Consider the following 56,631-nt stretch of genomic DNA (forward strand, 5'->3'; position numbering starts at 1 on the left):
TACTCACAAAGATGCAGGGAAAGTGTTATGAAAACGTTAGGTGAATTTATTGTCGAAAAGCAGCACGAGTTCTCTCATGCTACGGGTGAACTCACTGCTTTGCTGTCGGCAATAAAGCTGGGCGCTAAGATCATCCATCGTGATATCAACAAGGCCGGTCTGGTCGATATCCTGGGTGCCAGCGGTGCCGAGAACGTTCAGGGCGAGGTTCAACAGAAACTCGATCTGTTCGCAAATGAAAAACTGAAAGCTGCACTGCGCGCGCGCGACATCGTTGCGGGTATCGCCTCCGAAGAAGAAGATGAAATTGTTGTTTTCGAAGGCTGTGAACACGCGAAATACGTTGTACTGATGGATCCGCTCGACGGTTCCTCCAACATCGACGTTAACGTTTCTGTCGGTACCATTTTCTCCATCTACCGCCGCGTCACGCCTGTTGGCACGCCGGTGACCGAGGAAGATTTCCTGCAGCCGGGCAGTAATCAGGTGGCTGCCGGTTACGTCGTCTATGGCTCCTCCACCATGCTGGTGTACACCACCGGGTGTGGCGTTCACGCCTTTACCTACGATCCATCGCTGGGCGTCTTCTGTCTGAGCCAGGAGCGTATGCGCTTCCCGGAGAAGGGCAACACCTACTCCATCAACGAAGGCAACTACATCCGATTCCCGAACGGCGTGAAGAAGTACATCAAATTCTGTCAGGAAGAAGATAAAGCGACTCAGCGCCCGTACACCTCCCGCTATATTGGCTCGCTGGTCGCGGATTTCCACCGTAACCTGCTGAAAGGCGGTATCTACCTCTACCCAAGTACCGCCAGCCACCCTGACGGAAAGCTGCGCCTGCTGTACGAGTGCAACCCAATGGCGTTCCTGGCCGAACAGGCGGGCGGCAAGGCGAGCGACGGTAAAGAGCGTATTCTGGACATCGTGCCGGAAAGCCTCCACCAGCGTCGTTCCTTCTTCGTCGGCAACAACCACATGGTTGAAGACGTTGAGCGCTTTATCCGCGAGTATCCGGACGCGTAATCTCTCACTCCCGGGGAGCCCGTCTGGCTCCCCAACACATTTATATCTTTTACCGTATAAGTGTTTATAAAAAACACGCTTTAATATTCACCATTGCTCCTGCATTATTTCCATAACAGTTTGACAAATATTTCTTGGAGCAGCATCGCAATGAAAAATTATTCCCGGGCGAATACCGGCATTGATTTAAACCTTATACCTGTATTTATTGAAGTCGTCCGCTGCGGCAGCATGGCAAAGGCCTCTGTGCGCCTGGAGATGTCACGTCCTGCGGTGAGCCTGGCCCTGAAGCGTTTTAATCAACTGTTTGATGAGCCATTATTTTTCCGCAAAGGTTTATACCTTGAGCCAACTGAAAAAGCGTTAGCGTTAACCCACTCACTGGAAATATTAATGGGCGATATTCACGATAATATTGCGGCCATTAATTCAGGGCGAAATAAATCCCCGGCACAGAACGTACCGGGATTGGGAAATATTATGCCGCAGTCTGAGCCGTTAATTTAAATGATGACATGGCCTCCATCAGCTGACGCGACTGCTCTTCCAGAGAGCGGGTCGCGGCGGAGGATTGCTGCACCAGCGCCGCATTCTGCTGCGCCGTTTCGTCCATCTGATTCACCGCAATATTCACCTGCTCAATACCGCGGCTCTGCTCCTGAGACGCGGTCGCAATCTCGCGCATCAATTTGGTCATGCGCAGCACTTCGGTGGCAATCTCATCCATCGTTTCACCCGCCTGCTGGGCCAGCTCGCTGCCCTCGTTAACGTGGGTCTGCGAATCGCTGATAAGGGATCGGATCTCTTTCGCCGCGTCGGCGCTGCGGCTGGCAAGGTTGCGCACTTCACCCGCCACGACGGCGAACCCGCGCCCCTGCTCGCCCGCGCGCGCCGCTTCCACGGAGGCGTTAAGGGCCAGAATATTGGTCTGGAAGGCAATGCCATCGATCACGCTCAGGATGTCAGCAATACGCGCTGAACTGCCGGAGATATCACGCATTTTTTCAATCACGTAGCAGACCATTTCGCTGCCGTGATCGGCGGTATCAGAAACCGATTTCGCCAGCTGGTGCGCCTGCTCGGCATTATCGGCGTTGAGTTTCACCGTGGCGGTAATCTGTTCCATACTGGCAGCGGTCTGCTCCAGCGAGGTGGCGGTGGATTCTGTACGCTCGGCAAGATCCCGGTTGCCCGCCGTCAGCTCACGGCTGCCGGTGTCGATTTGCGAGCTGGCATCGCGTACCCGCATCACCGAGTGCATCAGCGACTGACGCATCACCTCTATCGCCGCGTTGAGGCGGTTAAATTCCTGGCTCGCCGGGGCATTCAGCGTGTGGGTTAAATCGCCCGCCGCCACATTCTCCAGCTGAGCAATGGAAGCAGAGAGCGGCTTAAGCAGCATATGGCGCAGCACCAGCCAGGCAAGCACGATGATGCCAGCCGTCAGCAGCGCGGCGACAATAATCAGGATCAGCACGCGGGTTTTGCTCGCCTGCACGGCAGTGACTTCCGCCTTCCCTCGCGCTTCGCTCCATGTCTGAAACGCCTGCATATCGTTATCAAACTGCTTCGCCACGGGGATCAGCGTATTCTCCAGCAGGTCGTAATAACTGTCCGCGCTCTGGTCATTCAGGGTTTTTAGCATCGGGTTGATGCCCTGCTGGTTATACGTCGCCAGACTGGTTGCCACGTTATCCAGCAACTTTTGCCCCTGCTCGTCAGCCACGCCGCCGTCGATCACGCCTTTCAGCGTTTTCTGAGCCACGGCGATTTCCTGATTGATGTTTTTAACCGATTTGGCCGCATCATCGAGCATGCCGATTTCCATCATCCGGACGGCCTGGCCCGCCTCATTGCGCGCGCGCAGAATCAGCGTATAGCCGGTATTTAGCTGCACCATCTGCTCACCCTGAAGGTGATTAATGCGCTGCAGTGAAGAAGAACTCTGTGTGAGGGCATAAATGCCAATGCCGCTGACAATCAGCAGCAGAAGGGTCATAACGGCCAGTAAAGAGAGCAAGCCGGTACGAATCGATAGCGTTTTAAGCATGATATTATTTCCGGTAGCGAGATATTTCTGGACAGAAAAAAAGGTTATCGGCCGCTACCGGAAAATGTTTAGACTTTAAGCAAATTCAGCGTGTTATCGCTCTGTTACCGAGGTGTTTACGCGAGTAACAGGCGAGCTTTGACGGTTCTCCCAGAGCACCGTCAGACCGCGCTGCAGGGCAATAAATATAAACAGCAGAATGCCGATGGCGATCTTGGTCCACCAGGAACTGAGCGTGCCGTCAAAGTTGATATAGGTCTGGATCAGCCCCTGGATCGCTACGCCGAACAGCGTTCCCAGCACCGTCCCCACTCCGCCGCTGAGCAGCGTGCCGCCAATGACCACAGAGGCAATCGCGTCCAGCTCCACGCCTACGCCTGCAAGGGCATAGCCCGCCTGGGTATACACCGAGAAGACAATACCCGCCAGCGTTGCCAGGCCGGTTGAGAGCATATAGATGCGGATGGTCGTGCTGCGGGTCGAGATCCCCATCAGGTTTGCCGACGTGGCGTTCCCGCCAATGGCGTAAACCTGATTACCGAACCGGGTACGGTGGGCAAGGAAGATACCTACCACTACCACGCCCAGCATCAATAACCCCATCGCGCTCAGACGACCACCGCCGGGGATTTTCCACGCCAGGCTGGAGAGCGTGTCGTACACCGGGTGGTTAATCGGGATGGACTCTTCCGATACCAGGTAACTTACGCCGCGCAGGAAGAACATCCCGGCGAGGGTAATAATAAAAGCGGGAATTTTTAGCGCGTCGATCAGTAGCCCCATAAAGGCGCCAAACGCACAGCCCATCGCCAGCACCAGCGGAAACGCCACCAGAGGGGAGATCCCCCAGAAACCGATCGCCTTGGCGAGGAACACGCCGGTAAACGCGATCACCGAGCCAACGGAGAGATCGATCCCACCGGAGAGGATCACAAAGGTCATCCCGACGGCGATGATGCCTAAAAAGGCGTTATCGGTCAGGATGTTGCAAATCACGCGCGTTGAGGCAAAACCGGGGAACTGGGTCAGACAGTAGAGATACCCCAGCACAAACACGCCCAGCGTGATCATTAACGGTAAATTACGTTTTATCATGGCCACGGATCCCCTTAATGATGCTGACAAAGCGCGGTGACTGGACGATCAGCACGCAGAGTACGACCACCGCTTTTACCACCTGGTTGAGTTCCGGCTGAAAACCGGAGAGCAGGATCCCGGTGTTCATGCCCTGAATGATCAGCGCGCCAATGACCGAGAGCAGCAGGTTAAAGCGCCCGCCCATCAACGATCCGCCGCCAATCACCACCGCGAGGATGGCATCCAGCTCCAGCCAGAGCCCGGCATTGTTGGCATCGGCCCCGCGGATATCGGCCGCGACAATCACCCCGGCAATGGCGGCGCAAACGCCGCTCAGCACGTAGGTCAGCATCACCATCAGCCGCGTATTGACCCCGGCATTTCGTGCCGCACGAATGTTGATCCCCACCGCTTCAATAAACATGCCGAGCGCTGTTTTGCGGGTGAAAAGCCAGAACACCACTAATGTAACCAGAGCCACGATCACCGGTGTTGGAAAGAACAGGAAATTGCCGCTGCCGATCCACGCCAGACTCGGGGAGTTAAAGGTGACTATCTGTCCGGAGGTGATCAGCTGCGCCACCCCGCGCCCGGCCACCATCAAAATAAGGGTGGCGACGAAAGGCTGAATTTTTAGTACCGCCACCAGAATGCCGTTCCACAGTCCGGCCAGCACGCCGGTTCCCAATGCCGCCAGCAGTACCACCGGCAGGCTATGGCCCGCCACGGTCATGGAGGCTGCGGTGGCCCCGGCAATAGCCATCACCGCGCCGACGGAGAGGTCAATCCCGCCGGTGGCTATCACCAGCGTCATACCAATCGCCAGCAGCGCGACGGGCGCGGCACGGTTCAAAATATCGATCGGGCTGCCAAACAGGCGACCATCCTGAACAATAATCTGGAAGAAATGCGGTGCGACAAGGCTATCCACCAGTAACACCACCAGCAGCGCTGCGATTTGCGGCGTGCCGGTTGGCCAGTTAAAGCGGCGCTTTGACTCACCGGTTTGCGAAAGCGAACGGGACATCACAATTCACTCCTTATGCCGCGATGGCATTCATGATCGCCGGAACGGACAGCTTATCCAGCGGGATCTCAGCCACCTGTTTGCGATCGCGCATGATGATCACGCGATCGGCATACCCCACCAGCTCTTCCAGCTCGGACGAAATGACCAGCAGCGCCAGCCCGTCGGCACACAGCGTTTCGATAAGCCGGATAATTTCGGCGTGCGCGCCAACGTCAATGCCGCGCGTGGGTTCATCCAGGATCAGGAACTGCGGTTTGGTCAGCAGCCAGCGTGACAGCAGCACTTTCTGCTGGTTACCGCCGGAGAGAAATTCGATCGGCTGTTCCGCGCTCGGCGTACGAATACCCAGCTGGCGAATAAAGCGCTCGGCAATGGCGTTTTGCTCTTTACGCGGAATTGGACGCAACCATCCGCGCTGCGCCTGTAGCGCCAGAATGATATTTTCCCGCACCGAGGCGGCGGCAATAATGCCGTCCGTTTTCCTGTCTTCCGGGCAGAACCCCACTCCCAGACAGGAGGCCTGATGCGGCGATCGCAGGGTTTGCGGTTTACCTTTGATCAACGCGGTACCGCTGTCCGCAGGCTTGATGCCGAAGATCACCTCGGCGGTTTCGGTCCGGCCTGACCCTAGCAGCCCCGCCAGCCCGACAATTTCGCCGGGGCGCACTTCGAGGTTAAACGGTGAGATGATCCCTTTTTTGCCGTAATCGCTGAACGCGGCCACCGGTTTTTCGCTCAGCAGCGTGCGCCCTGCGCGCTGGAGCGCATTGGTCTCCAGCTCACGGCCCAGCATCATTTTGACCAGCTCAATCTGCGGCAGCTCGCGGGTTTCACGGCAGCCGACAAAGCTGCCGTTACGCAGTACGGTAATGCGATCGCTCACTTCATACACCTGATCGAGGAAGTGTGTGACGAAGATCAGGCTGACGCCCTGATCGCGCAGCTGGCGCATCAGGGTAAAGAGCATCTCGACTTCCTGGGTATCGAGGCTGGCGGTAGGTTCGTCGAGGATCAGCACCTTCGCGGAGAGATCGATCGCGCGGCAAATGGCGACGATCTGCTGCATCGCGACGGAAAACCGGTTCAGCGGCTCGCGAACGTCGAGGGAGAAGCCGTAGGATTCCATCAGTTTCGTCGCCCGCGCTTCTATCTCTTTGCGCCGCAGCAGGCCAAAACGTCTTGGTTCACGACCAATAAACAGGTTATCCGCCACCGACATATTTGGCAGCAGGTTCACTTCCTGGTAGACCGTCCCAATCCCAAGCTGTTGAGCATGGGCGGTATTTTTTGGCGAAATGGCGTTGCCTTCCAGCCAGATGGTGCCGCGATCGGCGTGATAAACGCCGGTCAGAGATTTAATCAGCGTCGATTTTCCCGCGCCGTTCTCGCCCAGCAGCGCCATAATTTCACCGCGCCGCAGGCTGAAATCAACGTTATCCAGCGCTTTTACACCCGGGAAAAATTTGCTTAAGCCCTCTGTGCGGAGGATTTCCTGGTGCTGTTCAGTGGTCATGGTTCCCCCTACATCAAGCCGGGTGGCGCTACGCTTATCCGGCCTACAAAAGAGCGTATCGTAGGCCGGGCAAGCGCAGCGCCACCCGGCAATTCACTGGCTTAGTAGCCCATGTTTTTCTTCTTCTCTAACTCTTCTTTCGCCGTATCCGGCAGGTAGAGCGTGGACTTGGTGACGGTCACCTTCTCAGGCATCGTGCCGTCTTTCTTGAATTTCTCCAGCGCATCAAATGCCGGACCCGCCATATTTGGCGTCAGTTCTACGCTGGCATTGGCTTCGCCGTCGATCATCGCTTTGTAGATATCCGGCACACCGTCGATAGAGCCGGTGAGGATATCTTTGCCCGGCTTCAGGCCCGCTTCTTTAATCGCCTGAATCGCACCGATCACCATGTCATCGTTATGGGCGTAAACCATGCAGATGTTCTTGCCGTTGTTTTCCGCTTTAATGAAGCTCTCCATGACCTCTTTACCTTTACTGCGGGTAAAGTCGCCGGACTGAGAGCGGATAATCTTGATGTTTGGCGCTTTCGCGATGGCCTCAGCAAAACCCTTCTTACGGTCGATAGCCACGCTCGCCCCCACGGTGCCCTGCAGTTCAACGACGTTACACGGCTTGCCGTCGACCTGTTTTACCAGCCAGTCGCCAATTAATTGCCCTTCAAGCACGTTGTTGGCCGTCACGGTGGTCATATAGAGAGATTTGTCTTTAACGTCGATGGAACGATCGAGCAGGAAGACCGGAATCTCAGCATCTTTGGCTTCTTTCAGAACCGGTTCCCAGCCGGTCGCCACCACTGGCGCGATAAAGATGGCATCCACGCCCTGAGCAATAAATGAGCGCACGGCTTTGATCTGGTTTTCCTGCTTTTGCTGACCATCGGCGATTTTCAGCGTGATGCCGCGTTTCTGAGCCTCGCTTTTCGCAACGTTGGTTTCTGCCGCACGCCAGCCGGATTCAGAGCCAACTTGCGAAAAACCTACGGTTAAAGGGGCGGCCATCGCCATAGACGACATGGCTGCCGAAACTGCTGTGACAAGAAGTAAGCGCTTCCACATATGAGCGTCCTCGTAGGGGTGTTTATTGTTGGTTAAAAGATGTTCTGCGAAATGACTATAGCCAATGAAATATGTAACGAATTGCGTTACATCACACTTCGGAAAAGTGAATAAAACGTTAATCACAAGTTTGTAATCGCTTTCATTTCACCATTAAAAATGCGGCTGAGTTTATGGATTTTTCTGTCATGGAATCGGTCTGAAAAGTGGTGCTGGCGGGGAGAGAATGCGAAAACAGGCGGAGACATTCAGCGTGAGTTGGCTATAATACCTGCCACTTGTTTACCATCCATTTTAAAGGACACCGACATGAGCTTACTCAACGTCCCAGCGGGTAAAGAACTGCCAGAAGACATCTACGTAGTTATCGAAATCCCGGCAAACGCAGATCCGATCAAATACGAAGTGGACAAAGAGAGCGGCGCCCTGTTCGTAGACCGTTTCATGTCTACCGCGATGTTCTATCCATGCAACTACGGTTACATCAACCACACCCTGTCTCTGGACGGTGACCCGGTTGACGTACTGGTCCCAACGCCATACCCGCTGCAGCCAGGCGCAGTCATTCGCTGCCGTCCAGTTGGCGTGCTGAAAATGACCGACGAATCCGGTGAAGATGCGAAGCTGGTTGCAGTACCGCACACCAAGCTGAGCAAAGAGTACGATCACATTAAAGATGTGAACGACCTGCCAGAACTGCTGAAAGCGCAGATCACTCACTTCTTCGAGCACTACAAAGACCTCGAAAAAGGCAAGTGGGTTAAAGTTGACGGCTGGGACAACGCAGAAGCGGCGAAAGCAGAAATCATCGCCTCTTTCGAGCGCGCGGCTAAGAAGTAATTCTTACGCTGATAATGAAGGCCCCGCGAGTCGGGGCTTTTTTATGGATTAGTTAAAAGCACCACATGAGTTTTTAAGATAAATCCCATTTCTTTTATCTTGTATATTCTTAAAAAAAGGACACCCTATCATTTATGGTGGGAGTGGTTGAATAGCATGGAAATTAATAACATACTGTCATGATGATCATTAATCCCCATTCATAACAGGATTCATATGTCATCCATTAACATTGATGTTGCCCGCCCAACTGGAATTTATTTTATCATTGAACGACTGTATTCCCGCGATGGACTTATGCCTTCTATTGGGGAAATAAGCCCCTCTTTGACACAGGTGCATCGTACAGTCATTCAGCTAAAACGTAAGCAAGATATGTTTATGGATGGTATAAAAGTAATCCCAAAAGATATTACCCTTTGGCAACAGATAAAATATCTTACGGGTTCAAAAGTCACGACTAAAGATACCGATGCGTTAGTGTATACGACCGATTTTATCGGCTCCCTTGTTGCCACTACACCTTTAGGCAATATTGAGCATGAAAGCATTCCTCGCTTCCTCACGACAGAGTCTATTCACTCCCTTCCGCAAGCAGTGAGTTATGGGCGTGATCCCATCCCACAGGTACTTCTTTATGGTCGTAAGGATATTGTCTTCTTTATGGACAATGGTGGTAAAGGTACGCCAACCGCTATTGCAAAGTATAACCACAATACTCGTGACCTTGCCATAATCAAAGATCAGCTGGAAGCTGGTAAAACAATGAAGGAACTGCTTTCTAAGGGAGCAAAATTATGAGTAAGAAAAGCCATATCGTGAGTCTATTCATCCTTATTATTGCTGCCTTTATCTTTGGCAGAAGCACGTATGTTGAATACCTGGCATGGTACTATGGAAGCGATAATTTAGTCTTCAATGAAGTTAATATCGCCTTACTATCAAGTTTATTTAACGGACTCTATTTTGCTCTTTCAGCAAGTATTATCTACGCATCACTTATGTTATTAAAAAGAATTCCAAAAAATATCGTCGCTTCTTGTCTACTTCAGTTCTGTATCAACATCGGGCTATATACACTTTTTGTTGCAGTAGAGAGAGGATATAGTAAATTGCATACTTTAGGCTCGGGTGCTACTGATATCACCCACAGCTATTTTTTAGGGGCGTTGCTGACGAGCACACTCCTGACCGTCGCGATCGTGAGCGTTATACATGCTAAGTTTCTTTCTTCAAAGCATAAAGATGGGTTACATAAAGGCGTTTGACTGTTACGGCAAAGACAGCAAATGGCAGTATCTCTGCATCATAACATTCCAGCTTGCCTGGTTTTTGTTTTACTTATGGATCCCTTATCGAAGCGATTATGCGATTCTGCTGTTTTTACTGTTTTTCCTGCCCGTCATTTCAAGCAATACGCGGTGCATAAACTACTATGGCCGTTCACGCGCCTTGTGTTTTTTATGGATTATTGCCCCGTACGTCATGCTGTTCGTTCCTCTGTTCTTAACCAGACGCCGTAATACAGAAGATAATTGAAAGAGTAAAAAAACAACGCCACCTTCCGGTGGCGTTGTCGTTTTTCAGTACTGGTCTCTGTCTAACCAGTTACCGCTTACAATCCGCGTTAACCCATCGACCGGACGCTGGTAGACATACATCCACGCACTTCCGTACGGCGTCTGGATCAACTGGCGAGCGTATTCACCGCCCCTGGTGCGCAAGGCATCAAGTTCGGCAAGTGTAGCATTATCAATACGATAAACTTCACCCTGTACTGTTCCTTCGCCGGGAACCGCGCCTGGATAGTGGCCCAGGCTGTACAACTGGTAATTTTCGATATTGTAATTCCCCAGCAGCAGGGCATTGGTCATCCAGTGACTGTTGCCTTGCTTGGTTCGTAAACTGCCGTAGACAAATATTCGCATTGCTAAAACTCAAACTGATAGAGCAGATCAAGTGCCTGGTCTACGCCGGACACTGCTTCCAGATATAGCTTAGGCATCAGGCGATAGCGTAGCGTGAGTGTTGCCAGTGAGTCAAAGATCCCCACACCGTATTTTACCTGCAGACCCGGCAGTACATAGCCACTGACCACCACCTGCGAGGAGTCACCCACGCCCTGGGTGTCCAGCGCCAGATTGCTTACGCCGAACGTCTCGCCGATTTTACCCACAACCTGCCCACTTTGTGCAACCCCCAGGCCGACTAACATTGAGGTCATCGCCGCACTGTCGCTCTGACCGCTGTCCAGACCCTGTCCACGCAGCAGGTAAGAGAGGGCTTCCTGCTGCGACATCGCCGGGTCAGAGAAGATCTCCGCCTTCGGTTCGTCGGCAGAGCCGGTGACGCGTACACCTGCAATGACGTCGTTTTCCGTCGCTTCAGGGTTACGAATCGCTTCGATGTTCAACAGAGGCTGATCCGGTGGACCGGAGAACAGCAGCTCGCCCTTACGCACAATCAGATCCTGACCATAGGCATGGAAACGCCCTTCAGGAATATTGATCTGCCCGTTCAGGCCAAGCCCTTGTTTATCCTGGGCCACTTTCAGATCGCCCGTGAGCCTCGCCTTCAGCCCAAACGCATCCAACCGCACGTTATTCCCCACGTGTACGATAAGGTTACTATTAATCGGTATGCCAGCGCTCTTCTGTTCGACAGGTTTCAGATTTTCATTGAGCATAACTTCATCACTTGAGACACCGACGGCGCTTTCCGGAACCTCGTGAACCACAATACGCGCCCACGGCACATCGACGCGCCCGTCCAGGGTGAAGAGGCTTGGCGTCGCCTCAAAGACCACATCCGGCGAGACATCCAGGCGCACCATTGGCGGTACGGTAATGCGCACCTTGCTGCCTTTGGCCGCGATGCGGGCACGCCAGTTATCGAGCTGGCTCCAGTCCGCGTCACCGCTCAGGTTGATTTGCCCCTGCTGCGTTAACACCGAACCGCTCAGGGTCGAGCTCATGCCGTTGAAGTTCATCGCAATCTGGCTGGGCTGCATATCAAACGGCATAAAGTTGCCGTCGATGTCCACGCCGCTGAGGCGCATCTGACCGAATAGCTGCGGGCTTTGCGCGTTGCCGCCCAGACGCAGGTTGGCGTTCAGCATGCCCTCGGCTTTCTCCCCGCGGGCGAATATCGGGTTCACCATCGCCAGGTTGAAGTTACGGATATTGACGTTGCCGCCCAGATTACGCCGTCCTTGCGGATCGGTAATTTGTACCTGTCCGTCAAGCTGACCGTTGTTAGTAAGACGGATCAGCCACCCCAGCTCAGCACGGTTGTTATGCAGGTCTGCGCTCAGGTTGAGGGTATCGAATGCCACCGGGAGCGACGCATCATTCACCTCCTGCGTCACCTTCACGTTACGGCCCGAAAGCGTGACGCTACCCTGCGGCAGCCCCTCTTTGGTCGTATCCCAGGCGACATCGGCTTTCCCGCTGAAGACGCCGCTGGCCTGCGTGGTGTCCGGCATAAACGGTTTCAGCATCGCCAGATCAAAGCGGTTGAGGTTTACCTGCGCGTGCCCTGCCGCGCCCGCATCGATGGTCTGCGGCACGCACAGTTCTGCATTCGGGTTGATCCAGCAGTGCGGCCCAATAGCGATCTTTTGTTCCGCATTACGGTAGTCCAGCGAGAGAGAACGTGACAACGCCAGCGGCCCCACCGGCGTGTTGAAACGGGTATTGTCCAGCGTCCCTTTCCAGCGCTCCGCTTTGCGGTCGAAGCTGCCGGTCAGGTGAAGCTGCCCGGAAACCGGCTCACCCTGCACGCGTAGCTGGAGGTCATGCTGTTTTTCGTTCCCTTTGGCGTCCAGGGTGACCAGGTTAATGTTCACGTCCGGCTGAGAAATGCGCTCCACGCGCAGGTTCAGGTTACCGCCGATCTGATCGGTGGATTTCACATCTCCTTCCACGCGGACGCGAGCAACGCTCAGTTCCTGCCAGCGCAGATTATTGGCGGTGATATCCGCAAGGAGCTGTGGCGCGTCGACCGTACCGCGCACTTTCACTAACCCTTTCGCCGTTCCGCCCAGGCCCGGCAGGGCGTTATCCAGGTTCGGCGCGTCGATGGTGGCATCAAGATTGAGATCTTTTACCCCCAGCTCGCCTTTGATATCCGCCGTGTTGCGCCCCAGCGCGACGTGCAGACCCGGGATCACCCACTGCAGGTAGCTGTTGCCTTTCACCGAGCCTTCAACATTCACCTTGTTCTGCTTGACGTTACCGGTGAGCTTGATCTCCGGCACGTCCATCTGCCACGTACCGCCGTACAGGCTACCGCGCGTTTTGATCAGCCCGTCCAGCTTCGACGGCCAGTCCGGCACCTCTTTGGCGGTGTTGATACCCGTCAGCTTCAGTTCGCCCCGCCAGCTGATCGCCTGCTGCCAGTCGAGCAGCGCGGTCAGCTCCGTTTTCCCTTCCAGCGCCGCGACGGTCAGCTTGTCGAGGTTGACCTGCTGTTCGTTGCCCTTCGCATCCAGCGTGATGTTCGCGGGCGGTACGCCCTGTCCCTTCACCGCCGTGTGGAACGAGAGCGTGTAGTCAGTCATCTTGCCGCTCAGCTTCAGCTTCAGGTCATCGGCCTGGAACTGTTTTTCGCCGGTAAACGGCCAGTAAAGCTGCTTGCTGACGACCTCAAGATTGAGCGGCAGCCCGGCTTCCGCCAGCTGAGTCTGCGCGCGCAGAACCATGTCCACCGGGCCGGAGAGATTGACCCCGACGTCCAGCTTATCGCGCAGCGCCCCACCCACTTTGACCTTCACTTTTTCGCCCTTCAGCGGGTCGATGTTGAGCGCGCTGTTCAGCGTGATATCCACCGGCCAGTTGTCGCGCAGCAGGGCGTTACCAGACGCATTCACCGACCCCTGGTTGGTGTCGATATCCAGCGCGTCGAGCTTCATGTTGCCGTCAATGCTGCTGACTTTCAGCAGCATGTTGTAGACGGTCAGGTCGGTATCGCCGGTCAGGCGTAGCTGCTCACCTTTGAACTCCTCAATATTGAGGTTCAGCGGCAGATGAACGTCAGTCATTTCCGGCAGAACAGGCTTCGAGAAGAGATCCTTTAGCGTTTCACCCAGCGGCTTTTCTTCCGGCTGCGGATTCTGGATCTTCGGCTCGACGATCTCTTCCTGCGCCACCTCGGCCACTTTCGGCAGCGCGATCAGCAAGCCCTGCAGTGAGGTTGGCGTCAGGGTCAGGTTTTTCTCCTGCCAGCGCAGGCCGGAGGTGAAATCCATGACGGAAACGGTGGTGTCGTCGATTTTAATATTGACGTTATCGAGCGCCACCCGATAGAGCGCAATCGGGTACGGCGTGGAGAGATTCAGCGGGCCGCTATCCTCTTCTTCCACCGGCGCAGACGGCGGCATTTTCTTCGAATCTATCGCCACGTTAACGTCTTTTAGCGACAGATCGTTAACGCACAGCTTGCTGTCACGCAGACAGCCCAGCTTCACCGCGAGGTGAAATTCCCCGGCATTTACCGCCACGCCTGGCTGCTCATAGCGGATGTTCTTCAGACGCAGGTCGCGCCAGCCGCCGGTCACCTGACCTATCTCCAGCCCCGGCACCCAGCGGTTCGCCGCGTTAAACAGCAGATGCAGCCCGGTCGTCGTCCCCACCAGAAACGCCACCGTACCGAGCAGCAGCACGATAAAAATCAGCACCCCGAGGCTTATTTTCTTCCATAAACTCATAATTCAGGCCCCAGACCGATGTAAAACTGTAATCCATGTTCTTCTTTGTCGCCGACCGGAACGGCGAAATCAAGCTTGATGGGCCCGACCGGTGACTGCCAGCGCACGCCTACACCTGCGCCAGTTTTAAAGTCGCTGCGGCGGATATCGCTCACCGCCTCGCCGCCATCAACGAACATGGCGCCCCACCATTTTCCGCTGACGTTGTACTGGTACTCCAGCGAGCCAGTGGCCAGCTTGGAGGCCCCGATCAGCTTGCCGTCATCGTCTTTAGGCGCGATAGATTTGTATTTGTAGCCGCGGATGCTGCGGTCGCCCCCGGCGAAGAAACGCAGGTCCGGCGGGACTTTGTCGAAATCGCCGGTTTCAATCCAGCCGAGGTTGCCGCGCATGACAAAGCGGTGTTTGTCATACAGCGTGCGGATCCAGACGTTTTGCGCCTGAATCACCGAGAAATCCACGTCAGAACCCCACATCGTGTTGGAGTAATCGATGGAGTAACGCTGGGAATCCCCCCAGGTTGGCATCAGGCCGCCGCGCGAGCGGGTGCGGCTGATCATCACCCCAGGATAGAGCAGCATGGTGGTGTTGGTGACGTTGGCCTGGGTAAAGTGGTCCAGGCTCCAGCGCAGGTTAATGGCACGCTGCCAGCCGCTGGAGAGATCCCAGTAGCGGGATACCGCAAGCGTGGTGGAATCGGACTCTGTATCGTTCAGGTCGGTGCGCTTAAAGCCCCCCTGGACCAGATAGTACTGCTCAAGCGGATTTTTCAGCAGCGGCATTTTATAGCTGAAATCAAGCTGCTGCTCCGGTGCAGAGATACTGGCGCTGGTCGTCAGGCTGTGGCCGTATGAGTTCATCCACGGCTTTTTCCAGGTGGCCTTCACGCGCGGGCCGACGTCGGTCGAATAGCCAACACCGGTCTCAATGGTGTTCTCGGTGCGCGGCGAGACAACGCCATGCAGCGGCAACACCTTGGTTTTGCGAGACTTATCAAATTCCGGCGCGACAACCACCGAGTTAAACCAGCCGGTGGCGGAGAGACGACGGTTTAGCTCCGCCAGGTCGCTCGACTGGTAGTAGTCGCCTTTTTTAAACGGCACGAGGTTTTGCAGGTACTCTTCACGAATTTGCGAACCTTCAAACGTCACGTCGCCAAAGCGGTAGCGCTCCCCGCTGTCGTAGTCGATGTCCCAGAAGGCCTGGCGTCGCGCCAGCGCGATGCCCAGCTGGCTTTTGTTGAACTGGCTGTCAAAGTAGCCCTTACGCAGGGAAACGCTCGTCAGCTCTTTTTTGAAATGGTCGTAATCGCCATGGTTAAGCACGGTGCCGATCTTCGGCCGCGTGCTGAGCAGATCCAGGTAATCCCGGTCGGTACGCGCCCCGCCGCGCAGGACGACGTTCGTGCCACCAATCCGTACCGGCTCCCCCGCCGAGACGCGGGCAATAAGCACCTGACGCCCCTTCTTTGGCGGCGGACGGAGATCGAAATCAATGGTGGGTTCGTAATAACCCAGCGCTTTCAGCCCTTCACGGATCGCGTCATCCACGCGCGCGCGAAAACGCCGGTCCGGCGTCACCTCATCACTCTGGATGGTCGACAGCTGCGCACGCACGTTTTTTTCCAGCGCCCCGGAAAGCCCCTCAACCTGCAAACGGACATTCGCCGCGCTGGCAACCCCGCTTGTCAGCAACACACTGACCAAACATAACTGGCGGATTTTTGTCACGTTTTCTCCTGAATATCCCTGTTTCCACCCTGGAAGCAAATGCAGTGCCGCTCCGCGGCAAAATACGGCCTTTTAGCCAAAAACCCACATCACGGGTTGAAAATGGGTGTAACACCCAAATATTTCTTATGATTAAATCTAGACTCATTCAGCGCATTTATTGTGTTCAATTAAACGCGTCGTGACAACCTTAACCGAAACATCGCACCCCGGGAGGCCCCATCGTGAGTTTATTCGACAAAAAGCATCTGGTTTCACAAGCTGATGCATTACCGGGACGCAACACCCCTATGCCAGTGGCGACTTTACACGCCGTGAATGGCCATTCGATGACTAACGTGCCGGATGGAATGGAGATCGCCCTGTTCGCCATGGGCTGCTTCTGGGGCGTTGAGCGCCTCTTCTGGCAGCTGCCCGGCGTATACAGCACCGCTGCTGGCTACACCGGCGGCTACACGCCTAACCCAACCTACCGCGAAGTCTGCTCCGGCGAGACCGGCCATGCGGAAGCGGTTCGCGTGGTGTACGACCCTGCGGTGATTCGCTACGAGCAGCTTCTGCAGGTTTTCTGGGAAAACCACGATCCGGCGCAGGGTATGCGTCAGGGCAACGACCACGGCACACAGTACCGCTCGGCCATTTATCCGCTCACGCCTGAGCAGGATGCTGCCGCCCGCGCCAGCCTTGAGCGTTTCCAGCAGGCCATGCGGGAAGCGGGCGATACGCGTGACGTGACAACCGAAATCACCACCGCGAAACCGTTCTACTATGCCGAGGACGATCATCAGCAGTACCTGCACAAAAACCCGTACGGCTACTGCGGTATCGGAGGCATCGGCGTCTGCCTGCCGCCTCAGCTGGCCTGATCACCGTTCCAGCGCCACGCGAGCCGCGTGGCGCGTTGCATTACAGACCGAGCCGTAATCCATCACTTTTCCCTGCAACAGCAGGTTAAAGACCGGCGCCTGCGGTCGGTTGAGCCGCGTTTGCAGCAGGTGAACGGCTTCAATCCCCAGCTCCCGACAGGGCACCGTCACGCCCGTGACCGGTTTTTCCAGACGGTGCGCCAGGTTCCATGCAAAATCGGTCGTTATCAGTGAAATATCTTCCGGAACGCGCAGCCCGTGTCGGGTTAACGCCCTGATCACCCCTTCCACCATGCTGGTGCTGTTCGGGAAAATCACCTCCGGCCACTGCGATCTATCATGGCTCATCAGCCACGCATCCAGAGCCCGCTCAGCCTCTTCAGCGGTAAACCACTCCGTCACGAGCAAATCACGCTGGGGATCGAAGCCCACGTGAAAATGGCGGTACGCCTCTTTAATGCCGTCCAGACGCGCGTAAAGCGTTTCTCGCCGCAGGCAGGTGAGCGTGAGCACACGCCGATGTCCCTGCTCAAAAAGATACTGCATGGCGGTAAACCCAATCGCCCGGTGATCGGGTGACACGGCATCCAGCTCCCGATCCCGATCAACGGAATTAATTAACACGCAGGGCTTATTTAACGTGCTCGCCAGTTTAAATATGGTGGAATCATCAGTCCCAATAATAATTATCGCGTTAATATTCTTCTGGCTGGCCTTTTCCATAAATAATTTCACGTCGGCGTGCTGTTCTTCTAATCCACAGCAGCTCACCCACACATTGTGCCGCGCGCAGGCTTCAGTAATCCCTTTTGTGACTTCCAGATAAAAAATATCGCCGCGTCCCTGAAAGGTTCTTTCTGGCGCAAAAACAGCGATACCGTTAATTAACAGTCTGCCGCTCGCCATGGACTCCAGTACGCCTAATTCTCTGGCAGTACGAACGATCGCCTCCCGGGCTTTATCGCTGGTATACGATTTGCCACTTAATACCCGAGATACCGTACTGACGGAATAGCCCGTCAGGGCCGCAATCTCCTCCATTTTTAACCTGCCCGGCATAGTGTGACCTCGCTCTCATTCAGTTTTTGCAAATATTTGCAGAAACAGCCTTTTGATTTTAAAACCAAATTTCAGAAAGCCTGGAGATTACTTAATCACCTTGCGAGTATTCTCACAAAAACACATTGTCGCTGCGGCTCGCCTTTCCTATTTTCCGGTCATCACTTCTTTTCAACAGAAATTAAGGTGTGACATGGATAAGGTACGTTTTGGCATTATTGGAATAGGTAATATCGGCACGGTCCACGCGCGCTATTTACTGGCGGGTACGGTCAGCGACGCGTGCCTGACGGCGGTTTGCGATAATGCACCGGAAAAGCATCCGGCCATTCGCCAGCTGGTCGGCAATCTCCCCGTGTTCAATGACGCCCAGGAGATGATCCAGAGCGGGCTTATCGACGCGGTGATTGTCGCGACGCCGCACTACGAGCATCCGCGCCTGTCGATGCTGGCGATGCGCAACGGCATTCACACCCTGTGTGAAAAACCGGCGGGGGTATACACGGCTCAGGTGCAGGAGATGAACACCTGCGCCCGGGACTGCGACGTGGTGTTTGGCATCATGTACAACCAACGCCCGAACCCGCTTTATCAGAAGGTAAAAGACCTTATCGACAGCGGCGAGCTGGGCGAGATTCGCCGCTCCAACTGGATCATCACCAACTGGTATCGTTCGCAGAGCTACTACAACTCCGGCGGCTGGCGCGCCACCTGGAAAGGGGAAGGTGGCGGCGTCTTGCTCAACCAGGATCCGCATCAGCTCGATCTCTGGCAGTGGCTGGTCGGAATGCCGGTCCGTCTGCGCGCGTTTTGCCAGTTCGGCAAACATCGCGATATCGATGTGGAAGACGAGGTCACCGCCTATGCGGAGTACGCCAATGGCGCGACGGGCGTGTTTATCACTACCGTCGCGGAAACACCGGGGACCAACCGCCTGGAAATCGTTGGCGACCGCGGCAAGGTGGTCGTCGAAGAGGGGAAACTGCGCTACTGGCGGTTACGTGAATCCGAAACCGCCTTCAACGCCCGCTGGCAAAACGGTTTTGGTGAACCCGAATGCTGGGAGGTCTCCATCCCCGTCGCCCCGGAATGCAGCGAACATCACGTTATTACCGCCAATTTCTCTGCCGCCATTTTGCGCGGCGAGCCGCTGATTGCGCCGGGTCTGGAAGGGATCCGCGGGCTTACGCTTTCCAACGCCATGCACCTCTCCACCTGGACAGACGACTGGGTCGCCCTGCCGCTCAATGAGAAACAGTATCTGCGCCTGCTTCAGCAGCGTATTAGCACCTCAGTGGCTAAAGAGACCGCCAGCATCACGCTGGACGCCTCTGGCACCTGGTAACAGCGGAGAAACACGATGTTAAATGTCGCTATCGTGGGAACAGGGAATATCTCGCATAACCATATTCAGGGCTATTTGCAGTTTGGTCAGCGTTGCCGGATCGTCGCGCTGGTCGATATCTACCCGGAAAAAGCCCACGAGAAAAAAGCACGCTACGGCCTGACGGATGCCCGCGTGTACGCAAGCCACCAGCAGATGCTGGCGTCAGAGCCCGATGTGGACATCGTCGATGTCTGTACGCCGCCCTATGTTCACGCGGAGATCAGCATTGATGCCCTGCGCGCGGGGTGCCATGTGCTGTGCGAAAAACCGATGGCCGCCTCGCTGGAAGAGTGCGACGCGATGATCGCCGCACAGCAGGCCAGCGGTAAAACGCTCTCCATCATCGCTCAGAACCGCTTTACCGATGCTTTCTGGCGCTTAAAAGCCGCACTGGATTCCGGCCTCGCGGGAAAAATCTGCCATGCGCAGGTGGATTCGTTCTGGTGGCGCGGACACTGCTATTACGACCTATGGTGGCGTGGCACCTGGGAAAAAGAGGGAGGTGGCTGCACGCTTAACCACGCGGTACATCATATCGACGCCATCCAGTGGATGCTCGGCTTCCCGTCGGAGGTCGTGGCAATGATGACCAACGTGGCGCACGACAATGCCGAGGTGGAAGACCTCAGTGCCGCGATCTTCAAATACCCGAACGGCGCGCTCACGCAGCTTACCGCCTCGGTGGTGCACCACGGGGAAGATCAGAAAATCATCATTCAGGGCGATAAAGCGCGTATCTCCGCGCCGTGGCAGGCCTTTGCCAGCGTCAGCGCCGATAACGGCTTCCCACAGGAAAGCCACGATCTGCCGAGAGAAGCGCAACTCAACGCGGTTTTTCACGACACCCGCAAACTCGAATGGACGCTACACAACGGGCAGATTAACGACCTGCTTTATGCCATTGAGCACGGCACGGCACCGTTAGTGGATGGCCTGCAGGGCAAGCGTTCCCTCGAACTGATTACCGCAATTTATAAATCAGCCATTACCCGCACCGTCGTCCCGCTGCCGATTCAGCGCGATGACCCGTTTTACCGTACCGGCGGGACGAACGCCCTCGCCCCCCGTTTTTATGAGAAGTCCGCAAGCGTGGCCAACTTCAGCGAAGTCGGTGCCATCCCCCTGGGAAAAGATCTGGATCGAGGAATGTCATCATGAACAAGAAAGACGGAATGAACTACGCCCCGGTAGGTAAACCGCAGCCGGTTGTCCGGGAAGGTGAATTTGTTTTTGCCGCTGCCGCACTCGACCACGGTCATATTTACGGCATGTGCAACGGCCTGATTGAAGCCGGCGCCACGCTGAAATGGGTGTACGACCCCGACCCGGCGAAAGTGGATAAATTCATCCAGCAATATCCGCAGGCCCACGTGGCGGCGTCGCTGGACGTGATACTCAACGACGACGAGGTGCGCCTGGTGGCGGGTGCGGCCATCCCGTCCGGGCGCTGTGCGCTGGGGCTGAAAGCGATGGCCGCAGGTAAGGACTATTTCACGGATAAAGCGCCGCTCACCACCCTTGAACAGCTGGCCGATGCCAAAGCAATGGTGGCGCAAACCGGGAAGAAATACGCGGTGTATTACAGCGAGCGTCTGCACGTAGAGAGCGCGGTCTTTGCCGGACAACTGGTGCAGCAGGGCGCGATTGGCCGCGTCGTGCAAACCCTGGGAACCGGTCCACATCGGGAAGGGACCGGTCGTCCGGAGTGGTTCTACGATCGTCGCGACTTCGGCGGCATTCTCTGCGATATCGGGAGCCATCAGATTGAGCAGTTCCTTTTTTATACCGGCAACAGCGACGCCTCGGTGGTGGCAAGCCAGGTTCGCAACGTTAAACACCCGCAGTATCCCGCCTTCGAAGATTTCGGCGACGCGATGCTGAAAGGGGAAAACGGTGCCAGCGGCTATTTCCGCTGCGACTGGTTTACGCCGGACGGGCTTTCAACGTGGGGCGACGGTCGTCTGACCCTGCTCGGCACCGAAGGCTATATCGAAATCCGCAAATATGTTGATTTAACCCGCGGCGAGCAGGATGTGGTTTACCTGGTGAACAAGGAGGGAGAATTCCGCTATCCCGTCGCCGGACAGGTCGGGTTCCCGTTCTTTGGTGAACTGATCCTCGACTGCCTGCACCGGACCGAAAACGCCATGACGCAGGCGCACGCCTTCAAGGCGGCGGAGCTTTGCGTGAAGGCTCAGATGCTGGCCAACGCGACGGCATAACGGGAGGCAACGATGACGATCCTGAACACAGCGGTTATCGGTGCCGGCGCGATTCACCGCTGCCATGTGAATGCATTACGCCAGATCCCCAACGTCGCGCTGCGCGCGCTGGTGGACATCGACAGCGTTAAAGGACTGACGCTGGCGATGGCCTATCAGTGCCGTTTTTATCAGGATTACCGGGAAATGCTGCTGGATGATGCCATCGACGTGGTCCATATCTGTACGCCGCATTTCGAGCATAAACGTATGATTCTGGCGGCGCTCGCCGCCGGGAAGCATGTGTTCTGCGAAAAACCGGTGGGGATGAACAGCAGTGAATTCGGCGATATCGTCCAGGCCGTCGACCAGTCGCCGGGTCTGCTCGGCGTTTGCTATCAGAACCGGCTCAACCCCACCAGCCTGCGCATCCGACAGGAGTTAAGCGAGGGCGAGCTGGGGAAGATGCTCGGCATGAAAGCGGTGCTGACGTGGTCGCGGTCGGGCGCCTATTACACCGAAAGTCCGTGGCGTGGACGGCTGGCAACGGAAGGCGGCAGTCTGCTGATCAACCAGGCGATCCATACCCTCGACCTGATGCAGTGGTTCGCCGGCGGGGTCACGCGCCTGAAAGGCGTGGTGGAGAGCGGTGAGCTGGCGGACGTAACCGAAGGGGAGGACAGCGCAATGGCGACGCTGCACTTTGCTAACGGCGCGCGTGGCCTGTTTTATGCCAGCAACTGCAATACCACGGATTCCCCCCTCTGGCTTGAGATCCATTGCGAACGGGGTTCGCTGCTGCTCAATGACAACGTGCTCTGGCGCATTACCCCGGGCGAACGTCGCAAGCTGGCAACCGATGATTCTCCTGACGGCTCGGTCAAAAGCTACTGGGGGCTGGGACACCAGCAGGCGATCCGCCGTTTTTATCATGCCATTCATCACCCGGAAACGGACTACACCGATATCCATGCTGCCGGGAAATCACTCACCCTTGTGGAGGCCCTTTATCGCTCATCTCAATTAAGAAAATGGATAGATATCAATAATTAGAACGTAATGTGTCGTCCAGCAGTAAATAAAAAAACGACCTGAAACACAGGTTAATCATTACCCTACACTGGATATTATTATGGTCAAACCAACTGAACGTAGAGTTGGTTACGGCGTAGCGCTTGGCTACGGCGTAACCGATCTGTTTGGCGGGGGCGCTTTTGCCATTATCGGCACCTGGCTGCTCTTTTTTTACACCACCTATTGCGGACTCTCAGTGATTGAAGCGGGTTCAATATTCGCCATTGCCCGCGTTATTGACGCACTCCTCAGCCCCATTATGGGATACGTCACCGATAATTTCGGTGATACCTGGCTCGGACGTAAATTTGGCCGCCGCCGCTTCTTTTTATTACTCAGCTCACCGCTCATGTTTTTGTATGCCCTGCTGTGGCTGACAGACATGGGCTACTGGTACTATCTGGGCACCTATCTCTCGATTGAACTGCTGTCGGCGATGGTGCTGGTCCCGTGGGAAACGCTGGCAGCGGAAATGACAAACCGCTATGAAGAGCGTAGCCGCCTTTCCGGCGTGCGCATGATCTGCTCTCAGCTCGGGGGGTTTCTTGCGGTTTCCGTCCCCGGCGTCATTATGCAGTTCACGGGTAAAGATAATCCGTTTACCTATACCCTTACCGGGCTGATATTTTCCTGCGTATTTTGCATTGCGGTATTTATTACCTGGTACACCACCTGGGAAGCCAAAGATGTGCAGCAAGAGTCCGATTTTAAAGTGGATAACCAGCGCAGCAGCGGGATACTCAATCACCTGAAATATCTGGTTCTGGATCTCTTTTCTTCATTCCGCATTCGCGCGTTCCGGCTGCATATCATTATTTATATCTTTTCGTTTACGGCGATGGACGTATTCGGTTCGGTCTTTACCTATTATGTCGTGTATTGCCTGAGCCAGGATGCGGCAGCGGTATCTGGCTGGCTGAGCATTGCGGCCTTCGCCTCGGTGCCGGGCACATACGGGTTTATGCTGTTGCTGAACCGGCTGAATGTGACTCCTTCCGCCGCGCTCCGCCTCTCCTACGGCTGTATTTTCTGCGTGCTGGTATTCCTGTTTACGGTCTACCTTACCGAAACGCAGGTGCCGACGCTGCTGTTCTCGGCGGTCTTTATCTTGCTGGGTGCCGCCCGCTCCGGCCTTTACTACATTCCGTGGAATATCTACAGCTTCATTCCGGATATCGACGAGATGGTGACGCAGCAGCGACGCGAAGGGATTTTTGCCGGTGTGATGGTCCTGACCCGCAAAAGTACCGTGGCTATTGCCATCATGATTATTGGTCTGGTGCTGCAGGAGTCCGGTTTCGTGAAAGGCAGTGGCGCACAACCGGAAAGCGCGCTGGGGGCCATTATCGGCCTGATGATTTTTGCCACCGCGGCGCTTCTGGCGGTGAGTTTCTTCACTACCTACAAGTTTAAGCTCACCCGCGAGACGCATAAGTTGCTCCTCAAGGAGATTGCCCGACGGAAACTGGGCGGAGATTACCGCGACTGCGACGCCAGGACTCGGGTGATCATCAAGCAGTTAACCGGATACGAGTATGACCAGGTGTGGGGAGGCGACGCCACACGACAGACGGTGGGAAGCGCCCATTTATCTCCCGTGAAATAACCGCGCAGACCGGTCAGCACTCCACTGTCCGGTCTGTTTTTATGCCAAAATGTGACCTCTGGCAGATTTACATCTCTTTACGCTATACTACCCGCTGAAATAATCAGCTCAACGCTACGGGCTGACGTTCTACGTGTTTTCACACAAATGGTATCAATTCCCCTTCTGAGGATCTGGCGAGAAGCCGGATAAACTATGTTAAACAGCCATTTTGAATCCACTTTACTGGGGCAGTATGTCAGTGTTGATGCAGGTTTGATGGTGACTATGAGTATTGGACCGTAGGACAAAGGCCAGAATAGATCAAGTTGATAGGTTTTATTTAGCTTAAGGAATTTGGTTTACCATGATTGCACTATTCGTATTAAGGCAAGTTAAATCATATTTCCACAACCATTGTATAATTCATCACGCTAAGTGATATCATGTGTATAAAAAAGCAATATCTGTCACACTTCTTGATGGAAAATGCCAAAGTTAAACTTGGCTACGCTTCAATGTAACTTAGAATTGCAATTAATGAAGAAGAATCTTGCACATAAAATATTTTCAAAGTAAATCATACGGATAATCTTAGTTGACTGGTATCCAAACTTATCGGTAAACTAAATTTACACCGCTCCAGAAAGTTCCCATACTCAACAGGACTGAACAATGGAAACAAGCCTCATATCTATATCAAAAATCTTCACCGAACGACTGTTAAGAATCCCTGATTATCAGAGAGGATATGCCTGGACTTCAAAGGAAATTTCAGAATTTTGGAATGACGTTATATTTCTTGAAAATGATAAAAATCACTATGTCGGAGTGTTGACTCTCGAAGATGTGCCTTCAAAAAACATTTCAAATTGGGTTGAAGATCACTGGATAATACAAGCAAAAAACTATTCCCCCTATTTTATAGTTGATGGACAACAACGAATAACTACAATTGTGATACTCATACAGACAATAATTGAAGAAATGAATTCACGTGAGGGCGAGCAACAGTTAAATTACACTGACATCACTGAGATTCGTAAAAAATTTATTTTCGAAAACAAAGAAAAAACATCACCTTTACGTTCTTATATTTTTGGTTATGACAAAGATAATCCAAGTTATGAGTACCTTAAGCAGGAAATTTTTGGCGAACACTCGGTAAGTTCATTACAGTTAGAAAATACAATATATACACAAAATCTTCTTTATGCAAAAAAATTCTTCGCAGAAAAAATACATTCACTGCCTCTTGATGAAATGGGAGTAATATATAAAAAAATAACACAAAACCTCCTTTTTAACATCTATTCTCTTGATAAAGAAATAGATACATATGTTGCTTTCGAAACGATGAACAATAGAGGTAAAATTCTTTCCCATTTAGAACTGCTGAAAAATAGATTAATTTATTTAACAACAAAGCTATCGGCACCAGACTATGAGAAGGACTCCCTTCGCCACTCGATCAACGAGTGTTGGAAATCTATGTATCATTTTTTAGGGAAGGATATTAAGAAAAGATTATCAGATGATGAATTTTTATATCATCACTATATACTTCATTTCAAAGAATCCCCGGTGCAATCAAACGAGAACGATGCTATTTCCTTAGATGACGAGGAAATGTATTTCACATTGAATCGTGGATATTCAGTATCAAGAGATGAGCATACACGAATACTTCTTGATGAGATATTTTCGTCAAAACCTCTCAATGATAAAACTCGTACATTTGAAATAACAGCTGAGTTTATTAGCAATTACGTTAGCAGCCTTAAAAAATCTGTGGAGACTTGGTACTTTATACATAACCCTGAAGAAAGCAGATATTCTAAAAAAACCATTGAGTGGTTAACAAGAATAAATAAAATTCCAACTTGGAAAATTTGTAGAGTACTATTACTTGAATTGCTTAACAATGGTTATAGCACTCAATCCATTGAAACCACATTAAGTCTCTGTGAGCGTTTTTTATTCATTAACTCAATGTTTTTAAATAGATATTTCTTTAGAGAACTAAATTTAATTAGTTTGGCATTACAGTTTAAGCGTGAAAAGAACATTGACGGATTAATACTCCATTTAAAAACGGAAACAGATAAGACATTGAAATACTTACATGGGGAATTCTCTGATAAGTTTAAGGATTGTGATTTTTATAACTGGAACGGAATTAGGTACTTCATGTACGAGTATGAATACTCTCTACAATCGGCCTCCAAAACAGAAAGGACTAAGTTAAACTGGGAAGAGTTCAGGCATAAAGAACGAGATAGTGATTATGATACAATTGAGCACATTTATCCACAACGAGCCAAACATAGTTCGTGGAAAGAGCCATTCAAAAACTATTCAATTAGGGAACGTAAACGATTCAGACATAGTATCGGGAATTTAGTACCATTAGCATCAAGAAAGAATTCATCACTATCTAATAAATCTTTCATAGAAAAATCTTTAAAAGGATTTAAATATGGATGTTACTCTGAAAATGAACTCACTAACCACTCTCAATGGGGACCAGAGGAAATTAAAGAGCGTAGTTTTAAATTATTAGCCTTTATGGATAAACGTTGGGAGTTGGGTCTTTGCCCTCATAGTTTACTAAAAGATAAAGATAAAAATAAAGCAAAAACATTTTATTTAAACTTGATTGGGTTGAATATCTAAACAATATAATTAAAAAAGCTGCCATAGTTATGGCAGCTTAATTCATGTCGTTTTTTAATGAACCTCTAACAAATAACATCCCTACCAACTACCACTTTTATTCTTAAAGAGAAAATATTATTTACTTACTATTTTAAAAAGGATTTCCGTGTTCATTATTTTGTCCTCTTTAGCAAGAAGAATATTTGTTTTAGCTTTTCTTTCAAATAACTGTTTTTTTATTTTATTAGTGCTAACTTTATATGCCTCTCTGTTTTTTTGGTAAGCTATCGTCATAATTTTATTTTTTTTCTTATTACTTAATGGTACATACATTGCGTGTTCAACAGGTTGGAGGTTTTTATTGCAATACATCAACCATGACACTTCCAACTTGAAGTTTTTAATTCTTTCATCCTGGATTGCAAAATTTTTTGCAGAGGTTATTTTCCCCCAGCAATTAACATCCACATAATCAGCATCAACCTTAACTGAGTTATATACAACTCCATCGTGAGCATCGAATTTCAGCAAGTTAGAATACACCATATTAATCAAAGGATAAAATCTTTTATCTTGTGTCCTCAATAAGTTCACAAAAATTTGTGAAAGATTATCCTTTTCACTTTCAATTTGTATAAAACTCATTCTCCTCGGAAGAGAAAAATATGACAAAAGAAAATAATCACCCTCCTTTATATTACATTCTTTCAAAGCAACGAATGGATGGTCAGAAAGGTACATAGTTGTCGAATTTAATTTATTAAAACGCCCTTCTGGAATACTGTTTATATGTGGTCTTGGGGGGTAGAAGTCATTAATATCAATGTTCCCATGAACAAAGTCATTAGCACGCTCTTTACTAATCCACCTTACCCTTGAAAAAACAGTACCTTTAGGATAGATATTCCCTATGGCATTATAACTTGCAATTTCAAAACTTGTCTCTGTACTATTCGGAAATGCTTGGCTTTGAATATAGCGGTAGTAACCGTCGATTCCTATAGACTCATCAAAAACGTCAAAGTTCATTTATTACTCCTTAAAACAATAATTTTAGTCCTATCAAATGTCTTAGATCAAGTGAATAATTCACATATTTAAAGCAATAAACCTTATGCTCAGATTATTAATCTTAATTTTTGTAGACTTGTAACACTAAGCTTTTTTTCATAAATTGTTCAGTTAGAAGTAGACAATATAGTCGTAGCGATTTAGCATCCTTAATCGCTACACATCAAATATCCCTTTAAGCCTGATTAGATGTAGCGATCTGCCTTGATTTTTCATCGCTACACTCTATAATAAATCGCAACATATAAATCGATACACCAAGAGATTTTGACATGGCACACGTCGCTTATATTCGCGTATCCAGCTTGCAACAAAACAGTGATCGACAATTAGCAGATACTGGGATCACCTTTGACAAAACATTCACTGAGAAAGTAAGTGCGAAAGATACCAATCGTGAAGCATTCTTAGCGATGATGGAGTACTTACGCGAGGGGGATACTTTACATGTGCATGACATCAGCCGCCTTGCCCGTAATACAGCAGATCTTCTATCAACCGTAGATGCATTGACTAAACGAGGTGTCGCGATCCAGTTTCATAAAGAAGGAATTAAAACAGGGGACAACTCCCCAACAGGTAATCTTGTTTTAACGTTACTTGGGGGAATCGCTCAAATGGAACGTGAGCAAATGCTACTTCGTCAGCGTGAAGGGTATGAAGCGGCTAAAGCTGCTGGGCGTATTTCCGGGCGGGGAAATGGCAGAAGCATCCCGCGTACTGAAATCATTGCGGCATTGACATCTGGCGGAAGTGTTCGCTCTGTAGCTGCTGAATTCTGTGTAAGTACCAATACCATCAGCCGAATAAAGAAAGAAATGAACAGTGTAGTGGCATGAATGAGAAATGATAAAATGAATGCCTTCACAAAAACAGAACGTACTTTGCATGACTTAATGCATAAGTATTTTAATACTGGAACAGAAGATTACTTTATGTTCGGCATTTTGCTGTGTGAATGGAGTGATGAAAGTACTTCAAGAATTATTAATAGCGGTTTTCCACCAGCCCTGACTCATCGATGGCAATAAAAAAGGTAGCCTACGCTACCTTTTAACATCAGCCACCAAGATTTGTACTATTCCTGAGTCGATAAAGATCTAATGTTTTATCGCGGATGATATTCATTTTGCTTTCAGCCGCAATCAAACTCCAGATAGTACCCTCTTCTTTTTGATAAAAGGCCTCAATTCCTTTATTATACGAATCTCTGTATTTTATCCATTGCCTTTGTGAATCTCTTAGGGCAGCACGCACATTTTCAGGCTGATCTTTCATTAGCAGTTTATATTGATTCCCAAGCTCAGTATCCCACGCTGTAGTAGCTTTAATATAGCAATTCTGTGAGTCAATAGTACTAACAGCATCCATCTTGCATTTTTGTAATGTGCTATCAATATTTTGCTTAAGTTCATCAGCAGAGGCCGATAAACACAATAGCAAACTTAAACTTATAACAACCGCTTTGAAATACATAATCCTGAATCCATTTCAATTATCAGTTTGTACTGTAACACGATGTTCTATCTCGTTAAGATGAGCTATACCACAATTTTCTAATTGAGAACGGGCAAATCTAATATCATTGCTGGTTCTCTGGATGTCAGGAGCGGTTGTAGGACTCCTCCCCCCTGCAAATGGCGAAACACCCGACCGTGTTAAAGAATCAGAGGTTTCATTCCAGTACTCAATGGCTTGCTCAGACGCTGCATTAGCAGCCAACAGTCGATTGAATTCACGTGAGCATGCCTTCTTTTGAACAGCAATGTAATCATCGACCCAAACACCATGTTGCTTGTAGATATTTTCAGCTACTAAGTACTTACCACTACTCTTGTCGAGACTATTAATCTTACTTTCGATGTAGTCTTTGTTATTTTTTTCTAATGTTGCAGCGGTGGCTTCTTTATCGGCTAATTTTATTAACTCATCTTGCTTAGCTTTAACCTCAATCCACTTTTCTCTGTTAAAGATCCCGGCACTCTTCGCTTCAGAGAATTGATCTTCGATCATAAAACCAAGATTCTTTCCTTGTAGGTTCATCATATATACATTAGCTTGCCCAGCTATCAATAATAAAATGACAATGATGATAGGTAGAAGAAAGTTATTAAAAAACTTTGGAAATTTTTGCGTTAATGCGGGGTGGTTTTCTTGTATAGATGGAATGGCTATAATTGACCACCAAAATGAGATGATCATAACCATACTCCAAAATGCTAAAGTAACTAATGCAAGTAATACTGTAGCAAATGACATCCCTGGTTCATTGAATGTACTAAAATAACTATAAACCATGGACGCCATGATTAAACCGAATCCCATATAAACAAAAAACTGTATTTTCTTCATTTTTATTTTCCCTTGTTATTTTAATACTCGTTTTATATTACCGAGAGAGTCAACTTCTACTCTGATAAGTTTTCTACATGCTCCGCACGAACCTACACCTGTACCACTGCTTTTTATTCCCGTGTTAACTGTCGTAGTACTTCCACAATGCGGACAAACCACTGTATATGTTGCGTATGCCACAATTTATTCCTCACTATTGCTGTAACGTTCGGGCCAGATTTCTTCTCGGGTGACCCCAATATAATCGGCAATGATCTGCTCACCTTTTGGCCAATGCCTCTCAAGGGCGTTGTATAGCGTTCGTTCATGTAAGCCGTTGTCTCGGGACAACTTAGCCAACGAACTACCTTTCTTGCGTATAGCTGCAAGTACATCGGCCCGATGCCAGTTTCGAGTACTGGCATTTGATTCCTTTTTTTGAGATCCTTCTTGTTTATGATTCTTCATTATGATCACTCATTACTTAATCATGAACATGATTGATCAATAAAATGAACAAGTCAAATCGAATCAGGAATACAATTCCTTAAGTTGAATGGCGATAGAATGAACAATAAAAAGCAGAGTACTAAAGAGTTCAGTGAACGCTTAAAGCACGTCATAGCAGAACTTGGAACAACGGGTAGAGAGTTCTCAAAACGTGCGGGTATTGGCTATAGTACTGTTCACAACTACATGCACGGTTCATCAAGCCCTACACTGGATAACTTGGTACTCTTGGCAAAAGCAGGCAATGTCTCTATTGAGTGGCTGGCTACAGGCCAACAATCGAGCATGGGCGTCACTGATTCAGATGTCATATGTGTACCTTTTATTGATCATGCCGATGAAATGTTGAAACTTGATGCTCAACTGGTTGAGGTGAAGGGTTTACACTCTCTGCGTGCCATCAGGGTCAATACCGATGTAATGACTCCTACTTTTCTTACGGGTGCAGTGCTACTCATTGATACTAACGATACAGATTTAACCGATAACAAACTTGTTGTATTAAAACAGAGCGGGAATTATTTGTTTAAGAGAGTACAGGTGCTCATGGAGGGAGTACGCTTACTGAGTGATAATGACAATTATCCGTCAATCGCAGTCGCTTTTGAAGATATGAAAAGTATCAATGTCATTGGTGCTGTAGTGATGATTATTAACAAAGTTAATTAGCACAATTAGTACTTCCACCAATCACCGTTAACAAACCTACCCAAGGTAGGGAAAGGTGGAAGTTCTCGCTATAGTACATAACCCAATTAATCAGGAGAACATAGCAAGAGGTCGCTATAAGCAGAGATCATCCGCTTCAATCCTAACGATATCTAACTGAATTAATACTTCCATTTAATGCATTTTTTGACTGTCCCGCTTTACAAGCGAGCCAGGAATTTCATTCGATTGAATCTCACGGCGTTCGCTTCAACTCGAATATCAATTCATTGGATATTATTTTTTTGATAGGACATTTATTGATGTACTGATTAGCTTTAACAGCATTACTCCTTGACGGGATTTCTTTGATACATTTCGATCCCCCACTGAGGGAGGAAGAAATTCAAGATATACAATTAGTTTGTATTTCTTGACGCTGATACTTATCAACATTTCATACAGCGAATTTTGAATACAACTATATTGTACTCAAGCGGAAGCGGGTTGCCCTGTTTCTTCCTATCGCCATTCTCTGCAACGGTCGTAGTTCATCACTACTCTTCTTATAAAAGCTGTATGAATAACTCCTATAAGCGTCTAAGTACTTCTCAAATTCTGGACGGATCTATATTGTATAAATTCGCCACAGAATCTATTAGAAGTAATAGACTCCCTTATACCATTTGGTAAGGATTGGCCTTATATGTCTATCAAGGGAATCTACGGGGTATTATCCGATTCCTTTATAGTGCCACATTGCCGTGACTCCTGCGTTTTCGTCTTTTTTGTCTGGAATTTACGCTCGGGAAATTTGCACGGGTTTCATTTGCACTGCGTTCTGTTGAACAACTCATCTGCCATCTACTTGTCGATAGGATCAGGTTTTAATTTATTATACCAAGGATAATGACGCTCTTATCATTAACCCACGACTAACGGGTACACCAACAGGATTTTTAACTATACATATAGTATAGGACATTATTTAAATTCATTTCATTTTTTTCTTCTCTCCCTATAAATATCTACCGATATTTATAGGGAAAGAAATATGTGTTTTTTAGTACATTTATATTTAATGGGTTGTATTACTAAGTGTTGCTAAGTAACCCGCCTTTAGATTATGGAATAATAGCAACGCACCTGTTTCTATTGTAAAAGATAAAAACTAAGGAATCGGTTACCCATTGAAAATATGATGTAAATTTCAACATTATAACCAAAGAATAAAAATAAACAGTGACAAAAATATTCAGCACATATAAAAACTCATAAAATAAAAATGAATGTGGATTATTTTTTAGCATTGCTTATATTTGATTTTATTAACAACTTCTTATTGCTGTCTTTAGAAAAGACTCTTTCCTCATTCTTTATAATACATTCATACTCTTCTTCTAATAACTTATAATAAGATAGTGCCTTATCATAATAATATTCTTTCATTCTCATAATTTAAACCTCACATTTTTATAAATTCATTACCCCTTTTAGTATAGGATATAAAGGGAAAGAATTTCACGAATGATTTAAAGTAATGTACCTCCCGATAACACATCCATGTGCTTGCTTTTAATTCAGATACGATCAATCACTTGTTTCATTTGCAGAAGTGGTTGTTTACTCCTGTATGTTCTATCCGTCATTGTTCGATGAGCATGTCCAAGTATCGAGAATCTTATATGGTCTGGTACTTCTTGAAGATCTCTCAATCGGTCTGACAAACCATATCTATAGTCATGTGCTGTATGTTTCATGCCTGCTTTTTTGAAAGCCTTGCTTACGGCATTACTTGCAGATGAATTATTAACCCAATGATATATTGGTTTCTCTTCCCATATACCAGCCTTTAGAAGACTATCACTTAAAGGTATATCGCGAATTGACTCGTTATTCTTAACGGTTTTAGTACCCGCATCATTAATGCTGATACATTTGATGAGTATTCCTTGGTCTTCTTTCTCAATATAATCATTTGAAGAGATTTGGATCGCCTCACCGATACGTACTCCTGTGTAAAAAAGTAGGTTTAGTAACCACCATAAGGATCTGGTATTGCCAACATGCTCAGAAGAAATTATTTTTTGATGCTCCCTTAATGAAACACCCGTTTTAATACTCACATTTTCAACATTCTTATAGTTCATCCCCAAAAAAGGATTCTTCACGATGTAATCACGTTGCTTCATAGCAAAATTGAACATCGCAGAAACCTTAATAATGGCATCTTGTCTGGATCGAGGTGACTTACCCGACTTATCAAGAAACTTTTTATAAGTACTCACCGTCTTTTTCGTAACTGAAGCAACTGGGATATCCCCACACCATTCCAGGAAACCATTCACCGTTCTCTCATTAAGCACTTTGGTACTTTTCGCCCAATCAGAACTCATCTCCTCAAGCCACTCATTAAGTACTGATGACAATAAAGGGGAAATGCTCTTTTCTTGTATTACTGGATGCGGCGAGACATGACATGCAGATACAGCGGATAAAAATTCATCCTCTATTTGCTTATCTCTGGCCTTTAGAAGCGTTTCACGAATCAATAGTGGATTTGTATTTCCCATTAGCTGAGAGAGCCTTATAAAGGCTTCAGTGAGCTTTACGGCACGATACTGAGCCACATTTCTGTCCTGAGTGCGTAGGCTAACTCGAAGAAGTTTCCCAGCTAATCGACGCTGCCACATAAAAGAGCGTTCAGAGGAAGCTGTCCTGTCTAAAAAACGCACATTTTGCTGTATAAAGATTGGATAAAGATCTGGTAAAGATTGCATGAAAACCCTCTTTAAATGAGAATGGTTCCCATCAATTCCTAAGCACAACACTTCTCGGTACTTAAGCGTCAAAATGTGACCTCTGGCAGGTTTACATCTCTTTACGCTATACTACCCGCTGAAATAATCGGCTCAACGCTACGAGCTGACGTTCAATGTGTTTCCACACAAATGGTATCAACTTCCCTTCCGAGGATCTGGCGAGAAGCCGGATAAACTATGTTAAACAGTATTTTAGTAATACTTTGTCTGATTGCCGTCAGTGCATTTTTCTCGATATCGGAGATTTCGCTGGCCGCCTCCCGTAAAATCAAACTGAAGCTGCTTGCTGATGAAGGCAACATCAACGCCTCCCGCATTCTCAAAATGCAGGAGAACCCCGGCACCTTCTTCACCGTGGTGCAGATTGGCCTGAACGCGGTCGCCATTCTCGGCGGTATCGTGGGCGATGCAGCGTTTTCGCCGGCGTTTTACAGCCTGTTTGTGCAGTACATGTCCGCCGAACTGGCCGAGCAGTTGAGCTTTATTCTCTCCTTCACGCTGGTTACCGGCATGTTCATCCTCTTCGCTGACCTGACCCCGAAACGCATCGGTATGATTGCGCCAGAAGCTGTGGCTTTGCGTATCATCAACCCGATGCGCTTCTGCCTGTTCGTGTTCCGTCCGCTGGTATGGTTCTTCAACGGCCTGGCAAACGTGATTTTCCGCATCTTCAAGCTGCCCATGGTGCGTAAAGACGACATCACCTCTGACGACATCTATGCGGTGGTGGAAGCTGGCGCGCTGGCCGGGGTGCTGCGTAAGCAGGAACACGAACTCATTGAGAACGTATTCGAACTGGAATCCCGTACCGTGCCCTCTTCCATGACGGGCCGTGAAAGCATTATCTGGTTCGATTTGCATGAGGATGAGCAGAGCCTGAAGAACAAAGTGGCACAGCATCCGCACTCTAAGTTCCTGGTCTGTAATGAAGATATCGACCACATCATCGGTTACGTCGACTCCAAAGACCTGCTCAACCGCGTGCTGGCAAACCAGAGCCTGGCGCTCAACAGCGGCGTGCAGATCCGCAACACCCTGATCGTGCCAGACACCCTGACGCTCTCGGAAGCGCTGGAAAGTTTCAAAACCGCCGGGGAAGACTTCGCCGTCATCATGAACGAATACGCGCTGGTGGTGGGGATCATTACGCTGAACGACGTGATGACCACGCTGATGGGCGACCTGGTGGGCCAGGGGCTGGAGGAGCAGATTGTTCAGCGTGACGATAACTCGTGGCTGATTGATGGCGGTACACCGATTGAAGACGTCATGCGCGTGCTGGACATCGACGAGTTCCCGCAGTCCGGTAATTACGAAACCATCGGCGGCTTTATGATGTTTATGCTGCGCAAAATCCCGAAACGTACCGATTCGGTGAAGTTCTCCGGCTACAAGTTTGAGGTGGTGGACATTGATAACTACCGCATCGACCAGCTGCTGGTGACGCGCATCGACAACAAACCGACCGTGCTGGTGCCGCGGATGCCTGACGCAGAAGATAAGGTGTCGGCGTAAGACCCATATACATCAACGGCTCCCATTGGGAGCCGTCTTTTTAACTACTGCATAGCACGTTGGTTAAGCCATCTCAGTTTGCAGACGCATAACCTGACGGTTGACTTCGGACATCACAGACAGGTGCTGTTTGTCCTTCACTTTTGGGATAAGGATCTTGCCCTTATCAAATTCAAAAGCGCCAACATCCTTGATGTACAACCGTCCACGGAACAGGATCTTCACGTACTTCGCCACTTGAAGCGGGTTGTAGCGTTGGAAAATTTTCATTCTTGTATCTCCTGCGAATCATACGCTCTTGCGGTGCCACAATCAGCCCGACTGTCCTGAGCGCAAATTTTGATGCCCAATGACTATAGACCAGAACTACGGTGTTACCCAGTGTGCATAAGTTTATTTACCGTTTGATTACAATTATTCAGAATAATCTTTGCAAAGCGTGACTGAGAGCAGTATAAGCCGTCGTTTTTTCATGGATATGTGCGTTCACCCGCAAACTGGCATTGGGATTGCGGGAAAACCACATTGATCGCACTTATCATTAAAAGCGTAAGACCAAGTGGTCGGATCACCTGCAAACAATAAGGAAACGCCATGACCCTACGTAACATCCTTGCAGCAGCTTGTCTGCTGCTGCCCCTGTGGGCTTGCGCTCACAACATTGAAAAAGGACAACGTGTCCCGCCAGTCGGCATTGCTGACCGGGGAGAATTGATTCTCGACAATGATAAGTTTAGCTATAAAGCCTGGAATAGCGCGCAGCTCGCAGGCAAAGTGAGAGTTGTACAACATATTGCCGGTCGTACATCTGCAAAAGAGAAAAATGCCAACCTGGTGGAAGCGATCAAGGCCGCAAAATTCCCGCACGATCGCTACCAGACCACCACGATTGTGAACACCGATGACGCGATTCCCGGCTCCGGGATGTTTGTGCGTTCAAGCCTTGAGAGTAATAAGAAGCTCTATCCGTGGTCGCAGTTTATCGTCGACAGCAACGGAGTCACCCGTAAGGCCTGGCAGCTGGAGGAAGAGAGTTCCGCGATTATCGTGCTGGATAAGGAAGGTCGCGTCCAGTGGGTGAAAGACGGCGCGTTGACCCAGGAAGAGGTGCAGCAGGTCGTCGCCCTGCTGCACAAGCTGTTGGCTCAATAAATCGAGACGCGGAAGCCGGGGTTGAGGAAGGATTCACGCGGGGTATAGTCCAGCGGCTTGCCCTGCCAGTCATGAACATGCGCCCCGGCGGCCGCAGCAACCGCGTGCCCTGCCGCCGTATCCCAGACGTTAGTCGGCCCAAAGCGCGGATAAAGCTGCGCCTGTCCTTCCGCCACCAGGCAGAATTTCAGCGATGAACCAATCGACGTCGTCTGGTGCTCCCCCAGCTGCTGCAGGTACTCCTGCAGTTCACTGTCGCTGTGCGAGCGGCTAATCACCACCAGCGGTGGGCGCGCATCGCGCACCTGGATCTGCTTACGAACGCCGCACTCCTCCTTCCAGGCTTTACCTTCCGCCGCGCTGTACATCACCTTCATCACCGGGGCGTAAACCACGCCGAGCACCGCTTTTCCCTTCTCAATCAGGGCGATATTAACGGTGAACTCCCCGTTGCGCTTGATGAACTCTTTGGTACCGTCCAGCGGATCGACCAGCCAGTAGCGCTGCCAGTGCTGGCGTTCATCCCAGCTCTGCGGCGCTTCTTCAGACAGAACGGGGATGTCCGGCGTCAGCGCCTGTAAACCGTTCATAATGACCTTATGCGCAGCGATATCCGCCGCCGTGACCGGGGAGTCGTCCGCTTTACTGACGACCTCCATCGGTTTTGCACCGTCATACACTTGCATGATGGCATCCCCCGCATCCCGTGCGAGTTGACAAATTTTATCTAGCATTCTCCACCTCTTTGTTAACGCAGTGAGGTTAACTCATTGTTTTAGTTATATCGTAATGTGAACAATTCCGCTATCTGTGAAGCAATTCCGGTTTCAGTACGCTTTTTTCTGTCAGGATTCACATTTCTGTAAGCAACACGCTATAGATACATACTCTTTTGTGGCATGGATCGAAAAAAGGACTCCTCTGATGATTAAGTTTAGTGCAACGCTTCTGGCGACGCTGATTGCTGCGAGCGTGCAGGCGGCGACGGTAGATCTGCGTATTCTGGAAACGACCGATCTGCACAGCAACATAATGGACTTCGATTACTACAAAGATACCCCTACCGAAAAATTCGGCCTGGTCCGCACGGCAAGTTTGATCGATGCCGCGCGCGGTGAAGTGAAAAATAGCGTGCTGGTGGACAACGGCGATCTTATTCAGGGTAGTCCACTCGGGGATTACATGGCCGCGAAGGGTCTAAAGAAAGGCGAGATCCATCCCGTTTATAAGGCGATGAATACGCTGGATTATGCCGTCGGCAACCTGGGCAACCACGAATTTAACTACGGCCTGAAGTACCTGCACGATGCGCTGGCTGGCGCAAAATTCCCCTACGTTAACGCCAACATCATCGACGTTAAGACGCAGAAGCCGCTCTTTACCCCCTATCTGATTAAAGAGACCGAGGTTGTCGATCGGGACGGTAAAAAACAGACGCTTAAAATCGGCTATATCGGCTTCGTGCCGCCGCAAATCATGACCTGGGATAAAGCCAACCTCGACGGTAAAGTGACCGTTAACGATATTACCGAAACTGCGCGCAAATACGTGCCGGAAATGCGCGAAAAAGGGGCAGATCTGGTGGTGGTGGTTGCGCACTCGGGACTCTCCGCCGACCCGTATCAGGCCATGGCGGAAAACTCCGTTTATTATCTGAGTGAAGTCCCGGGCGTCGATGCGATCCTGTTCGGCCACGCCCACGCGGTCTTCCCGGGTAAGGACTTTGCCAGCATTAAGGGCGCAGACATCGAGAAAGGGACGCTCAATGGCGTGCCGTCGGTGATGCCGGGCATGTGGGGCGACCACCTTGGGGTGGTGGATCTGGTACTCAATAACGACGGCGGCAGCTGGAAGGTCACTCAGTCAAAAGCAGAGGCGCGTCCGATTTACGACGCTGCGGCTAAAAAATCACTGGCCGCTGAAGATAAAAAACTGGTCGACGTGCTGAAGCACGATCACGACGCCACCCGCGAATTCGTCAGCAAGCCGATCGGCCAATCCGCCGATAATATGTATAGCTTCCTGGCGCTGGTGCAGGATGACCCAACCGTTCAGGTCGTCAACATGGCGCAGAAGGCCTATGCCGAACACTTTGTTCAGGGCGATCCGGATCTGGCAAAACTGCCGGTGCTGTCTGCCGCTGCGCCATTCAAAGTTGGCGGGCGTAAGAACGACCCGGCAAGCTATGTCGAAGTTGAGAAAGGCCAACTGACGTTCCGTAACGCCGCCGATCTCTATCTCTATCCGAACACGCTGGTGGTGGTGAAAGCGACGGGTAAAGAAGTGAAGGAATGGCTGGAGTGCTCTGCCGGACAGTTTAACCAGATCGATCCGAAGAGCAGTAAACCGCAGTCGCTGATTAACTGGGATGGCTTCCGAACCTATAACTTTGACGTGATCGATGGCGTGAATTATCAGATTGACGTTACCCAACCCGCGAAATATGACGGCGAGTGCCAGGCCATTAACCCGCAGGCCGAGCGCATCAAAAACCTGACCTTCAACGGTAAGGCGATCGATCCGAATGCCACCTTCCTGGTGGTAACCAATAACTACCGCGCCTATGGCGGTAAGTTTGCAGGTACGGGAGATAACCACATCGCCTTTGCTTCACCGGACGAAAACCGCTCGGTACTGGCGGCGTGGATCAGTGCTGAGTCGAAGAAGGCGGGCGAAATTCACCCGGCCGTGGATAACAACTGGCGCCTGGCACCGATCCACAGCGATACGAAACTGGATATCCGCTTTGAAACGTCACCGTCCGATAAGGCCGCCGCGTTCATTAAGGATAAGGCGCAGTATCCGATGAAGAAGGTGGCGACCGATGATATTGGCTTCGCGATTTATCAGGTTGACCTAAGCAAGTCGCGGTGATTGTGTCGGGTGGCGCTTCGCTTACCCGACCTACGAGATCGGGTAGGCCGGGTAAGGCGAAGCCGCCACCCGGCATGTCACGCCGCCCGATCGTCCCGATTCGCCATCACCTTCGGCGTATTCACCTCAATCCAGTCCGCCAGCGCAGCTACTTTCTCACTGACCTCAATCCCCATCGGCGTCAGGCTATACTCTACGTGCGGCGGCACAACCGGATATGACACGCGATCGACAAACCCGTCCTGCTCCAGCGCCTGAAGCGACTGGGACAGCATCTTTTCGCTTACCCCGCCCATTTTGCGGCGCAGATCGCTGAAGCGATGCGTTCCCTGACGCAGGGCCAGCAGAATCAGCACGCCCCAGCGGCTGGTAACGTGTTTGAGCACCTCCCGGGAAGGACACTGTTCCGCAAAGAGGTTGCCATCGCGCATTTGTTCGCTGAGTGTCGGTATCGTTGTTTTCATACTTACCTTTTTGTACGTACTTACTAAAAGTTAGCTATGGTGCTAGTGTGCCATAACACCAGACAAACACGAAGGAGATTCATCATGATTGCGATTACCGGCGCTACCGGCCAGCTTGGCCAATACGTTATTGAAGAACTGCTGAAAACGGTTCCGGCAAACGAGATTGTCGCCATTGTCCGTAACCCGGCGAAAGCCGACGCCTTAAGCCAGCAGGGAATTGTAGTTCGTCAGGCGGATTACACGAACGAAGCCGCCTTCACCGCCGCGCTGAGCGGCGTGGATAAGCTGCTGCTGATCTCCTCCAGCGAAGTCGGCCAGCGTGCAACCCAACATCAGAACGTCATTAACGCCGCCAAAGCCGCTGGCGTGAAATTCATCGCCTACACCAGCCTGCTGCATGCGGATCGCTCCCCGCTGGGCCTGCACGTTGAACACGTCGAGACGGAGAAAGCGCTGGCGGCGTCCGGCATTCCTTATGCCCTGCTGCGCAATGGCTGGTATACCGAAAACTATCTGGCAAGCGCGCCACCGGCGATTGAGCATGGCGTGTTTATAGGTGCGGCAGGCGAAGGCAAAATTGCCTCTGCAACCCGTGCAGACTACGCCGCCGCCGCAGCCAAAGTGATCGCTGAAGAGGGTCATGCTGGCAAGGTATATGAACTGGCTGGCGACCACGGCTGGACGCTGAGCGAGCTGGCGGCTGAACTCAGCAAACAGAGCGGGAAGCCGGTGACCTATCAGAATCTCAGCGAAGCCGATTTTGCCGCCGCGCTGAAGGGGGTGGGTCTGCCTGCGGGGCTGGCGGATATGCTCGCGGACTCCGACGTGGGTGCATCCAAAGGCGGCCTGTTTGACGACAGCCATACCCTGAGCACACTGATCGGCCGCCCGACCACGCCGCTGGCGGAGAGCATTAAAGCCATTCTGTAATTGTTACAGATTGGTTATTTTTTGTGGCATCCCCTCGGGTCATCTCTGATAATGAAGCGATGACCACGAGGAGGCTCAACGTGCAAGGCGTACCGGAACAGTTCATTGATAAGAGAGATAGCGCGCGCTTTCGCCATCTGGCGCAGGTGCCGGGCATCGAACTCTATCACGCGCATATATCCCGCTACGCCTTTGAGCCTCACACCCATGAAGCCTTCGGGATCGGCACGATTGAAACCGGTGCCGAACGTTTTCGCTATCGCGGTACCCAGCACCTCGCGCCGGAGAAATCCGTCGTTACCATGAACCCGGACGAGATCCACACCGGGGAATCCGCCACCGAAGGCGGCTGGCGCTACCGGATGGTTTACATCGAACCTGACCTGCTGGAAGAGGTAACCGGCCTCCGGCACTGGTGGTTCAGAGAGGTGACCCGTTTTGACCCCCAGCGCTCGCAGCAAATCGGCAGGCTCATCTACGGCCTGTGGCATACGGACGATCCGCTGGCGCAAAAAGGATTATTGCTGGATCTGATTGAGACCTTTCAGCCCCTGGCCCATCACGCGCCGGTGGTTCAGGAAGGTGCGCACCGCTTCGAACGTGTGCGCGAGTATCTGCATGACAACTATATGCACTCCCTGACGCTGGATGAGCTGGCCAACGTCGTTTCGCTCAGTCCGTATCATTTTCAGCGCCAGTTCAAAGCCCATTTCCACGTTACGCCGCACCAGATGCTGATGGCTATCCGCCTGTGGCGCGCCAAAGCGTTCCTCACCCACGGCATGCCCGCAGCTGAAGTCGCTGCGGCGACCGGGCTGACCGACCAGTCGCATTTGACCCGGGCATTTACCCGCCGCTACGGCATTACGCCCGTGCGCTACCAGAAGCAGGTCACCCGGCGCTAATGCGCAATCTCATACAATACGCGCGCATTTGCCCCTCCTACACTGAGCGCAACGTGAAGCAATAGGGATGGAAAAATGATTAGTGGCGTGTTGTATGCCCTGCTGGCAGGGATGATGTGGGGGCTGATTTTTGTTGGCCCGCTGATCGTGCCCGAATACCCGGCAATACTGCAGTCGACCGGACGTTATCTGGCGCTGGGGCTGATAGCCTTACCTCTGGCATGGCTGGGACGCGCGCGCCTGCGTCAGCTTAGCCGTCAGGACTGGCGCACCGCGCTGGCGCTGACCATGATGGGCAACCTCATCTATTACGTTTGCCTGGCGAGTGCCATTCAACGCACCGGGGCCCCGGTCTCGACCATGATTATCGGCACACTGCCGGTTGTCATCCCCATCTTTGCTAACCTGCTCTATAGCCACCGCGATGGCAAACTGGCGTGGCCAAAAATGGTGCCTGCGCTGTTGTGTACCGCCGTAGGGCTGATATGCGTCAATATTGCCGAGCTGCGTCATGGGCTGGAGGACTTTGATCTGTGGCGTTACGGCTCCGGCATTTTGCTGGCCTTCGTTTCCGTGGCGTGTTGGGCATGGTATGCCCTGCGCAATGCGCGCTGGCTGCGTGAGAACCCGGACAAGCATCCGATGATGTGGGCGACGGCTCAGGCCCTGGTCACATTGCCCGTTTCACTGCTGGGATATGTTGGGGCGTGCCTCTGGTTAGGCCATCAACAGCCCGATTTCGCCCAACCCTTCGGACCCAGACCGTGGGTATTTGTTGCCCTGATGGTGGCGATTGCGGTGCTGTGTTCCTGGGTGGGCGCGCTGTGCTGGAACATTGCCAGCCAGAAACTGCCAACGGTGATCCTGGGGCCGCTGATTGTTTTCGAAACCCTGGCCGGGCTGCTTTATACCTTCCTGATGCGCCAGAGCGTACCGCCTGTATTAACGGCCTGTGGGATTGTGTTGCTGGTCGTTGGGGTGGTGATGGCGGTGAGAGCGAAGCCGGAAAAACCGAGGGTTGTGTCAGCATCAGAAGTGTGATTTTTGCCGGGTGGCGGCTACGCCTTACCCGGCCTACACGGAGCGATTTGTAGGCCGGGTAAGCGTCAGCGCCACCCGGCACCAGGTTAAAACGTTTCCCAGTTCGCTTCAGGCACGCTCGCTGCGGGCTGCGCTTTCGGCACGTAGGTTTTCACCGGCGCGGCTTTGACCGCCTGATTACGGGTAATTTTAAACACAGCCACCGCGTCATTCAGGCGTGCAGCCTGATCTTCCAGCGCGGCCGCCGCGGCCGCAGATTCCTCGACCAGCGAGGCGTTCTGCTGGGTCACGCGATCCATTTCAGCCACCGCCTGGCCCACCTGGTCGATACCGCGGCTCTGCTCGTCAGAGGCTGAGGCGATCTCGCCCATAATGTCCGTCACGCGGGTGACCGCATTGACGATCTCCGCCATCGTCGCCCCGGCTTCGTTAACCAGCTGCGAGCCGGCGTTCACGCGCTCGCCGGAATCGTCGATCAGCGCTTTGATCTCTTTCGCCGCCTGAGCACTGCGCTGGGCGAGGGTACGTACTTCCCCTGCGACCACCGCAAAGCCACGGCCCTGTTCACCTGCACGCGCAGCCTCTACCGCCGCGTTCAACGCCAGAATGTTGGTCTGGAAAGCAATACCGTCGATTACGTTGGTAATTTGCGCAATTTTACTGGAACTGGTGGCGATTTCGTCCATCGTGCGCACGACACCTTCCACCACGTTCCCGCCCTTCTTCGCCGTTGAGGAGGCATCCAGTGCCAGACGGGAAGCCTGACGGGCGTTATCGGCATTCTGCTTCACGGTGGCCGTCAGCTGTTCCATGCTGGCTGCCGTTTCTTCCAGGGAAGCCGCCTGTTGCTCAGTACGGGAAGAAAGGTCGTTACTCCCGGCAGAAATTTCACCGGCTCCGGTGTAGATGGTGTCGGCACCTTCACGCACCACGCCAACGGTATTCGCCAGCGAGGTCTGCATCTCCTGCACGTTGCGCGCCAGGATCGCCATTTCGTTCTTACCGTCAGCCTGAATCGGCTGGGTTAAGTCCCCTGCCGCAATGGCGCGAATATGGTTGATCACCTCTTCCAGAGGCAGCAGCAGCACGCGACGCATGGCGATCCAGCTGGAAATAATCACCACAATGACCAACAGCATTACAGCAGAGAGGATCCACAGAATGCGTTTGTAGTCGCTTTCATTGTCCTGGATGCCTTTATCGGTAAGCGTTGCCTGTGCTTCGCGCCACTCGCGATAAACCGCCTGCATCGCAGTCTGTTTTTGCTCAGCGTTCTGCTTGAACATGTCTTCCAGATTGCCCTGGCCCAGCAGCACGTTCATTTGCGTCAACGTTGAGGAGTAAATACGGTATTGCTCCTCCAGTCGCTTCGCCAGATTCTCGTCCAGGCCCGGCGTATTCGGCAGGGCATAGTATTTATCGTAATGGACCTGCGCATCAGCCAGCAGATTTTTCGCGGTGTTGACCAGCTCATTGAGCTGACCACCGTTAATCTGCGAAGCCATGCTGCTTTGCAGACGCAGCATCCCACGGTTCAGCGTCACGCGCGCCTGGTTCAGGCTGATCCACGCATCGGTAAACTCCGCCACATTCTTGCTGGAGAGCTGCGACACGGTGAAATTGTCTTTATCGTTGTTCAGCGCGTTGATAAAGATCCCCGCGGAAATCACTTGCATGATGCCGAGTACAAGCAGCACCGAAATAAGAAGAGTAATAACTTTTATACGTTTAAACATACGTTGCCTTTGTTATATGCAGGTTTGTCTGACGTGGATATATCGGCAGGCAAGGCGGGTTGTTTACTGTTTCTCCACCTTTAAAAACTTTCTAAACCACTTTCCTGAGTCCATTCAGGGCGTTAACCCGGATAATTTTTTTGTGACTTACGTCTCACTTTTACCCTTCCCTCTAAAGGGTTATAGCGTCGCCTTAAAGATGCATTTAATATGCATCTTATATTCTTGATGACGAGGTAACTGCTATGGCCTTTCGCGACCAACCCCTCGGCGAGCTGGCGCTCTCCATCCCTCGCGCTTCTGCGCTGTTCCGTAAATACGATATGGATTACTGCTGCGGCGGTAAGCAAACCCTCGCGCGAGCGGCCTCACGTAAGGAGCTGGATGTGGAGGTGATTGAAGCAGAGCTGGCGCAACTGGCCGAACAGCCTGTTGATAAAGACTGGCGTACCGCCCCGCTCGCAGAAATCATCGACCACATCATTGTGCGTTACCACGATCGCCACCGGGAGCAACTGCCGGAGCTGATCCTGCAGGCGACCAAAGTCGAGCGCGTACATGCTGACAAACCTTCCGTACCCCGCGGTCTGGCGAAATATCTGACCATGCTGCACGAAGAGCTTTCCAGCCACATGATGAAAGAAGAACAGATCCTCTTCCCGATGATTAAACAGGGAATGGGCAGCCAGGCAATGGGTCCGATTAGCGTGATGGAAAGCGAGCATGATGATGCGGGCGAACTGCTGGAAGTGATCAAACACACCACCCACAACGTCACACCGCCGCCAGAGGCGTGCACCACCTGGAAAGCGATGTACAACGGCATTAACGAGATGATCGATGACCTGATGGAACACATCAGTCTTGAGAACAACGTGTTGTTCCCGCGGGCATTAGCTGGGGAATAAAAAAAGCCGCTGCGGCCTGATGCCCTCTCCCACAGGGAGAGGGTGCAAAAACTAAAAACGGCAACTGAAGTTGCCGTTTTGCTTTTATCTTACGCCTGCCATACGTTTCTTACCGATAAACACCCAGCCCAGCCCCAGCGCGATAAACCACAGCGGCGTAACAATCAGCGCCTGACGGGTATCATCTTCCAGCGTCAGCAGCACCAGCACGAACACGAAGAACGCCATGCACACCCAGCACATCAGCTTGCCCAGCGGCATCTTGTAGATCGACTTCTCATGCAGGTGTGGACGCTGTTTGCGGTACACCAGGTACGAGCAGAGAATAATGGTCCAGACGAACATAAACAGGATTGCAGAGACCGTGGTGATCATGGTGAACGCGCCAATCACGCTTGGGTTCACGTAGAGCATGACCACGCCGCCCAGCAGGCACATGCAGGAGAAAGTCAGCCCTTTCGCCGGTACCGCACGCTTAGACAGTTTCGCAAAGGCGCTCGGCGCCACGCCCTCCTGCGCCAGACCAAACAGCATACGGCTGGTTGAGAACACGCCGCTGTTCGCGGACGACGCCGCAGAGGTCAGCACGACGAAGTTAATCAGGCTTGCCGCAGCGGGCAGCCCTACCAGCACAAACAGTTCAACGAACGGGCTCTTGCTCGGCACCACGGAGCTCCACGGCGTCACGGACATAATGATGATCAGCGCGAAGACGTAGAACATGATGATACGAACCGGAATCGAGTTAATGGCGCGCGGGAGAGACTTCTCGGGATCTTTAGTTTCGGCCGCCGTGGTTCCCACCAGCTCAATGCCCACAAACGCGAACACCGCAATCTGGAAGCCGGCAAAGAAGCCGCTGATGCCTTTCGGGAACCAGCCGCCGTCATTCCACAGATGGGTAAATGACGCCTGTACGCCGGTTGGCGACTGGAAGTGCGTCAGTACCATCACCAGGCCCACAACAATCAGCCCCACGATAGCGACAATCTTGATCATCGCGAACCAGAACTCCATCTCACCGAACATTTTTACGGTGGCGAGGTTGAGGCTCAGCAGCAAAGCGATAACCGCCAGCGAGGCCACCCAGTCTGACAGTCCCGGGAACCAGAACTGTGCGTAGGCGGTAATCGCCACGACGTCCGCCATACCGGTAACAACCCAGCAGAACCAGTAGGTCCAGCCGGTGAAATAGCCTGCCCATGGTCCGAGCAGGTCAGACGCGAAGTCGCTGAAGGATTTGTATTCGAGGTTCGAGAGCAGCAATTCACCCATTGCCCGCATCACGAAGAACAGCATGAAACCAATGATCATATAAACGAAGATGATCGACGGCCCGGCAAGGCTGATGGTTTTGCCTGACCCCATAAACAGCCCGGTCCCGATGGCCCCACCTATGGCGATAAGCTGAATATGACGGTTTGTGAGATTGCGCCGTAGCGACTGTTCAGACGTCGCCTCTTCTGCAGCGGCGACTTTGACCTGATCTACCATGTAATTTTTCCTGTTTATGCCTGTCTGTGTTGTTAAGGCTCTTCTGGCCTTTAAATACGTCAAAAGATGACGTTCCCCTTGTAAGGGCTTATCGATATTAGGTAAGAATCGGCGGGATGAATACTATGATTTAGATATTATGTTAATAATATGTTGAAAGTGAGTGTCATATCACTCATACAGCGCGAAACAGCTCACAAAAATACACGCAAAAGTTTCGTTTGCAAGATAAAATATTGATAACGTCGTAACTATAGGTTTTATCACTATTTTCCTCTCCCCGAACGGAGAGAGGAAATAAGAAAAGTCGATTACAGGATTTCCAGCAGCTCGACTTCAAATACCAGGGTGCTGAATGGCGGGATGGATGCGCCAGCACCACGCTCGCCGTAAGCCAGGTTGTGCGGGATAGTCAGTTCCCATTTGGAGCCAACTGGCATCAGGGTCAGCGCTTCAATCCAGCCTGCGATCACGCCGTTGACCGGGAATTCTGCCGGTTCGCCACGCGCCACGGAGCTGTCAAACACGGTGCCGTCGATCAGTTTACCGGTATAATGTACGCGAACGTGGTCGGTACGTGCCGGGATTGCGCCGTCGCCCTGGTTGATCACGCGGAACTGCAGGCCAGACTCGGTGCTGTTCACGCCTTCACGCTCACGGTTCTCTTCCAGATATTTCACGCCTTCGGCCGCCATCTCTTCGAAACGCGCGCGACGCACAGCGTCAGCTCGTTCATGAATTTCACGCAGTGCGCGGTGAACAACGTCAACCGGAACAGCAGGCTGTTTACCTTCCAGCGCGTCAGCGATACCCGCCACCAGCGCTTCTGGTAACAGACCTTCCAGGCCGGATTCGCTCAGCTGCTGTCCTACCTGCAAGCCGATACCGTAACTTGCCTGCGCTTCGATAGTGTCAAAAGTCGGGGTGGTCATGGGTTTTCCTTCCATCACATTTAAAGTAGCGGGCAGCATAGCAGCCATGCCCTTATGGGTAAAACTTTGTCTGAAGTTAAGGTGACAAACCGCGACGAAACAGAAACAATAGAGACAACCAGGATTAATCCCGAACTGATGTCACGGATGTCGGGTTTGCTACGCCGTTCAGGCAGTTAGCAAACTATACTTCGATGCACAGGATAAAAAAGACGCGGAGCAGGAGGAGAGCCATGCCCGGGCGATTTGAACTGAAACCTACCCTGGCGAAAATCTGGCAGGCGCCGGACAATTTTCGCATTATGGACCCGCTGCCTCCCCTGCATCGCAGAGGGATTATCATTGGTGCGCTGATGGTGATCGTGGGTTTCCTGCTTCCTTCCGGCGGTGATGATGTTGATACCGCCCCTGTCACCCGCAATGCACAGCTGGATATTCAGTCGCAAACGCGGCCGCAGCCTGATGCACAGCCGATGCAAACGCAGCTGGTGACCCCTTCGAACGATCCGGGTCAGGTCGCGCCGGTTGAACCGGAGCCCGTCCAGGAAGATCAGGCTCAAACCTCTGCCCCGGTAGAGCAACAGGCTCAGCAGCCTACGGGCATTGAGCAGCAGTGGCGCTCCTATCGCGTCGAGCCGGGTAAAACCCTGGCGCAGCTTTTCCGCGATCACAACCTGCCGCCGACTGACGTGTATGCCATGGCAAAAGTGGAAGGTGCGGGTAAGCCGCTCAGTAACCTGCAGAATGGTCAGATGGTACAGATTCGCCAGAATGCCAGCGGTGTGGTGACAGGCTTAACGATTGATACAGGAAATGGTCAGCAGGTGCTGTTTACCCGCCAGCCGGACGGCAGTTTTGTCCGGGCGCGTTAAAACCTGGTTCTTTAAAAAGCAAAACGCCGGCACAAGGCCGGCGTTTCAACGTGAGCAGAGTAAAAAATTACTCAGCTACAACGTTAACAACCAGTTTAGCGAACACTTCGCTGTGAACCTGGAAGTCAACTTCGTGCTCACCAGTGGTACGCAGAACGCCGTTCGGCATGCGAACTTCGCTCTTAGCCACTTTAACGCCTGCTGCAGTCACTGCATCAGCGATATCGCGGGTACCGATGGAACCGAACAGTTTACCTTCGTCGCCAGCTTTAGACGCGATGGTAACGGTGCCCAGTGCGTTGATTGCTTCAGCGCGAGCGTTAGCAGCCGCCAGAACGTCAGCCAGTTTGGCTTCCAGTTCAGCACGACGTGCTTCGAAAAACTCTACGTTTTTCTTAGTAGCTGGAACAGCTTTACCCTGTGGAACCAGGAAGTTACGAGCGTAACCCGCTTTAACGTTTACCTGATCACCCAGGCTGCCCAGGTTTGCTACTTTATCAAGCAGAATAACTTGCATTACCTTATCCTCTTAAAGTCGTATTAATGGACCGTGCCCGATTACTGATGACGATCAGTGTACGGCAGCAGGGACAGGTAGCGAGCGCGTTTGATAGCGCGAGCCAGCTGACGCTGATATTTTGCACGAGTACCGGTGATACGGCTTGGGACAATCTTACCGCTTTCGGTGATGTAGTTTTTCAGCGTTGCGATATCTTTATAGTCGATCTCTTGAACGCCTTCCGCGGTGAAACGGCAGAACTTGCGACGACGGAAATAACGTGCCATATGGCTAGTCTCCAGAATCTATCAAATCAATCTGCTCGGCATGCAGAACCATTTTGCTCAGGCCGTTCTTTGCCTTGTGGCAAGAGATGAACCCCTGAACGATTACTGCGCTACCGACCGTTAAACTGTGAGTAATGGCCTGGTTTTCGTGTCCGCTAATAATAACGGGCATTTGGCACCACGCCTGCCGGTGAAACCCGGCTTCCTCTTGCACAGAACGATGCTCAAGCACGAACTGGCAATGCGGAATTCCTGATGGACTGACCTTTCGAAGGGGAGCCCTGCATACGATGCCGGACAACGCCAGACGGTTGGTCATCAGAAATTACTCTTCAGAATCCCCAGCATCAGAATCATCTGCGGTTTCGTTTGCGAAATCATCGCGACGCTCACGGCGCTCGTCTTTCGCTTTAACCATCGGAGATGCTTCGGTAACTGCGTTTTTGGTACGCATAACCATGCTGCGGATAACGGCATCGTTGAAGCGGAAGGTAGTTTCCAGCTCATCGATCACTTCCTGCGGCGCTTCAACGTTCATCAGAACGTAGTGTGCTTTGTGCAGTTTGTTGATCGGGTAAGCCAGCTGACGGCGGCCCCAGTCTTCCAGACGGTGGATCGTACCTTCTGCACCAGTGATGGCAGCAGAGTAACGCTCGATCATACCCGGAACCTGTTCGCTCTGGTCAGGATGGACCATAAAAACGATTTCGTAATGACGCATCGAATTGCTCCTTACGGATTATTCAGCCTCCTGTCTGGGTCAGCCGAGGCCCGGGGAGGCAAGGAACGTGTTAAAGGTCGGCTGAAAAATTGACGCGTCATAATACTTGCGCGCCCCTGGAAACTCAAGCTGATTGCACAAATAATTCGCACAAAGCGTAAAGCGGGTCTAAGTGGGTGATTTAAAATTGAACACACCAGGAAGCGTTGTTTTTTTGAACAACTGCATCAGAAATGGTCACGCATCCCCGCCGTATGAATGATTACACTTTAATCAGAGAACACCTGAATTAAAGAAGGAGTATTCCCTCTCTCACAGCACGCAGTCGTGGAGCGCATATCATGAAAAAAATCGCATTAGCCATTATGGCTGCGCTTTTGCTCAGTGCAAACGCGATGGCAGCCATCAAAATAGACGGCCGGCAGGCCAGGAACATGGATGATGTGCAAAGCTTAGGCGTAATCTATATCAATCATAATTTCGCCACTGAAAGCGAAGCAGATCAGGCACTAAATGAAGAGACCGATGCCCAAGGCGCAACCTATTACCACGTGATGTTAATCCGTGAGCCCGGCAGCAACGGCAATATGCACGCCAGTGCAGACATTTACCGATAACGCTTTAACGCTAGCACCAGGAAAGCCAACAACGAGAACATAGCCATAGTTTACGTTGCCCCCTGCCCGGGGGCTTTTTTTTTAAATGGCTCTGAAATACCACCGGTTACAACTGTTTTTCGGTATTCCAGAGCACTTATTTACTTCTGCCCGTAATAGGCATTCGGGCCGTGCTTGCGCATGAAATGCTTGTTCATCAGGTAATCATCAATCCCCTGAAGCTGTGGATTTATGTCGCGGGCAATCCACGCCATTTTGGCCACCTCTTCCATCACCACAGCATTATGCACAGCGTCGTGAGCATCTTTACCCCAGGAGAACGGACCGTGTTGGTACACCACAATTCCCGGCGTATGCAGCGGTTCTGACTCACCCAGCGTTTCGATAATCACCTTGCCGGTGTTGAGCTCGTACTCGCCTTCCACCTCGGCCTGCGTTAACGCGCGCGTGCAGGGAATATCCCCGAAGAAGTAATCCGCGTGCGTCGTGCCCAGCGCCGGGATGGCAAGCCCAGCCTGTGCCCAGGCGGTGGCATGGGTTGAGTGGGTATGCACTACCCCGCCGAGGGAGGGATAACGTCGATAAAGCGCCAGATGGGTAGCGGTATCTGAAGAAGGACGCCACTGTCCCTCTACGACGTTTCCTTCAAGGTCCACGACAACCATATCGTCGACCTTCATGGTCTCATACGCCACTCCGCTGGGTTTAATGACGATGAGGCCGCGCTCTCGGTCAATCGCGCTGACGTTACCCCAGGTGAACGTTACCAGGCCATAGCGCGGCAAATCCATATTGGCTTCATAGACCTGCTGTTTAAGCTTAAGCATGTTCCACCTCCAGCAAACCTGCTCGCGCCATACGCTCGCGCACCCAGTCCCGCGCGTTTGCCACTTCCGCTGCCGGGTCGTCAGACGTCTCGCTCCACATCTCAATCAGGTAAGGCCCGCAATACCCTGTCTGCTTGAGCGTCTCGAAGCATCGTTCGAACTCCACCACCCCGGTGCCGAACGGTACGTTTTTAAACACGCCTGGACGGGTATCTTTGACGTGCACCGCCACGATATGCCCGATGCCCGCCTGCAGCTCCATCTGCACGTCGTTATCCCATGCCGACAGGTTGCCGATATCCGGATAGAGCTGGAACCACGGGTTATTCAGATAGTGCGCGTAGCCCAGTGCCTTGCTGATGGAGTTCATTAACGGGTAGTCCATGATCTCCATCGCCAGCGTCACCTGCGCGCGGCTTGCCATTTCAACGCTCTCTTTCAGACCGTCACGGAAACGACGGCGCGTTTCATCGTTGGCTTCCTGATAGTAAACGTCATAACCCGCCAGCTGGATCACACGGATACCGACATCCTGAGCAAAGCGAATGGCTTTGCGCATGATCTCCAGCCCCTGCGCCCGCACGGCATCATCTTCGCTGCCGAGGGGAAAACGACGGTGAGCGCTCAGGCACATGGACGGCACGCGCACGCCCGTTTCGGCAATGGCGCTCACCAGCGCCAGACGCTGCTCGCGGCTCCAGTCGAGGCGAGAGAGGCGTTCATCCGTCTCATCCACTGACATTTCGACAAAATCGAAACCCAGCTGCTTCGCCAGCTGTAACCGCGCCAGCCAGCACTCCCCCGTAGGGAGTGCCTTTTCATAGATGCCAAGCGGAACCTGTTTTGACAACATACCCGCTCCTTAGCCCCAAAGCTGAGCGATTGAGCGTTTGAACTGACGCGCTGCTTCCACCGGAGACGCCGCGTCACGGATGCTACGACCCGCGATAAAGACGTGAATCGGGATACCCTTGAACAGCGGCAGATCTTCCAGCGCCAGGCCACCGGTCACGGTCACTTTGAAGCCCATTTCGGCCAGACGTTTAATCGCGCTGATGTCCGCGTCGCCCCACGCCACGCCAGCGGCCTGCGCATCACGGCTGCGGTGGTACACCACCTGCTGGATCCCCGCATCGCGCCACGCCTGTGCCTGCTCCCAGGTCCAGAAACCGGTCAGTTCAATCTGCACGTCGCCGTTAAACTCTTTTGCCACATCCAGCGCGCCTTTGGCAGTGTTGATATCCGCGCAGCAGATCACGGTGACCCAGTCGGCGTTGGCTTCAAAACACATGCGGGAGAGGATTTTGCCCGCGTCAGCGATTTTGGCATCAGCCAGTACGATTTTGTGCGGGTAGAGCGCCTTCAGGTCACGAACGGCGCGAACGCCTTCGCCCACGCACAGAATGGTACCCACTTCAATGATGTCTACCTCTTCGGCAATCAGGCGGGTGGTTTCATAAGCATCGGACAGCGTCTGGTTATCCAGCGCAACCTGCAACATTGGTAATGACATGTTCAATTCCTCTTAAACGGCCGCCGCAGTGGCGTTATCAATTAAATCCAGCACTTCCTGCGCGGTACGGCAGGCGCGTAAACGGTCAAAATTGGCTTCATCATCAAACAGATTGACGATCTGCATGATGCCCACCTCCTGGTGGGTATTGGCATCGACAGCCGCCATGGTGATCAGGATATCGACCGGGTCGTTATCTTCATGGTTGAAGACCAGCGGCGTTTTCAGCGTGACCAGCGCAAAGCCGGTTTTCTTCACGCCCTCTTCCGGGCGGCCGTGCGGCATAGCCAGCCCCGGGGCAATCACAAAATAGGGGCCGTGCTGCGCCACGCCATCCAGAATGGCCTGGTAATAACGCGGCTCGACAACATCCGCCTTAACCAGCAGATCCACGCTCAGCTTCACCGCTTCCTGCCAGGTGCTGGCGTCAGCCTGCAAAAGGATGGAGTCATTCTCTGCCAGCGAATCTCGTAGTTTCATGTCGGGTCCTTACTTCACGTCTTGTGGGAAGTGTTCTTTGATCACTTCCAGCAGTTTTGGTCCGAAATCCGCAGGCGACAGCATGTTGCGCACGCCCACCACATATTTGTTGCCCGACACGCTAATCTCGCCGGCAATGTGAGTTGACGCGATGATGATGTCTGCGCCGTTCAGCTCACTTTTGTATTCACCCACTGCGCAGCTGTTTACCGTGTGGTCGATGTTTGACTGGGTTAAAAACTGGTCCACTTTCATCTTCATGATCATGGAGCTGCCTTGCCCATTGCCACACACAGCCAGGATACGTACGGTCATAATCGAAACTCCTTAGTGAGCAGAAACTTCTGCTGTTTGTTTTTCTGCATCTTCTTCTGCTCGCAGCGAACGGCCAGCGAAGAACATATAAGCCAGTGCAATCAGGATGATGACGGCCATAAAGACCAGCCCGACGGACGCAAAGCCCTGCATCATCGGCGGCGCCAGGATTGACCAGTCCGCCATGCCCATCCAGGCGCTCATACCAGTGAGCTTGACCGCCCACACGCAACCGAAGATTTCCACCATCCCCATCACCAGGCAGATCTTGAGCGCTGCACGCCAGCCGCCGAAGTGGTTAGCAAAGACGCCGATGGTGGCGTTGGAGAAGAACATCGGGATAAAGCCAGGAATAATCAGGATTGAGGAGCCGCAGGCCACCAGGATACCCACCGCAATCAGCTGGCCGATGGTGCCCCACATAAAGCCCCAGACGACGGCGTTTGGCGCGAAGCTATAGATGGCCGCACAGTCAATTGCCAGAACGGCTCCCGGGATCAGGCGCTGAGAGATGCCGTTGAAGGCTTCAGAGAGCTCGGCGACGAACATACGCACGCCCTGGGTGATAATGAAAATGGCCACCGCGAAGGAGAAACCGGTCTGCAGGATATAAATCGTCCAGTGCGTTTTGCCCGCCATCGCCTGCACAACGTCAATGCCAAAGGAGAGCAGAATGGCGCCGAAGAACAGGGTCATCACAATCGCCGTCGAGACGATGTTGTCGTGGAAGATATTCAGCCAACCGGGCATCTTGAGGTCTTCAACGCTCTCCTCTTTTTTCCCTAGCCACGGCGCAACTTTATAAGCAACCCAGGCCGCAAACTGCTGCTGATGGCCGATGGAGAAGCCACAGCCGTCGGTTACTTCCTGGGTCGGCTTGTACATCATGTTGGAGGTGATGCCCCAATAGAGCGAGACCAGCACCGCGGTGCAGATAATCGTGGTCCACATTGGGTAACCGAAGATATAGAGAGAAACCGCGATCAGACCCGCCTGCTGGAACATGATGTGACCGGTAAGCATGATGGTGCGAATACCGGTAATGCGACGCAGCAACACGTAGATAATGTTCAGCGCCAGCGCGAGCAGAACCGCGTAACCCACCCAGCTGTAGGCGTCACCCATGCGGTCAATCGTGGCCATCATAGAGGCATAAGTATCGGAAATTGCACCGTTTATACCGTAGACCTCCGCCATTTTGGCGACGACTGGCTTAAACGTGCTGGTCAGGATGCCTGACCCCGCCTGCAACAGCATAAAACCGATAATGGTCTTAATCGTGCCTTTGATGATCACGCTGACGCTTTTACGCAGCAGGATGTAACCCAGGCACGTCACGATACCCAGCAGCAGCGGGGCGTTGGTCATTACCTGATTGAAGAAAACGGTAAAGACGTTGTAGAGGATCTCCATAACTCTCTCCAGAAATGAGAACACGAGGGGCAATCCCTGTGTGGTTGGTGTCATCACTCTAGTAATCACAAATAATCATCACAAGATTGAATTTGATTATTTGTGACGTATCACGCAAATTATTTCCATGGTGTTAGTAATGGTTTTCACTACCGCACAAACAAAATGAATTATTCTTTATAATTCATGTAATTAATCATTAACAGCGGATAGTCTAACAAGGATAAAGCGAAGTATCTGTGATATCGCACAGTTAAAATTACGCACTTTTGTCATTGCAAAGCACGTCAAATGGTGCCAGAGTTAATCACAACAAATCGCCATATGATTACTTTTGATTAAAACCAGGAGTCAAAACGATGAGTAAAGTGAACACCATCACCCGTGAATCATGGATTCTGAGCACCTTCCCGGAGTGGGGTAGCTGGCTGAACGAAGAGATCGAACAGGAACAGGTTGCTCCTGGTACTTTTGCCATGTGGTGGCTGGGCTGCACCGGTATCTGGCTGAAATCCGAGGGTGGCGCCAATATTTGCGTCGATTTCTGGTGCGGCACAGGCAAACAGAGCCACGGCAATCCGTTGATGAAAAAAGGCCACCAGATGCAGCGCATGGCCGGCGTGGAAAAACTGCAACCGAACCTGCGTACCACGCCGTTTGTGCTCGACCCTTTTGCCATTCGCCAAATCGATGCCGTGCTCTCCACCCACGATCACAACGATCATATTGACGTGAACGTGGCGGCGGCAGTAATGCAAAACTGCGCGGACGACGTGCCGTTTATCGGGCCGCAGACCTGCGTGGATCTCTGGATTGGCTGGGGCGTGCCAAAAGAGCGCTGCATCGTGATGAAGCCAGGCGACGTGGTGAAAATCAAAGACATTGAA

54 protein-coding genes (1 of these 54 cut by a window edge) are annotated in these 56,631 nt (G+C 51.7%); 24 read left to right on the forward strand and 30 right to left on the reverse strand.

Annotation, left to right across the window (positions count from 1 at the left end; genetic code table 11):
• Positions 1-27 precede the first annotated feature (27 nt).
• Both fbp and ACOTY9_RS16410 read left to right on the forward strand, forming a co-directional pair.
• Positions 28-1,026 (forward strand): class 1 fructose-bisphosphatase, encoded by a 999-nt coding sequence (gene fbp / locus ACOTY9_RS16405; protein ID WP_014882277.1) that lies wholly within the window; start codon positions 28-30, stop codon positions 1,024-1,026.
• A 150-nt stretch (positions 1,027-1,176) separates the two neighbouring features.
• The gene (locus ACOTY9_RS16410) at positions 1,177-1,533 is read left to right on the forward strand and encodes a helix-turn-helix domain-containing protein (protein ID WP_014882276.1); all 357 of its coding nucleotides are present in this window, start codon (positions 1,177-1,179) and stop codon (positions 1,531-1,533) included.
• On the opposite strand, the gene ACOTY9_RS16415 is transcribed toward ACOTY9_RS16410, so the two are convergent.
• The 5 genes from ACOTY9_RS16415 to ytfQ all read right to left on the reverse strand — a co-directional run bounded on the left by ACOTY9_RS16415 (position 1,505) and on the right by ytfQ (position 7,754).
• Positions 1,505-3,076 carry a methyl-accepting chemotaxis protein gene (locus ACOTY9_RS16415; protein WP_014882275.1) on the reverse strand — a complete coding sequence of 524 codons (1,572 nt, stop codon included), beginning with the start codon at positions 3,074-3,076 and terminating at the stop codon, positions 1,505-1,507. The two genes, ACOTY9_RS16410 and ACOTY9_RS16415, sit on opposite strands and share 29 nt — an antisense overlap.
• 93 nt (positions 3,077-3,169) lie before the next feature.
• The gene (yjfF, locus tag ACOTY9_RS16420; RefSeq protein WP_023331880.1) at positions 3,170-4,171 is read right to left on the reverse strand and encodes a galactofuranose ABC transporter, permease protein YjfF; all 1,002 of its coding nucleotides are present in this window, start codon (positions 4,169-4,171) and stop codon (positions 3,170-3,172) included.
• Positions 4,158-5,183 carry a galactofuranose ABC transporter, ATP-binding protein YtfT gene (gene ytfT / locus ACOTY9_RS16425; RefSeq protein WP_014882273.1) on the reverse strand — a complete coding sequence of 342 codons (1,026 nt, stop codon included), beginning with the start codon at positions 5,181-5,183 and terminating at the stop codon, positions 4,158-4,160. The genes yjfF and ytfT overlap by 14 nt, the downstream gene beginning before the upstream one ends.
• Positions 5,184-5,193: 10 nt before the next feature.
• Complete coding sequence (ytfR, locus tag ACOTY9_RS16430; RefSeq protein WP_032637642.1) at positions 5,194-6,696, reverse strand: galactofuranose ABC transporter, ATP-binding protein YtfR; 1,503 nt, start codon at positions 6,694-6,696, stop codon at positions 5,194-5,196.
• Between the two features lie 101 nt (positions 6,697-6,797).
• The gene (gene ytfQ / locus ACOTY9_RS16435) at positions 6,798-7,754 is read right to left on the reverse strand and encodes a galactofuranose ABC transporter substrate-binding protein YtfQ (RefSeq protein WP_014882271.1); all 957 of its coding nucleotides are present in this window, start codon (positions 7,752-7,754) and stop codon (positions 6,798-6,800) included.
• Positions 7,755-8,063: 309 nt separating this feature from the next.
• Here ytfQ and ppa point away from each other — a divergent pair, with 309 nt between their 5' ends.
• The 3 genes from ppa to ACOTY9_RS16450 all read left to right on the forward strand — a co-directional run bounded on the left by ppa (position 8,064) and on the right by ACOTY9_RS16450 (position 9,862).
• Positions 8,064-8,594: an inorganic diphosphatase gene (gene ppa, locus ACOTY9_RS16440; RefSeq protein ID WP_008501423.1), complete on the forward strand. Its 531-nt coding sequence runs from the start codon at positions 8,064-8,066 to the stop codon at positions 8,592-8,594.
• Between the two features lie 216 nt (positions 8,595-8,810).
• On the forward strand, positions 8,811-9,395 hold the full coding sequence (locus ACOTY9_RS16445; RefSeq protein ID WP_014882270.1) for a hypothetical protein: 585 nt from the start codon (positions 8,811-8,813) through the stop codon (positions 9,393-9,395).
• Positions 9,392-9,862, forward strand: a complete 471-nt coding sequence (locus ACOTY9_RS16450; RefSeq protein WP_348565831.1) for a hypothetical protein — start codon at positions 9,392-9,394, stop codon at positions 9,860-9,862. The genes ACOTY9_RS16445 and ACOTY9_RS16450 overlap by 4 nt, the downstream gene beginning before the upstream one ends.
• Before the next feature lie 315 nt (positions 9,863-10,177).
• Here ACOTY9_RS16450 and ACOTY9_RS16455 read toward each other — a convergent pair whose 3' ends face one another.
• Genes ACOTY9_RS16455 through tamA form a run of 3 tightly spaced genes read right to left on the reverse strand, consistent with a single transcriptional unit; the run spans position 10,178 to position 16,031 of the window.
• Positions 10,178-10,522, reverse strand: a complete 345-nt coding sequence (locus ACOTY9_RS16455) for a gamma-glutamylcyclotransferase family protein (protein ID WP_014882267.1) — start codon at positions 10,520-10,522, stop codon at positions 10,178-10,180.
• Between the two features lie 2 nt (positions 10,523-10,524).
• Positions 10,525-14,301, reverse strand: a complete 3,777-nt coding sequence (tamB, locus tag ACOTY9_RS16460) for an autotransporter assembly complex protein TamB (RefSeq protein WP_023331875.1) — start codon at positions 14,299-14,301, stop codon at positions 10,525-10,527.
• Positions 14,298-16,031 (reverse strand): autotransporter assembly complex protein TamA, encoded by a 1,734-nt coding sequence (tamA, locus tag ACOTY9_RS16465; RefSeq protein ID WP_045268860.1) that lies wholly within the window; start codon positions 16,029-16,031, stop codon positions 14,298-14,300. Before tamA ends, tamB begins: the two co-directional genes overlap by 4 nt.
• 224 nt (positions 16,032-16,255) lie before the next feature.
• Between tamA and msrA the strand changes: the two genes are divergently transcribed.
• Entirely contained in the window at positions 16,256-16,897 is a 642-nt protein-coding gene (gene msrA / locus ACOTY9_RS16470) for a peptide-methionine (S)-S-oxide reductase MsrA (protein WP_023336688.1), read from the forward strand.
• On the opposite strand, the gene ACOTY9_RS16475 is transcribed toward msrA, so the two are convergent.
• Complete coding sequence (locus ACOTY9_RS16475; protein ID WP_045268859.1) at positions 16,898-17,956, reverse strand: LacI family DNA-binding transcriptional regulator; 1,059 nt, start codon at positions 17,954-17,956, stop codon at positions 16,898-16,900. It abuts the gene before it with no gap.
• A gap of 193 nt (positions 17,957-18,149) precedes the next feature.
• Here ACOTY9_RS16475 and ACOTY9_RS16480 point away from each other — a divergent pair, with 193 nt between their 5' ends.
• From ACOTY9_RS16480 to ACOTY9_RS16505, 6 genes are all read left to right on the forward strand, one after another.
• On the forward strand, positions 18,150-19,301 hold the full coding sequence (locus ACOTY9_RS16480) for a Gfo/Idh/MocA family protein (RefSeq protein ID WP_045268858.1): 1,152 nt from the start codon (positions 18,150-18,152) through the stop codon (positions 19,299-19,301).
• A 15-nt stretch (positions 19,302-19,316) separates the two neighbouring features.
• Positions 19,317-20,501: a Gfo/Idh/MocA family protein gene (locus ACOTY9_RS16485; RefSeq protein ID WP_014882261.1), complete on the forward strand. Its 1,185-nt coding sequence runs from the start codon at positions 19,317-19,319 to the stop codon at positions 20,499-20,501.
• Entirely contained in the window at positions 20,498-21,565 is a 1,068-nt protein-coding gene (locus tag ACOTY9_RS16490; protein ID WP_014882260.1) for a Gfo/Idh/MocA family protein, read from the forward strand. Before ACOTY9_RS16485 ends, ACOTY9_RS16490 begins: the two co-directional genes overlap by 4 nt.
• Before the next feature lie 12 nt (positions 21,566-21,577).
• A complete protein-coding gene (locus ACOTY9_RS16495) occupies positions 21,578-22,597 on the forward strand; it encodes a Gfo/Idh/MocA family protein (protein ID WP_045268856.1) in 1,020 nt (339 codons plus the stop codon).
• A gap of 79 nt (positions 22,598-22,676) precedes the next feature.
• Positions 22,677-24,224 (forward strand): MFS transporter, encoded by a 1,548-nt coding sequence (locus tag ACOTY9_RS16500; protein ID WP_193970433.1) that lies wholly within the window; start codon positions 22,677-22,679, stop codon positions 24,222-24,224.
• Positions 24,225-24,878: 654 nt separating this feature from the next.
• Complete coding sequence (locus ACOTY9_RS16505) at positions 24,879-26,879, forward strand: DUF262 domain-containing protein (RefSeq protein WP_110216043.1); 2,001 nt, start codon at positions 24,879-24,881, stop codon at positions 26,877-26,879.
• 117 nt (positions 26,880-26,996) lie between these two features.
• Here ACOTY9_RS16505 and ACOTY9_RS16510 read toward each other — a convergent pair whose 3' ends face one another.
• Positions 26,997-27,890 carry a hypothetical protein gene (locus ACOTY9_RS16510; protein WP_110216044.1) on the reverse strand — a complete coding sequence of 298 codons (894 nt, stop codon included), beginning with the start codon at positions 27,888-27,890 and terminating at the stop codon, positions 26,997-26,999.
• Between the two features lie 314 nt (positions 27,891-28,204).
• Here ACOTY9_RS16510 and ACOTY9_RS16515 point away from each other — a divergent pair, with 314 nt between their 5' ends.
• Entirely contained in the window at positions 28,205-28,771 is a 567-nt protein-coding gene (locus ACOTY9_RS16515) for a recombinase family protein (RefSeq protein ID WP_130939675.1), read from the forward strand.
• A 220-nt stretch (positions 28,772-28,991) separates the two neighbouring features.
• On the opposite strand, the gene ACOTY9_RS16520 is transcribed toward ACOTY9_RS16515, so the two are convergent.
• The 3 genes from ACOTY9_RS16520 to ACOTY9_RS16530 all read right to left on the reverse strand — a co-directional run bounded on the left by ACOTY9_RS16520 (position 28,992) and on the right by ACOTY9_RS16530 (position 30,734).
• On the reverse strand, positions 28,992-29,408 hold the full coding sequence (locus ACOTY9_RS16520) for a lysozyme inhibitor LprI family protein (RefSeq protein ID WP_029882383.1): 417 nt from the start codon (positions 29,406-29,408) through the stop codon (positions 28,992-28,994).
• Positions 29,409-29,423: 15 nt separating this feature from the next.
• Complete coding sequence (locus ACOTY9_RS16525) at positions 29,424-30,284, reverse strand: hypothetical protein (protein WP_421637385.1); 861 nt, start codon at positions 30,282-30,284, stop codon at positions 29,424-29,426.
• A gap of 186 nt (positions 30,285-30,470) precedes the next feature.
• Positions 30,471-30,734 carry a helix-turn-helix domain-containing protein gene (locus ACOTY9_RS16530; protein ID WP_084833159.1) on the reverse strand — a complete coding sequence of 88 codons (264 nt, stop codon included), beginning with the start codon at positions 30,732-30,734 and terminating at the stop codon, positions 30,471-30,473.
• Between the two features lie 99 nt (positions 30,735-30,833).
• Here ACOTY9_RS16530 and ACOTY9_RS16535 point away from each other — a divergent pair, with 99 nt between their 5' ends.
• Positions 30,834-31,445: an XRE family transcriptional regulator gene (locus ACOTY9_RS16535; RefSeq protein ID WP_223539916.1), complete on the forward strand. Its 612-nt coding sequence runs from the start codon at positions 30,834-30,836 to the stop codon at positions 31,443-31,445.
• Positions 31,446-33,004: 1,559 nt separating this feature from the next.
• Here ACOTY9_RS16535 and ACOTY9_RS16540 read toward each other — a convergent pair.
• Positions 33,005-34,204: a tyrosine-type recombinase/integrase gene (locus ACOTY9_RS16540; protein WP_130939679.1), complete on the reverse strand. Its 1,200-nt coding sequence runs from the start codon at positions 34,202-34,204 to the stop codon at positions 33,005-33,007.
• A 219-nt stretch (positions 34,205-34,423) separates the two neighbouring features.
• Between ACOTY9_RS16540 and ACOTY9_RS16545 the strand changes: the two genes are divergently transcribed.
• The gene (locus tag ACOTY9_RS16545; protein WP_014882257.1) at positions 34,424-35,761 is read left to right on the forward strand and encodes a hemolysin family protein; all 1,338 of its coding nucleotides are present in this window, start codon (positions 34,424-34,426) and stop codon (positions 35,759-35,761) included.
• 63 nt (positions 35,762-35,824) lie between these two features.
• On the opposite strand, the gene ACOTY9_RS16550 is transcribed toward ACOTY9_RS16545, so the two are convergent.
• Positions 35,825-36,031, reverse strand: coding sequence for a DUF1107 domain-containing protein (locus ACOTY9_RS16550; RefSeq protein ID WP_003856054.1), 207 nt, complete (start codon positions 36,029-36,031; stop codon positions 35,825-35,827).
• A 324-nt stretch (positions 36,032-36,355) separates the two neighbouring features.
• Here ACOTY9_RS16550 and ACOTY9_RS16555 point away from each other — a divergent pair, with 324 nt between their 5' ends.
• The gene (locus ACOTY9_RS16555; protein WP_014882256.1) at positions 36,356-36,913 is read left to right on the forward strand and encodes a YtfJ family protein; all 558 of its coding nucleotides are present in this window, start codon (positions 36,356-36,358) and stop codon (positions 36,911-36,913) included.
• On the opposite strand, the gene cysQ is transcribed toward ACOTY9_RS16555, so the two are convergent.
• A complete protein-coding gene (gene cysQ / locus ACOTY9_RS16560) occupies positions 36,907-37,647 on the reverse strand; it encodes a 3'(2'),5'-bisphosphate nucleotidase CysQ (RefSeq protein WP_014882255.1) in 741 nt (246 codons plus the stop codon). The two genes, ACOTY9_RS16555 and cysQ, sit on opposite strands and share 7 nt — an antisense overlap.
• A gap of 190 nt (positions 37,648-37,837) precedes the next feature.
• Here cysQ and ACOTY9_RS16565 point away from each other — a divergent pair, with 190 nt between their 5' ends.
• The gene (locus ACOTY9_RS16565) at positions 37,838-39,787 is read left to right on the forward strand and encodes a bifunctional 2',3'-cyclic-nucleotide 2'-phosphodiesterase/3'-nucleotidase (protein WP_023331870.1); all 1,950 of its coding nucleotides are present in this window, start codon (positions 37,838-37,840) and stop codon (positions 39,785-39,787) included.
• A gap of 77 nt (positions 39,788-39,864) precedes the next feature.
• On the opposite strand, the gene ACOTY9_RS16570 is transcribed toward ACOTY9_RS16565, so the two are convergent.
• The gene (locus tag ACOTY9_RS16570) at positions 39,865-40,251 is read right to left on the reverse strand and encodes a winged helix-turn-helix transcriptional regulator (protein WP_023331869.1); all 387 of its coding nucleotides are present in this window, start codon (positions 40,249-40,251) and stop codon (positions 39,865-39,867) included.
• A gap of 84 nt (positions 40,252-40,335) precedes the next feature.
• Here ACOTY9_RS16570 and ACOTY9_RS16575 point away from each other — a divergent pair, with 84 nt between their 5' ends.
• The 3 genes from ACOTY9_RS16575 to ACOTY9_RS16585 all read left to right on the forward strand — a co-directional run bounded on the left by ACOTY9_RS16575 (position 40,336) and on the right by ACOTY9_RS16585 (position 43,130).
• Positions 40,336-41,184 carry an SDR family oxidoreductase gene (locus tag ACOTY9_RS16575; RefSeq protein WP_014882252.1) on the forward strand — a complete coding sequence of 283 codons (849 nt, stop codon included), beginning with the start codon at positions 40,336-40,338 and terminating at the stop codon, positions 41,182-41,184.
• Positions 41,185-41,264: 80 nt separating this feature from the next.
• Complete coding sequence (locus ACOTY9_RS16580) at positions 41,265-42,089, forward strand: AraC family transcriptional regulator (RefSeq protein ID WP_348565832.1); 825 nt, start codon at positions 41,265-41,267, stop codon at positions 42,087-42,089.
• Positions 42,090-42,164: 75 nt separating this feature from the next.
• Complete coding sequence (locus ACOTY9_RS16585; RefSeq protein ID WP_014882250.1) at positions 42,165-43,130, forward strand: DMT family transporter; 966 nt, start codon at positions 42,165-42,167, stop codon at positions 43,128-43,130.
• A gap of 86 nt (positions 43,131-43,216) precedes the next feature.
• Here ACOTY9_RS16585 and ACOTY9_RS16590 read toward each other — a convergent pair whose 3' ends face one another.
• Positions 43,217-44,866 (reverse strand): methyl-accepting chemotaxis protein, encoded by a 1,650-nt coding sequence (locus ACOTY9_RS16590; protein WP_248229299.1) that lies wholly within the window; start codon positions 44,864-44,866, stop codon positions 43,217-43,219.
• 245 nt (positions 44,867-45,111) lie between these two features.
• Between ACOTY9_RS16590 and ytfE the strand changes: the two genes are divergently transcribed.
• Positions 45,112-45,774 carry an iron-sulfur cluster repair protein YtfE gene (gene ytfE / locus ACOTY9_RS16595; protein WP_045134413.1) on the forward strand — a complete coding sequence of 221 codons (663 nt, stop codon included), beginning with the start codon at positions 45,112-45,114 and terminating at the stop codon, positions 45,772-45,774.
• 84 nt (positions 45,775-45,858) lie between these two features.
• Here ytfE and cycA read toward each other — a convergent pair whose 3' ends face one another.
• Complete coding sequence (gene cycA / locus ACOTY9_RS16600) at positions 45,859-47,268, reverse strand: D-serine/D-alanine/glycine transporter (RefSeq protein WP_014882247.1); 1,410 nt, start codon at positions 47,266-47,268, stop codon at positions 45,859-45,861.
• A 311-nt stretch (positions 47,269-47,579) separates the two neighbouring features.
• Positions 47,580-48,200, reverse strand: coding sequence for an FKBP-type peptidyl-prolyl cis-trans isomerase (fklB, locus tag ACOTY9_RS16605; RefSeq protein WP_008502892.1), 621 nt, complete (start codon positions 48,198-48,200; stop codon positions 47,580-47,582).
• A 233-nt stretch (positions 48,201-48,433) separates the two neighbouring features.
• On the opposite strand from fklB, the gene ACOTY9_RS16610 reads away from it, so the two are divergent.
• Complete coding sequence (locus ACOTY9_RS16610) at positions 48,434-49,072, forward strand: OapA family protein (RefSeq protein ID WP_032637673.1); 639 nt, start codon at positions 48,434-48,436, stop codon at positions 49,070-49,072.
• A gap of 67 nt (positions 49,073-49,139) precedes the next feature.
• Here the strand turns inward: ACOTY9_RS16610 and rplI are convergent, their stop codons facing one another.
• The 4 genes from rplI to rpsF are packed head-to-tail and all read right to left on the reverse strand — an operon-like array spanning position 49,140 to position 50,579.
• A complete protein-coding gene (gene rplI, locus ACOTY9_RS16615) occupies positions 49,140-49,589 on the reverse strand; it encodes a 50S ribosomal protein L9 (RefSeq protein ID WP_006810372.1) in 450 nt (149 codons plus the stop codon).
• 41 nt (positions 49,590-49,630) lie between these two features.
• Positions 49,631-49,858: a 30S ribosomal protein S18 gene (gene rpsR, locus ACOTY9_RS16620; protein WP_000135199.1), complete on the reverse strand. Its 228-nt coding sequence runs from the start codon at positions 49,856-49,858 to the stop codon at positions 49,631-49,633.
• A gap of 4 nt (positions 49,859-49,862) precedes the next feature.
• A complete protein-coding gene (gene priB / locus ACOTY9_RS16625; protein ID WP_008502895.1) occupies positions 49,863-50,177 on the reverse strand; it encodes a primosomal replication protein N in 315 nt (104 codons plus the stop codon).
• Positions 50,178-50,183: 6 nt separating this feature from the next.
• Positions 50,184-50,579 carry a 30S ribosomal protein S6 gene (gene rpsF / locus ACOTY9_RS16630; RefSeq protein WP_014068637.1) on the reverse strand — a complete coding sequence of 132 codons (396 nt, stop codon included), beginning with the start codon at positions 50,577-50,579 and terminating at the stop codon, positions 50,184-50,186.
• Between the two features lie 341 nt (positions 50,580-50,920).
• Between rpsF and yjfY the strand changes: the two genes are divergently transcribed.
• The gene (yjfY, locus tag ACOTY9_RS16635; protein ID WP_014882245.1) at positions 50,921-51,196 is read left to right on the forward strand and encodes a DUF1471 family protein YjfY; all 276 of its coding nucleotides are present in this window, start codon (positions 50,921-50,923) and stop codon (positions 51,194-51,196) included.
• A gap of 140 nt (positions 51,197-51,336) precedes the next feature.
• Here the strand turns inward: yjfY and ACOTY9_RS16640 are convergent, their stop codons facing one another.
• The 6 genes from ACOTY9_RS16640 to ulaA are packed head-to-tail and all read right to left on the reverse strand — an operon-like array spanning position 51,337 to position 55,744.
• Complete coding sequence (locus ACOTY9_RS16640; protein WP_045134415.1) at positions 51,337-52,023, reverse strand: L-ribulose-5-phosphate 4-epimerase; 687 nt, start codon at positions 52,021-52,023, stop codon at positions 51,337-51,339.
• Entirely contained in the window at positions 52,016-52,876 is an 861-nt protein-coding gene (locus ACOTY9_RS16645) for an L-ribulose-5-phosphate 3-epimerase (protein ID WP_045134416.1), read from the reverse strand. The genes ACOTY9_RS16640 and ACOTY9_RS16645 overlap by 8 nt, the downstream gene beginning before the upstream one ends.
• Before the next feature lie 9 nt (positions 52,877-52,885).
• A complete protein-coding gene (gene ulaD, locus ACOTY9_RS16650) occupies positions 52,886-53,536 on the reverse strand; it encodes a 3-keto-L-gulonate-6-phosphate decarboxylase UlaD (protein ID WP_032637676.1) in 651 nt (216 codons plus the stop codon).
• Positions 53,537-53,548: 12 nt separating this feature from the next.
• Positions 53,549-54,016 carry a PTS ascorbate transporter subunit IIA gene (gene ulaC / locus ACOTY9_RS16655; protein ID WP_014882241.1) on the reverse strand — a complete coding sequence of 156 codons (468 nt, stop codon included), beginning with the start codon at positions 54,014-54,016 and terminating at the stop codon, positions 53,549-53,551.
• Positions 54,017-54,025: 9 nt separating this feature from the next.
• Complete coding sequence (gene ulaB, locus ACOTY9_RS16660) at positions 54,026-54,331, reverse strand: PTS ascorbate transporter subunit IIB (RefSeq protein WP_003856022.1); 306 nt, start codon at positions 54,329-54,331, stop codon at positions 54,026-54,028.
• 12 nt (positions 54,332-54,343) lie between these two features.
• Positions 54,344-55,744, reverse strand: a complete 1,401-nt coding sequence (ulaA, locus tag ACOTY9_RS16665; protein ID WP_045134417.1) for a PTS ascorbate transporter subunit IIC — start codon at positions 55,742-55,744, stop codon at positions 54,344-54,346.
• 359 nt (positions 55,745-56,103) lie between these two features.
• On the opposite strand from ulaA, the gene ulaG reads away from it, so the two are divergent.
• On the forward strand, positions 56,104-56,631 hold the 5' portion of the coding sequence (gene ulaG, locus ACOTY9_RS16670; protein ID WP_045134418.1) for an L-ascorbate 6-phosphate lactonase. Its footprint extends 537 nt past the window's final position; only the first 528 of its 1,065 coding nucleotides appear in the window; its start codon is at positions 56,104-56,106; the stop codon falls past the right edge of the window.

This window comes from Enterobacter cloacae complex sp. SHL012, from assembly GCF_049237505.1.
Taxonomy (GTDB): Bacteria; Pseudomonadota; Gammaproteobacteria; order Enterobacterales; family Enterobacteriaceae; genus Enterobacter; species Enterobacter kobei.

Excerpts from the sequence above, each read along its gene's own strand:
- fbp (WP_014882277.1), top strand. The coding sequence starts at position 28 with ATGAAAACGTTAGGTGAATTTATTGTCGAAAAGCAGCACGAGTTCTCT.
- ACOTY9_RS16410 (WP_014882276.1), top strand. The coding sequence starts at position 1,177 with ATGAAAAATTATTCCCGGGCGAATACCGGCATTGATTTAAACCTTATA.
- ACOTY9_RS16415 (WP_014882275.1), bottom strand. The coding sequence starts at position 3,076 with ATGCTTAAAACGCTATCGATTCGTACCGGCTTGCTCTCTTTACTGGCC.
- yjfF (WP_023331880.1), bottom strand. The coding sequence starts at position 4,171 with ATGATAAAACGTAATTTACCGTTAATGATCACGCTGGGCGTGTTTGTG.
- ytfR (WP_032637642.1), bottom strand. The coding sequence starts at position 6,696 with ATGACCACTGAACAGCACCAGGAAATCCTCCGCACAGAGGGCTTAAGC.
- ytfQ (WP_014882271.1), bottom strand. The coding sequence starts at position 7,754 with ATGTGGAAGCGCTTACTTCTTGTCACAGCAGTTTCGGCAGCCATGTCG.
- ppa (WP_008501423.1), top strand. The coding sequence starts at position 8,064 with ATGAGCTTACTCAACGTCCCAGCGGGTAAAGAACTGCCAGAAGACATC.
- ACOTY9_RS16445 (WP_014882270.1), top strand. The coding sequence starts at position 8,811 with ATGTCATCCATTAACATTGATGTTGCCCGCCCAACTGGAATTTATTTT.
- ACOTY9_RS16450 (WP_348565831.1), top strand. The coding sequence starts at position 9,392 with ATGAGTAAGAAAAGCCATATCGTGAGTCTATTCATCCTTATTATTGCT.
- ACOTY9_RS16455 (WP_014882267.1), bottom strand. The coding sequence starts at position 10,522 with ATGCGAATATTTGTCTACGGCAGTTTACGAACCAAGCAAGGCAACAGT.
- tamB (WP_023331875.1), bottom strand. The coding sequence starts at position 14,301 with ATGAGTTTATGGAAGAAAATAAGCCTCGGGGTGCTGATTTTTATCGTG.
- ACOTY9_RS16475 (WP_045268859.1), bottom strand. The coding sequence starts at position 17,956 with ATGCCGGGCAGGTTAAAAATGGAGGAGATTGCGGCCCTGACGGGCTAT.
- ACOTY9_RS16480 (WP_045268858.1), top strand. The coding sequence starts at position 18,150 with ATGGATAAGGTACGTTTTGGCATTATTGGAATAGGTAATATCGGCACG.
- ACOTY9_RS16485 (WP_014882261.1), top strand. The coding sequence starts at position 19,317 with ATGTTAAATGTCGCTATCGTGGGAACAGGGAATATCTCGCATAACCAT.
- ACOTY9_RS16490 (WP_014882260.1), top strand. The coding sequence starts at position 20,498 with ATGAACAAGAAAGACGGAATGAACTACGCCCCGGTAGGTAAACCGCAG.
- ACOTY9_RS16495 (WP_045268856.1), top strand. The coding sequence starts at position 21,578 with ATGACGATCCTGAACACAGCGGTTATCGGTGCCGGCGCGATTCACCGC.
- ACOTY9_RS16500 (WP_193970433.1), top strand. The coding sequence starts at position 22,677 with ATGGTCAAACCAACTGAACGTAGAGTTGGTTACGGCGTAGCGCTTGGC.
- ACOTY9_RS16505 (WP_110216043.1), top strand. The coding sequence starts at position 24,879 with ATGGAAACAAGCCTCATATCTATATCAAAAATCTTCACCGAACGACTG.
- ACOTY9_RS16510 (WP_110216044.1), bottom strand. The coding sequence starts at position 27,890 with ATGAACTTTGACGTTTTTGATGAGTCTATAGGAATCGACGGTTACTAC.
- ACOTY9_RS16515 (WP_130939675.1), top strand. The coding sequence starts at position 28,205 with ATGGCACACGTCGCTTATATTCGCGTATCCAGCTTGCAACAAAACAGT.
- ACOTY9_RS16520 (WP_029882383.1), bottom strand. The coding sequence starts at position 29,408 with ATGTATTTCAAAGCGGTTGTTATAAGTTTAAGTTTGCTATTGTGTTTA.
- ACOTY9_RS16525 (WP_421637385.1), bottom strand. The coding sequence starts at position 30,284 with ATGAAGAAAATACAGTTTTTTGTTTATATGGGATTCGGTTTAATCATG.
- ACOTY9_RS16530 (WP_084833159.1), bottom strand. The coding sequence starts at position 30,734 with ATGAAGAATCATAAACAAGAAGGATCTCAAAAAAAGGAATCAAATGCC.
- ACOTY9_RS16535 (WP_223539916.1), top strand. The coding sequence starts at position 30,834 with ATGAACAATAAAAAGCAGAGTACTAAAGAGTTCAGTGAACGCTTAAAG.
- ACOTY9_RS16540 (WP_130939679.1), bottom strand. The coding sequence starts at position 34,204 with ATGCAATCTTTACCAGATCTTTATCCAATCTTTATACAGCAAAATGTG.
- ACOTY9_RS16545 (WP_014882257.1), top strand. The coding sequence starts at position 34,424 with ATGTTAAACAGTATTTTAGTAATACTTTGTCTGATTGCCGTCAGTGCA.
- ACOTY9_RS16550 (WP_003856054.1), bottom strand. The coding sequence starts at position 36,031 with ATGAAAATTTTCCAACGCTACAACCCGCTTCAAGTGGCGAAGTACGTG.
- ACOTY9_RS16555 (WP_014882256.1), top strand. The coding sequence starts at position 36,356 with ATGACCCTACGTAACATCCTTGCAGCAGCTTGTCTGCTGCTGCCCCTG.
- cysQ (WP_014882255.1), bottom strand. The coding sequence starts at position 37,647 with ATGCTAGATAAAATTTGTCAACTCGCACGGGATGCGGGGGATGCCATC.
- ACOTY9_RS16565 (WP_023331870.1), top strand. The coding sequence starts at position 37,838 with ATGATTAAGTTTAGTGCAACGCTTCTGGCGACGCTGATTGCTGCGAGC.
- ACOTY9_RS16570 (WP_023331869.1), bottom strand. The coding sequence starts at position 40,251 with ATGAAAACAACGATACCGACACTCAGCGAACAAATGCGCGATGGCAAC.
- ACOTY9_RS16575 (WP_014882252.1), top strand. The coding sequence starts at position 40,336 with ATGATTGCGATTACCGGCGCTACCGGCCAGCTTGGCCAATACGTTATT.
- ACOTY9_RS16585 (WP_014882250.1), top strand. The coding sequence starts at position 42,165 with ATGATTAGTGGCGTGTTGTATGCCCTGCTGGCAGGGATGATGTGGGGG.
- ACOTY9_RS16590 (WP_248229299.1), bottom strand. The coding sequence starts at position 44,866 with ATGTTTAAACGTATAAAAGTTATTACTCTTCTTATTTCGGTGCTGCTT.
- ytfE (WP_045134413.1), top strand. The coding sequence starts at position 45,112 with ATGGCCTTTCGCGACCAACCCCTCGGCGAGCTGGCGCTCTCCATCCCT.
- cycA (WP_014882247.1), bottom strand. The coding sequence starts at position 47,268 with ATGGTAGATCAGGTCAAAGTCGCCGCTGCAGAAGAGGCGACGTCTGAA.
- fklB (WP_008502892.1), bottom strand. The coding sequence starts at position 48,200 with ATGACCACCCCGACTTTTGACACTATCGAAGCGCAGGCAAGTTACGGT.
- ACOTY9_RS16610 (WP_032637673.1), top strand. The coding sequence starts at position 48,434 with ATGCCCGGGCGATTTGAACTGAAACCTACCCTGGCGAAAATCTGGCAG.
- rplI (WP_006810372.1), bottom strand. The coding sequence starts at position 49,589 with ATGCAAGTTATTCTGCTTGATAAAGTAGCAAACCTGGGCAGCCTGGGT.
- rpsR (WP_000135199.1), bottom strand. The coding sequence starts at position 49,858 with ATGGCACGTTATTTCCGTCGTCGCAAGTTCTGCCGTTTCACCGCGGAA.
- priB (WP_008502895.1), bottom strand. The coding sequence starts at position 50,177 with ATGACCAACCGTCTGGCGTTGTCCGGCATCGTATGCAGGGCTCCCCTT.
- rpsF (WP_014068637.1), bottom strand. The coding sequence starts at position 50,579 with ATGCGTCATTACGAAATCGTTTTTATGGTCCATCCTGACCAGAGCGAA.
- yjfY (WP_014882245.1), top strand. The coding sequence starts at position 50,921 with ATGAAAAAAATCGCATTAGCCATTATGGCTGCGCTTTTGCTCAGTGCA.
- ACOTY9_RS16640 (WP_045134415.1), bottom strand. The coding sequence starts at position 52,023 with ATGCTTAAGCTTAAACAGCAGGTCTATGAAGCCAATATGGATTTGCCG.
- ACOTY9_RS16645 (WP_045134416.1), bottom strand. The coding sequence starts at position 52,876 with ATGTTGTCAAAACAGGTTCCGCTTGGCATCTATGAAAAGGCACTCCCT.
- ulaD (WP_032637676.1), bottom strand. The coding sequence starts at position 53,536 with ATGTCATTACCAATGTTGCAGGTTGCGCTGGATAACCAGACGCTGTCC.
- ulaC (WP_014882241.1), bottom strand. The coding sequence starts at position 54,016 with ATGAAACTACGAGATTCGCTGGCAGAGAATGACTCCATCCTTTTGCAG.
- ulaB (WP_003856022.1), bottom strand. The coding sequence starts at position 54,331 with ATGACCGTACGTATCCTGGCTGTGTGTGGCAATGGGCAAGGCAGCTCC.
- ulaA (WP_045134417.1), bottom strand. The coding sequence starts at position 55,744 with ATGGAGATCCTCTACAACGTCTTTACCGTTTTCTTCAATCAGGTAATG.